Source organism: Hyphomicrobium sp. (genome assembly GCF_036262015.1).
GTDB lineage: Bacteria > Pseudomonadota > Alphaproteobacteria > Rhizobiales > Hyphomicrobiaceae > Hyphomicrobium_C.
In genome coordinates this window covers 55991-111763 of the sequence record NZ_DATAJR010000008.1, presented here as the reverse complement: position 1 = coordinate 111763, position 55773 = coordinate 55991, and the positions used below count along the sequence as shown (strand labels likewise).

Here is a 55773-nt window from a genome sequence, read left to right as displayed (position 1 = left end):
ACCTGGACCTCAGCGTCGAGGATCGAAACGTGCTCCTGATCGACGACGTGCTCGACTCGGGCAGGACGCTGGTTTTCGCAAAGGACCTGATCTCGGCCCGCGGCGCGAAAGAGATCCTCACCTGCGTGCTGATCGACAAGAAGGTGCCGCGCGCGGTCGACGTCCAGGCGGACTTCTGGGCCTTCGAAGGCAAGGACGAGTTCGTCGTCGGCTACGGCATGGACGTTGCCCATCGGTATCGTGAGCTGCCGTTCGTCGGCCGCATGGCTCGGGACTGACGCTCAGTTCGGAGTGGTGGACATGCGCTTGGGAGTCGGCATTGGAATAAAAGCGAGCTGGCACTCCGCCGGCTTGGTGTCTGGGGAGAACGGGGATGGCGCACATTCTTCTGGCCGACGACGACGAAGCGACGCGTGATCTCGTCAAACGCGCCCTTGAATCGGACGGACACAACGTGGACCTGACGCAAGACGGCAGCGAAGCTCTCGACGTTCTCACCTCGGCTGCGAAGAAATTCGATCTTTTGGTCTCCGATGTGCATATGCCGGGGATCGACGGCATTGACCTCGCCCGCCGCGCAATCAGCAGCGCACCGGACCTGAAACTTCTGCTCATGTCGGGGTTCGCCGAAGAACTCGAACGCGCGAAAGCTCTGAACTCGCCGAACCTCGGCATCATTCTCAAGCCGTTCACCCTCGAGCAGATCCGGGCGGCAGTCCGCACGCTGCTCGCATAAGCGTCTAACCTCGCCTCACAGCGCATTCTTGCGCTGCTGGATCATCATGTAGGTGTCGCTGGTGTGCTCCGAAAGCTGGAACCAAAGGTAGTCCTCGGCACGCACCGCGATCATGGCGTCGTAGGTTTTCTTGAACTGAGGATTCTTGGCGGAAAGCTCAGCGTAGGCGTCGTTCGACGCTTTGAAGCAGGCATCCAGCACCGGCTCCGAGAACGGCCTTAGGATTGCACCGGCTTTGACCAAGCGGCGTAGCGCTGCCGGATTTTGCATGTCGTACCGCGCCATCATGATGGTATTGGCCGTCTGCGCGGCGCTCCGGATCACAGCCTGATATGCTCTCGGCAGGCTGTTCCATTTCTCGAGATTGATGAAGAAATGGAGCATGGCCTGGCCTTCCCACCAGCCCGGATAGTAGTAGTTCCGAGCCACGCGATAGAAGCCGAGCTTCTCGTCGTCGTAGGGGCCAACCCACTCCGCCGCATCGATCGTGCCCTTCTCGAGCGCGGCATAAATATCGCCGCCCGCGATCTGCTGCGGCACCGCTCCGAGCCGCGACATGATCGCCCCGCCAAAACCACCGATGCGGATCTTGAGACCCTTCCAATCCTCCGGCGTATGAATCTCCTTGCGATACCAGCCGCCCATTTGCGAGCCGGTATTGCCACCCGGCAGGCCGTATATGTTGTAGCGCTGATAGAACTCGTTCATGAGGTCGATGCCGCCGCCCTCGTACATCCAGGCGTTCTGCATGCGGCAGTTGAGACCGAACGGCACGCATGTCGCCAGCGCGAACGTCGGATCCTTACCCCAGTAGTAGTACGAAGCCGTATGCGCGATTTCGACCGTGCCATCCGAGACGGCGTCCGCAGCCTGCAAGCCGCCCACGATCTCGCCGGCCGCGAAGACCTGGATCGAGAACTTGCCGTCGGTCATTTCGCTCACCGACCTGGCGAAGACGTCCGAGGCGCCGTGAATGGTGTCGAGCGATTTCGGAAAGCTCGAGGTCAACCGCCATGACAGCTTCGGCATGCTTTCGACCACTGCCGGGGCCGTCGGCTCGTCGCATGCGGCAACAGTCGCCGCCGCGCCTCCCACGCCTGCGACCGTCAGGAATTTGCGGCGATTGAGTTTCGTCATTGAGGTCCCCTGCCCGCTTCGGCGGGCGGACTATAGACGGGGTGCCCTTCCGATGTCAGCCGGATCGCGAAACCCAAAACGCGCGAGCCTGTTGCGCTCCCGGTACGGCCGAGTAGGGTCTGATCGGCGCCAGGTCGGCCGCCTAGTGTCCCGATTCCGAAGTTCGCCCGAATTTCGCGGCTAGGTACCAAGCGAACTTCGGAATCAAAGGGACACTAGAAAGTCCAGGATTTGCTAGTGTGATTCAGATCGAGAAATTCGTTCGGTCCCTCGCGGCCAGATATGGCGAATTTCTCGATCATCACACTAGCACGAGACCGCCAATGACGGACGAAATTGCGGGTGTGGTGCTGGCCGGCGGGCTGAGCCGGCGCATGGGAGGCAGAGACAAGGCGCTGCTCAATGTAGCAGGGCGACCCCTGATTCAGCGCGTCGCCGAAGGCTTGGGCCCACAGGTGGGCCCCCTAATCGTGAATGCCAACGGCGACCCTTCACGCTTTGCGTTCCTCGGGCATCCGGTGGTGCCGGACGAGACCGCCGATTTTCCCGGCCCCTTGGCGGGCGTTGTGGCCGCACTTCATTGGTTCGCGCGACACCAGCGCGGCACACGCGCGGTCGCCAGCGTATCGGCCGATGCCCCGTTCGTTCCTGCCGACCTCGTACGAAGGCTCGACGAAGCCCTCACCCGACATCCCGAGGCACGCGTGGCAGTCGCCCAATCGCAAGGCCGGCGCCATCACGTAATCGGACTCTGGCGCATCGAAGCCGCAGCCACCATCGAGAAGGCACTCGCGCGCGGCGAGCGCAAGGTCGAGACCATGGTCGACGCCTTGGGGGCCGTAGCCATTCCGTTTCCGGATCTCGACATCGGGGGACAAACGATCGATCCGTTTTTCAACGTCAACACTCCCGAGGATCTCGCCGTCGCGGAGAGGGCCCTCGCACAAAGCGCAGGCTCGACACCATGACCGAGCGGGCACCCTTCATCGTCGGCGTTGCAGGTTGGAAGAACTCCGGCAAGACCACGCTTGTCGAACGGCTCGTCAAAGCGCTCACAGCACGCGGCTTCTCCGTTTCCACCGTCAAACATAGCCACCATGATGTGACGTTCGAGAAGGGCGGCACCGACAGCGCGCGCCATCGCGATGCGGGTGCGCGAGAGGTAGCAGTCGTTTCGCCAAAACGCTGGGCGGTGCTCGGCGAGCGCCCCACCGGGATCGAACCGACGCTGCCGGAAGTGCTCGCCCGCCTAGGCCCGACAGACATCGTCATTGTTGAAGGCTACAAGCACGAACCGATCAAGAAGATCGAGGTTCGCAGAACCGACCAAGGTCCGGGTGCGCCGCTGGCAGGAAGCGATCCCGGCGTTTTTGCCATCGCATCCGATCACGAGATCCGCATCGCGCGTGTGCCGGTCTTCAATCTTGATGACGTCGAAGGCCTCGTCGGCATTCTGCTGACGGCCGGCGCACTTCCCGAGCGGATGGAGCAAGCATGAGAAAGATAAGCCGCGCTTGCCTGGCTCTCTTGCTCCTTTCTCTAATGGGCTCTCATGTCATGGTCGATGATCCCGTGATCGCGCCAGGTCGCGACCCTGGCGGGACACCTATCGCGGTTGTCTCCGACGGGTTTGACTACAAGAATACAGAGCTTGCCTTGATCCTAGCCCGCGATGGCGAAGGCGAAGCGATTGCTATGGACGCTGCATATGGGGATCAGCGCCCTTACCGTAGGGACGGAAAAGGGACAAAAAATGCGTTAGCTGCGGCCACGTCTGGCGGAGTTCGCATCGTGATGGTCGGCGTCGATTGGGGAGGGCCTTCCCCGTTGGGGAAAGCAAGCGCCTTCACACAACGTACACCGGCGCGGATCGCGTTGGTTCCACTTGATGGAACGCGCAAATATCTCGACATGCTAACGGCGATTGCAACGAATACAAAAGAACTTTTGTTTGTTGCATCCATCCCTGCGGCAACACCTGAAGAGAAGGCAAAAACGGACGGAGTTGCCACGCTAGTCCTGCTCGACTCCAAGGACGACGAACTCATCGCCGCCAAGGCAATCGCGCGCGCACTCGGATGCGGACAAGCTCCGTTGGCTGGATCGAATGGTGCCGAGCTGAAGACAGCGTTCCTAGCGCGTCTGCAGACACAGCCGCCCGCGGGTTGCGAACCAGAGAGCGCCCGCAAATCCAACTAGCACAAGCGCAGCCACTCCCCCGAAGCTCGCGTTCATCCGCGGCGCTTCGATTTCCAGCTGCTCGGCAGCGTCATCTGGAATGCGAACCAGCCGCGCCCGCTGCGGAACGGCCAGCGCAATCGATGTCCCCATCGGAGCAGTTTCGGACTTGCGCGCGGCGCCGCCATGCGGCCAACCAATCTGATGAAAGAATTGGAGCGTGGCCACGATTGCGGCCACGCTCCCCACCTTCCCCCAAAACTGCCGTTCCACGTCTCAGGCCTCCCGCGAGAGGCCTGTGTGCTTAACGGAAGAACACGAGCGTCTTCTCGACTGTCTGCCAAACACCCCAAGCAAGCGGCACGCCAACCAGCGTCCAGAACAAAACCGCCTTCGCGTCGAGGCCGCCCCTGCCGATTCCAAACGAGCCTGTGGTCTCCGTCACCGCCACCGATTTGAGCTTGGCCTGCTCGGCAGCAACTTCTTCCTCGCTCATGTGCCATTTCGGGTCGACCGGCCGTATCAACAGGTTCGCAATGAAACCGACGACCAGCAAACCGGCCAGGATGTAGAAAATCTGGCCGTAAAGCTTATCGGGTGCGATGCCTTCTGCGTACCGCGTATCGTGCAGATAGTTGACGATCACCGGTCCCACGATGCCGGCCGTTGACCAGGCTGTCAGCAGCCGTCCGTGAATGGCGCCAACGAACTGCGTGCCAAAGATGTCCGCAAGATAGGCGGGGACAGTGGAGAAGCCGCCGCCGTACATCGAAGCGATGACACAGAAGCACAGAACGAACAGCGACAAGAGCTTCCAATCTGCGGCCGACGCGGCCAACACATAGAGCGCGGCGCCGAGCGTGAAGAAGATGAAGTAGGTCGTCTTGCGTCCCAGGAAATCCGAGGAGGAGGCCCAAAAGATGCGGCCGAAAATATTGAACAGCGAGATAATCCCGACGAAGCCGGCACCGACAGCCGCGGCCGTTGCGGCCAGTGCGGCATCCTTCTTCATATCGAGATACCCGAGCCCCGCCTGCCCGACGAGGGCGCCTCCGAACGTCTCCTGCAGCATGGGCGAGGCAGCACCGATGATACCGATGCCAGCCGAGACATTGAGGCAGAGTGCGAGCCAGATCAGCCAGAACGCCGATGTCTTGTGTGCATTGTCGAGATGGACATGATTGCTCGTGATCATGGCCTTTCCGTTGACCGGCGCCGTCCACCCTTCAGGCTTCCAACCCACGGGAGGGATCCGATAGCGGAACGAGCCGATGGTCATGAACACGGCATAGATGGCCGCCATCGCGACGAACGTCTGCCAGACGCCGGGCTCGGTCGGGGTCTTGAAGACCTTGTCCATGAGCAGTGTTGCGAGCGGCGAACCGATCATCGCGCCACCGCCGAAGCCCATGATGGCCATGCCCGTCGCCATGCCGCGACGATCCGGAAACCATTTGATAAGCGTAGAGACAGGAGAGATGTAGCCGAGGCCGAGACCAATGCCGCCGATGACGCCGGAGCCGAGCCACATCAGCCATAACTGATGCGTGTAGACGCCGAAGGCCGCGATCAGGAGACCGCCGCACCAGCAGATCGTCGAAACGAGACCCGCTTTGCGCGGCCCAGCGCGCTCGAGCCAGCCGCCCCAGATCGCAGCGGAAACACCAAGAAGCACGAAGAAGAAGGTATACATCCAGCCGAGATCGAACTGGCTCCAGTTGCAGTCCGTGGCAAACAGCGCACGCGCCGTTCCGACCGCCTTCTCGCCGAACGTCACAGCACCGGCCGAGCACTCGGGAAGCGGTTTGCCATCGGCTCCAATGAGCGCCCCTTGCAGCGGCTTCCAGAACACCGAGAAGCCGTACGCCATGCCAATGCAGAGATGAATACAGAGCGCCGCCGGCGGCACCATCCATCGATTGAAACCCGGCTTGGCAACGATCGCCTCTCGGTCGAGCCAACCGGGCTGTGCCCCGATTGCAGCATTGCTGGTGGTCGCCATCTGCGTTCCCTTCCCCCCGAAGTCCTTGACTTCGCCCTTCTTTATTGAGCGTTTGCGCTAAGCAGTATCGCGCGCAAGCTTACGACACAAGTACGGATGGGCTTGATGTCGGCGCCAACCTCGCTACTTTACCATCTGAAGATCCGCGCATGACACAACGGTGACACGGCCTTCTCCATCGTCCGATGGCGGACCGCAGATCGCCGGAGCGGACGGCGATTTGGACGAGATATGACCCTCACGACACCGACAGGCTTTGGCGAAGTTCAATCGGCCCCCGCACCCAACCTCATCGACCCTTTCGGTCGGCATGTGAGCTATTTGCGCGTCTCGGTGACGGACCGCTGCGACTTCCGGTGCGTCTATTGCATGAGCGAACACATGTCCTTCTTGCCCAAGAAGGATTTGCTGACGCTGGAGGAGCTCGATCGCCTGTGCTCTGCTTTTGTTGCCAAGGGCGTCAGGAAATTGCGCATCACCGGCGGTGAACCGCTCGTGCGCAAAAACATCATCTCGCTCTTCAAATCGCTGTCGCGTCACCGCGAGTCCGGACGCCTCGACGAACTGACGTTAACCACCAACGGCAGCCAGCTCGAAAAGTATGCAATCGACCTCAAGGCGTCCGGGGTCGAGCGCATCAATGTGTCGATCGACACGCTGGATCCGCATAAGTTCAAAACCATCACCCGTTGGGGTGATCTCACAACGGTCTTGAAAGGCGTCGAAGCCGCGAAGCGCGCCGGCATCGGCATTAAGATCAATGCCGTCGCGCTCAAGGGCGTCAACGAGGACGAGATCGACGACCTCATCCGCTTTGCGCACGGTGAAGGGCATGACCTGACGCTGATCGAAACCATGCCGCTGGGCGACATCGAAGGCGACCGGACCGACCAATACCTGCCGCTCTCCATCGTCCGCGCGAGGCTTCTGGACCGCTGGACGCTTGAGGACATTCCGTTCCGCACCGGCGGCCCGGCGCGCTATGTTCGCATCAAGGAGACCGGCGGCCGCCTCGGCTTCATCACGCCGATGACACACAACTTCTGCGAGAGCTGCAACCGCGTGCGCGTCACCTGCACCGGCACACTCTATATGTGCCTCGGCCAGGAAGACGCCGCGGACCTGCGCGCGCCGCTTCGCGCCAGCCCCGAGAACGGATTGCTCTTCGAGGCCATCGATGCGGCCATCGCGCGCAAACCCAAAGGGCATGATTTCGTCATAGACCGGCGCCAGCAGAAGCCAGCCGTCGCGCGTCACATGAGCGTGACCGGAGGCTGACACAAGAGAGACGGCAACCGGGGGAGGGGGCATGTCGAGGGGTCTTCTGCGTCACGCCCGCCTGTCGCGTCGCCAGCTCATCACATTCGCACTCGCCTCCGCCGCCATCAACGGCATCATCACCGCCTCCGTCGGCGCCTGGCTGGCCCAGACCTATTCGGCATACCAGAGCCGCCGCCAAGCCATCGAGACCATCGCCAATCTCGTCTACGAACGCCGCACCCGCGCGGGCATGGTCGCATCTGCCATCCGCCGCAACGCCGACATCGAGGAGGTGCGCCACCGCAAGCAGACCTACGACGAAGCCTACGTCGACTGGAACAAGAACGTGATGCTGAACCTGTTCGCGATCCGCGAGGCGGCAGGCGATCTCAAGTTTTCGGCACTCGAGCCAATCTTCGAAGATCACCTCATCGCAGCGATGGCCGATGTCGACCGCTGCATAACGAAGGCCTACGACGCACGCATTGCCAATCAGGATGCCAAAGCCGTGCTTGAGACATGCCGCATGGCCGAGCTGCACCAGTACGTACTCGACTGCGGCGCAACCTTCACCAACGAGCTCTACAAGCTGACACGGCTGACGTTCATTCCATTCAGCGGCGAGTTCGCGGAAACGAAGGCACTGGCGGAAACCCGCATTCGCGACGCGTGCGTCAAAGGCACGGTCCCAACAGCCTCTCCGCCACAACCGACGCCCGCCGGGCCTCCGGTATCTTCAGCACCTGCTCCCGAAGCGCCCCAACCGACACCGGTAGCAGCACAGCCACCGGCCGTTCCTGTTACTGATGCACCCACCAAATGAGCGGCGGCACGGCGAGAAACAGCACGTAGAGCCCGTAGACGTCGAGCGCGTGGCGGATCGAGAGCATCACGCGCGCAGGTCGATCGGCCGCTGTTTCTTCGAGCTTCGCGAACAGAAAGTCGATGCGGTCATGGTTGACCGGGCAGGCGCGCAGCGCATCGTTGTAGCGGCGGCGGAACGCCTGCACCTCCTGCACATCCGTGGGTCGCGCAATCCGAAGCTCCTGAGCGAGTTCCGAAACAGCAAGCGCACAATTCTGCAGGTGGTGCGCCTTCATCTTGTAGTCGTTCATCGCCTCGAGCAGGCCGAGCATCAGAGTGAACACCGACGACACGAGCTGCACGAACGTCATGAGCCGGTTGGTCGCGTCATCGATCTGGCCCACGTAGACGGCCTGCCACACCGCGAGTCCCACGAAATAGAGCGCCACGATCGATTGCGTGAAGAGCGAGACGGCTTGCTTCGTCTCGAGCCGCGCAGCCGCGTTGAAGCGCGCCGCCTTGACGAGACGCATCGTTTGCACGAGCTGATCGGCCGCGCGCGCATCAGTCGGCACCACCGACAGGCGCGCGCGTTCAGCGCCTGGTGCATCGCGCTGCGGGTGCGCGATGGCCACGCCGCCACCGCGCTCGGACCGTGTCACGTCAAGGGCAGGGGTCATCGGCGCAGCATCCTGCGAAATTCACGAGAACGGACCGATTACCTGATTCGCCAAATACCCGCCGCGACCTGCGGGTTACGGTCATCGCAATACTGCGGAAGGCCGTGGGACTGGGCCTACTGGCGGGCCGTCTGCATGGTTTCCACGCCGGGTGGTGTGACGGCAAGGTAACGCCCGGCCACTCCAATGATTGAGCCGGCGACCACGAGCGCCATCGTCCATCCGAATGTGTTGAGCAGGAAGGCGTGGATACGTCCGCGCCGGGCTTCCCTTAACCAGGGCGGCGGCGAAACCACCCCTCGCGAGGACTGCTGCGGCACCGCTGTGATTTTCACCTGGTCCACAACATGAGCGACGCGTCGAGCGGCCAGTGGCGGGCGCACACTGTCCCGAAACGGCGGTGCCGTGACCGAGGCGCTGGTCGGCGGCACGCGTTCTATCGGTTCTCGCCGATCGGGGCCCTTTGCAGGAGGGTCTCCTAGACCGGCGTCAGAGAGCGCAGCCTTGAGCGAACGCTTCGCAATATGCGGATTTCCACGTCCGCTATCGCCGGAGCGCCAAGTCTTTTCCATCCAACCTTCTGTGACCGCCATGAGGGCCTCACACGCACACGTTCCGCCCGATGGCGATTATGCTAATAACCGAGGCATCGGGTCAATCTCGCTCCACAACCCGCGAGCGTGGCCAGGGTTTCGCTTTCACACTGTCACTTGGGGGAATTTTCGCATGCTTCCGTTAATGCTCGGCCTGCTGCTCTTCTTCGCTATCCACCTAGTTCCAACATCCCCCAGCCTGCGCCAGGGCTTGGCCGAACGCTTTGGCGAACCAGCTTACAAGATCGCATTTTCCGTCCTGTCGGTTGTCGCTTTAGCATTGATTGTGCTGGGCTATCACAAGCTTCAGGTGATGCCCGGCAAGAATCCGGTGCTGTGGGATCCGCCGTCGTGGACGCGCCACATCGCGTTTCTGCTGATGCTCCCGGCCATGATCCTGCTCGTCGCCGCGTGCATCCCGTCGCGCATTCGCACTGCAGCAAAGCATCCCATGCTTGCGGCCATCAAATTCTGGGCGCTGGCGCACCTTCTGGTGAACGGCGATCTCGGCTCGATCGTACTGTTCGGAAGTTTCCTCGCGTTCGCCGTCTACGACCGCATTTCCGTGAAACGCCGCCCCGCAGCCGGCCCGCCCGCGAGCCCGGCAGGCGCTCTCAACGACATCCTGGTCGTTGTCGGCGGCCTGGCGCTCTATGCTTTCATGATGTTCTGGGGCCATGGCGCGCTGATTGGCGTGCCCATCGTCAGCTTCGCTCCGTGACCGCGAAGCCCGAGCTCGGAAAGCTCATCGGCGCCGCAAGGCGCTCGGCCGGCGTGTGACCAAGAAGGCGACGCGCCTTTCCGTGACCTCAAACGATTAAGGCCCGCAGCGCGGGCCTTAATCGCCTCCGGGTTCGTACCGGCTAGCGGATCGGAACGATGAAGTCGGTATACTCGCCGGTCTCGTTGCCGATGCTGAGGTCTGAGATGACGACCGAGGAACCGGGCTTCATCACATCCGCGATCTGGTCCCGAACCTCTTGGGGAACGGTGATGCGATCGAGCGCGGCTTGCGGCGTTTGGACCGCTCTGGAAACTTGGACCACAGGCTCGCCCGATTTGGCTTTGCCGGACTTGTCCTTCTTTTTCGAACTGCGCGACGGATCGTAGGGAACGGAAGCGACGCTCCACCTCATCGCTGTCTTCTGCTCCGTGAACGCCAGCGCCGTGAAGACGTGCGTACCGACGGGCTCGTCGGGACGATCGAACGTCACGGCCACGTCGAGAATGTCGTCGTATCCCTGCCGGATGTAGAGCCGCTGCTTGGCGCGGCTGATGAACACCGAGACGGGAAGATTGCGTTTGGCTTCGAGCTTTTTGGCCGCCTGCTCCTTGGCGAGGGCCTGCGACAGCCGCGACTGGACTTCGGCCAGCGCTGTCATCGCCGCACGCCGCTTGTCCTCGGCTTCAAGAGCAACAGCTTCCACAGCCTGGACGGCGGTATGGGCCTGCTCCCAAGCAGCCCGCGTGGCTTCGATCTCCGAAGGAAGGCGCGCAACCTTGGCTTCGAGTGCCACGATCTTTGCGATCCGCTTGGACTCGTCCATGGGTTTCTTTGCGTCTTTCTTGCCCTTGCGCTTGCCCGTCGGCTCCGCGGGCGGCGACTTGAGATCGGCAAGCTCGTGCTCCGCCATGGAGAGCACCTGTTCGAGTTCTGCCAGATCCCCGGCAAGCCGTTCGTCGTCCGAACGCGCGCTCATGTAGGGCTCACGCGCAATCGCTGCAGCCTTCTGGGCCTGCGTGAGCAGGATCGATTTTTCGACCTTCTCGTAGCCGGCCGTGCGGATTTCCAGATTGAGCTTCTCCGCTTCAACACGCCGCCGCTCTCGATAGCTCAATTGAGGCGTAGCCAACGGCTGACCGACACTTTCCGCGGCAGCTACCGTCGTGAGGCCGAGAGCAGCCGATACGGCCGTGGAAGAGGAACCCGCCGTTCCCATCGAGGCGTCGGCGACTTGCGTCTCTTTCCCATCCACGCTGCCAGTGACGAGATCCGCCTCGGGCGGAAATGCCACGAACAGACGATCGTGTGCGATGGGAACCGGAACTACGGAATCGCGCGTGACGATGACGCGCGTGCCGTTCTTGGTCATTCCAAAGAGCTTCTTCGAGAAACCTTGCGGCAACCGAATGCAGCCGTGCGACGCCGGGTAGCCGGGAAGCACGCCGGCATGCAGAGCGATGCCCGACCACGTGATGCGCTGCATGTTCGGCATCGGCGCGCCGGAGTAGAGGTTCGAATGGTGCATCCGCCTCTTCTCGAGCACCGTGTAGACGCCTGCCGGAGTCGAATATCCGACCCGGCCCGACGAAATCGGCGACTCGGCGATCGGTCCGTTTGCATCGAATACGGTGAGCCGCTGCCGGTTGAGGGATACGCTGATGACCAGCGGACCGGACGACGCCCGTTCGGTGGTCTCGGCGGATTTAGATTTCTTGCCCTTCGCCGACGACCGGCCATCCTCGTCGTCCTGCGAAACGGCCGACGGAAGGCGTTTCACCTTTTTGACTTTCGGCGGGGGGCCGTCCCACGCGCCGAAGAAGCCCTGAGCCTCCGCGCGCGGAACTCCCGCGCCCCCGACGATCAGGGCCAGGGCCAGGAGACTGGTGAAACGGAGACCCGCTTGCGGGACAAATGAATGAAATGAGTTTTTTGAATATTGCGGCACGATACAACCATCCCTCGAGGTCGAATCAGCAAAAAGCCAGTTACGACAAGGATTAGCGACCTTCGCCTAACGTCTGGTTAGCAAGTCTCTAAGAGTATCAGACGAGTTTTATCCGCACCAAAAGAAAGACGCCGTTGGCAGACGATCCAACGCAAAGGTGTGGCTCAATCTCAACGGAGAATCCGTTGACGCTGGATCAATGCGCCCATGGCATCTCCGAGCTGCGAGGGGTAGGGTCATCGAATTGACTGCACTGGAGATGTCCCGAAGACCATGTCGCTCCACCCGCTCTCCCGCCGTCTGATGGCGCCCGACATCACCGCCATGAAACGGGTAAAGCCGATCGTTGCGCTAACATCGTATCATGCGCACACGGCCGCAATTGCTGACAAATATTGCGACTTCCTACTCGTAGGCGACAGCCTCGGCATGGTCATGCACGGCTTTGAAACGACCGTTCCGGTGACCCTCGACATGATGATTGTCCAGGGCCGCGCGGTCGTACGCGGCGCTAAGCGCGCATTGGTCGCCGTCGACATGCCGTTCGGCTCCTACGAAGAGAGCCCCTCGGTAGCATTCCGTAATGCCGCGCGCGTGATGAAGGAGACCGATTGCGGCGCCGTCAAGCTGGAGGGCGGGCGACGCATGGCGGAAACCACGCGCTATCTCGTGGACCGCGGCATTCCCGTGATGGGCCACATCGGGTTGACGCCGCAATCGATCAACGTCATCGGCGGTTTCAAGACACAGGGGCTGACACGCGATCAGTGGACCGCCATTGAGGAAGACGCGCGCGCGTTGGCCGACGCAGGGGCGTTCGCCATCGTTCTGGAAGCAATGGCCACGCCGCTGGCGGCGCGCATCACGGAACAGATCGCCGTTCCCACCATTGGCATTGGCGCGTCTTCCGTATGCGATGGCCAGATCCTCGTCATGGAGGATATGCTGGGCCTGTCGCCACGCGTACCCAAGTTCGTCAGGAAATTCGGCGCCGTGGCGACGGCCATCGAGGATGCCATCCGGGCTTACGCAGAGGATGTGAGCGAGCGGCGCTTTCCCGCTGCGGAACACACTTACGCGATGAAAGACGAGGCAGAAGAACGGCCTAGCCCCCCGCCCCAAGCCACGAAAAAGCCGAAAAAGCTGGGCACTTAGCCATATCCGTCGAGGAAGGTCGGGAGCCGCCCTCACAACATTTGCTCTCGTCGGGGCTAACGGGCTATCACACAGGCTCAAACAGCCGCCTGACCGTGCGTTTCGGCCGGGTAGAACGAACAAGAATTTGAGGCACGGTTTTATGGTCGACAAGAACGACGCGCTGTTCCGCGAGGTTGAAGAGGAGCTGCGCCGGGAGAAATTCCAGAAGCTCTGGGAACGCTACGGCACGTATTTCATCATCCTGGCCGTTGCCCTCATTGCGCTCGTTGCCGGCGCCAAGCTGTGGGAAAGCCAACGCATCGCCAATGCCAATGCCGCAGGCGCCGAATTCGAAGCGGCGACGGCCCTCATGAATTCCGGCAAGACGGAAGAGGCGGCCAAGGCGTTCCAGGCTCTCTCCGCGAGCGGTCCCAAGGGCTACGCCGCGCTGGCGAGCCTGTCCGAGGCTGGCGCCTATCTGAAAATGGACAAGGCCGCGGAAGCGCTCTCTGTTTTCGACAAGCTGGCCTCCGACAGCTCCACAGAGCCGATGCTCGCAAACTACGCTCGTTTACAAGGCGCCAGCCTCCGTTTGGGGGAAGCAGACTTTACCGAGATGCAGAATCGGCTCAAGCCATTGACGGGTGACGATAGCCCCTGGCGTTTCACCGCTCGCGAGCTGCTCGGCACCGCTGCGGTGAAAGCCGGCAAGCTTGACGAGGCGCGCACGACACTTGCTCCACTCCTCGCAGACCCGGGCCTCTCGCGGGGTGCGTCCGAGCGGATCAACCGGCTGATGGGCGAGATCGCCACCTCTGAGTTGTCTGGTACGCCGAGCTCCGTTTCGGGTCAGGTCTCTGCACCCGTAGGAGACGCAGAGAAACCCGCATCGGCTCCCTAACTAACGGCCGATTTCGGAGGCCCCATATGGCGCTCGATCGCGTTGGCAGGACCGCAGCCCTCGGTATGGTTGCGTTGTCGGCTGGCCTATTGCTGAGTGGCTGCTCCGATAGCCTGCCGAGCCTCCCGAAGGTGAGCGAACTCAATCCGTTCAAGGAGACGGTGCCGCCGCTTCCCGGCAAGCGCATTTCCGTGCTCCCGGCCCAAGAGAAAAGTATCGGGGAGCTTGCCGAGGCAAGCGGTCCCATCGTCGTGCCACCTCCGCGCCTCAACGACTCCTGGTCTCAGCCCGGCGGCGAACCCAACAACGCCCCCGGAAACCTCGCCCTGTCGGGCAGCAACATGACCCAGGCCTGGAGCGCCAGCGTAGGCCGTGGCACCAGCAAAGTCGGCCGCGTGTCGGCGAGCCCCATTGTCTATGACGGCCGCGTTTTCACCCTCGATTCCGAGGGCGCCGTCAGCGCGATCTCGATATCGGGCGGCTCGTCCCTCTGGCGCGCATCACTCGCGCCCACGACGGACAAGCAGGGCCCTGGCTTCGCGGCCATTACCGAGAACATCATGAACCTCACCGCCGAGGACGGCGGCGGCTACGGTGGCGGCATTGCCGCCGAAAACGGACGCATCTTTGCGGCCAGCGGGTTTGGTACGGTCATCGCGCTCGACCCCGCCAACGGCAACCGGATCTGGGAAAAATCGCTCGGCGTTCCCGTCCGCGCCGCGCCGACGGTCGTCAAGGAGCGCGTGTTCGTCCTCACGATTGAGGGCAAGCTCTATTGTCTCTCCGCCGTGGACGGCACTGAGCTCTGGGTTGTGCGTGGTCTTCCCCAAGCAGCCAGCCTCGGCCTCAACGCAAGTCCCGCCATTGATGGCGACGTTGTTGTGGTGCCGTACGCCTCGGGAGATCTTGTTGCACTCCGCTTGGCCGATGGAAGTGGCCTCTGGTCGGAAAGCCTCTCGCGCTCCCGCACCACCTCCCAGCTGGCCTCCATGAGCGACGCCGCGCGGCCCGCGGTCGACAATGGCACCGTATTCGCGATTGGCCATGGCGGCCGTATGGTCGCGACCGTCGCCACCACGGGCGAACGTCTTTGGTCGTTAAGCATCCCAGGCACGCAACCGCCCTGCGTTGCCGGCGAGAGCGTCTTCGTCGTCGACACGTCCGGCCAGCTGATGGCCCTCCATCGCCGGGACGGCAAGGTCCAGTGGACGACCAAGCTGCCGGGGTCCAACACCTGGACCGGCCCAGTGCTTGCGAACGGCATTCTGTGGCTCGCCTCGAAGGAAGGCCAGCTCGCCGGCGTGGAGGCCGCCACCGGCCGGGTCACGGGCCAGATGAGCATCGGCGATCCCGTGTACATCCCCCCGGTAGTCGCCCAGGGGAAAATGTTTGTCCTCACCGACACCGCCAAGCTGATTGCCCTCAACTGAGGAGCGGCGTTTACCTTTTCGGCGTAAGGCACAAGTAGTCCTGCGCCCTTCGGCCCTTTTGCTTTTGCCGCGTTTTCGGGCCATAAGCGGCCCCTGACACGAGCAAAGCAATGATCCCAAAAATCGCTATCGTCGGCCGACCCAATGTCGGCAAGTCGACCCTGTTCAACCGCCTGACCAGAACCCGCGACGCCCTCGTCTCGGACCTGCCCGGACTCACGCGCGACCGCAAGGAGGGCGAAGCCGAGCTGGGCGGGCACCCGATCAAGATTATCGATACGGCCGGTCTCGAGGTTGCCGCCAAGGGATCGATTGCCGATCGCATGCGCCAGCAGACGGAAGCCGCGATCGAGCTGGCCGATCTCGTACTCTTCGTCATCGACGCCAAGGCCGGTGTCACAGCAACCGACGAAACGTTTGCGCGCACCGTCCGCGCTTCGGGCCGCCCGGTCGTGCTCATCGCCAACAAGTGCGAAGGTCGTTCATCCGACGAAGGCTTCTACGAAGCCTTCAAGCTCGGCTTCGGTGAGCCGGTCGCCATTTCCGCCGAGCACGGCATGGGCCTCGGCGATCTCGAACGCGACGCGCTCGCGGCCCTCGGCATGAAACCGAAACAGCGGCCACGCAAGGGCGATGAAATCGCGGACGAAGAGGAACCGGAGGAACGCCACCGCCCGTTGCGCGTGGCCATCGTCGGCCGACCGAACGCCGGAAAGTCAACGCTCGTCAATGCCCTCCTTGGCGAGGACCGTATGATCACGGGGCCCGAGCCGGGCCTCACGCGCGATTCCGTTGCAAGCGACATCACCTGGAACGGGCAGCCGATCCGCCTGTTCGATACGGCCGGCCTGCGCAAGAAGGCCAAGGTCACGGAGCTGGCCGAGAAGCTGTCCACGAGCGACACCGTCCGCGCGATCCGCTTTGCCGAAGTCGTGGTCCTCCTCATCGATCCCGAACGCGGACTTGAGCACCAGGATCTCAGCATCGGCGAGCTCACGACCGAGGAAGGCCGCGCCATCGTCATCGCCATCAACAAGTGGGACCTGGTTGAGGACAAGCAGAAAGTCCTGAAGGACCTCTTTGCCAAAATCGAGATAGGGCTCGCTCAGGTGCCGGGCGTTGCCGTGGTTCCGATATCGGCCGCGAGTGAAAAAGGCCTCGACAAGCTGATGCGCGCGATTGTCAAAGCCGCGGAGACCTGGAACCGCCGCGTGCCCACGCCGCAGCTCAACCGCTGGCTTGAAGAAGCCCTCGCCCGTCACGCACCGCCCGCACCGTCCGGCCGTCGCCTCAAGATCCGCTACATGACGCAGCCGTCGACCCGCCCGCCAACCTTTGTGGCCTTCTGCTCGAGACCGGATGCGCTTCCCAAGACCTACCAGAAATACCTGCTCAACAGCCTTCGGCAGGCCTTCGACCTGCCCGGCGTTCCCATCCGCCTGAACCTTCGCGGCGGGAACAATCCGTTCGCACCCAAACGGCGCGGCTGATTGCATCCGGCGCACTACACAACGAATTCGGCTGGTGCCGTACTTATCGGCAGGCTAGCCTCCGCAAGGGATCATGCCTCCGTTAGACCGTCTGACAATGGCGAAGGAAATTTGCATGTCCGAGGTTCTCTGTACCAAGACTCTCAAGGTCCTCACGATCGCGGCAGTCGTGACGAGCATGCTGACTGTCGAAGCTGCAGCGTACAGCAAGAAAGTCGAGAATGCCTGCCGCGGCGACTACGACACCCACTGTCCGGGCTACAAGGTAGGATCCGCTGCGCTTCACAATTGCATCGAGCTGGCGGGTAAGCGCGGGAATCTCAGCAAAGGCTGCTTCGACGCGCTCGTCGATGCAGGCATGGTCCCGAGGAAATATTTGAAGAAAAAGTATCCGTGAATCGCAGCGGGCGGGAACATGGCAGCGAACCCGAAGATGCTGCCTAGCTCACCGCCCGCACGGGCGTCACCCTTGATGGCGCCGCACCGGACCCCGACAAATAGGGGAGCAAGTCCCCAACATCAAGACCCTCTCGACAACTTTCTCGAGCGAGACAACACGTGACCGGCGAGAACAAAGCAGAGGTGCTTTTTTATCACCTCGAGCGACAACCGCTCGAGCGCGTACTGCCGTCGCTTCTCGAGCGAACCCTCGAGCGCGGTTGGCGCGCAGTCGTTAAATCGGGAAGTGCGGAACGCCTTGAAGCGCTCGACCTCGCGCTATGGACGTACAACGACGCGAGTTTCCTCCCGCATGGGACCGCGCGCGACGGCGATCCCTCGCGCCAACCGATCTACCTGACCACGGGTGATGAAACGCCGAACGGCGCCGGGGTCCGCTTCCTCGTCGACGGCGCCGACATGACGACGTTCAACGGTTTCGTGCGTATCGTCTGCCTCTTCGACGGCAACGACCAGGACGCGAAAGACAAAGCGCGCAGCCAGTGGCAGTCCGCCAAAACCGCGGGCTGCGCGGTCACCTACTGGCGCCAATCCGAAAGTGGCCGCTGGGAGAAGCAGGGCTAACTTACCCCGTCAGCTTCTTGCTCTCCTTGACGAACGCCGCGCAAGATTCTGCGCACGCCTTGCACACGGCGTGATGCTCGGCATGTTTCCGGCACACTTTCTCGCACTCCGCACACACTTCGCCGCAGAGTTTTGCGAGATCCTTGAGGCGCGGCGCATCGAGGGACGCCAGCCGCACCACGGCCGTACACAGCGGCATCATGGCAAGCACGCTCTTGAGGCACTCGGCGAGCGACTTGTCACCCTTCTCCATGAGCCCGACGCAATGATGCACGCACGCCTCGCCCTTCGCGACGCAATCGAGCGCAGCTTCCGCCAACGCCTGATGCTGCGAAGCTTGCTGGCCATGCCCCTCGTGCGCCGAATGATCCATGTGCCCGGCGTGCGGATCGTCTTGCGCCCGCGCGCTCCGTGCCGATCCGATGAGCCCGGATCCGGCCAACACGGCGCTGCCCGCCGCAAGCAACGAGCGGCGAGACAGTGCGGCAGTCTCAAGGCTGTTCCGATCTGCGACGTGCATAGCTTCACCTCCGGTCTCAAAGATCCGCGAAGAGAATAAGTCGCTATGGCCGGAAGGTCATCCGGATTGATGCCCTCGGTCGTCGGCGTGACGGCCGGTCGACAGAAAACCCGTCAGATCCAGAGTCATGTGGTGGATGTGATCCGGCAGCTCGGCCCACGCCTTCATCTTTTCCTGGACCGGATGATCCACGTAGCTCGAATGCACGAGCACGGTCGTCATGCCGAGTTCGTGCGGTGCCGAAAGATTCATCGGCATGTCCTCGAACATCGCCGCCTCTTGGGCCTTGACGTCGTGGCGCTTGATCATGCGCTGAAACGCTTCCGCCTCGGGCTTCGGCACGAACTCGCACGCGGCGATATCGCAGATGTCCTCAAAGAGATCGAGCACGCCGAGCTTTTCCGCCACGCGCTCCGCGTGCCGGTGCGAGCCGTTGGTGAAGATCAAGCGCCGGCCCGGAAGCTTCGCGATCTCCGCGCGCAGCTCCGGCGCGTCTGGCACCACCGAGAGATCGATGTCGTGCACATAGGCGAGAAACTCGGCCGGATCGAGCTTGTGCACCGCCATGAGCCCGGCCAGCGTGGTTCCGAATTGCCGATAGTAGCTCTTTTGCAGATGCCGCGCGTGCACGTACGGAACGCCGAGATAATGGGCGATGAACTCACCCATCCGGTGATCGACCTGCGCGAAAAGATTGCACTCCGCCGGATAGAGCGTGTTGTCGAGATCGAAGATCCAGGCGTTCGTGCGCTCGAACCATCGGCGCTCGGCACCGGGGCGCGGCTTGAGAACGACGGGACGCTCGCGATGCTGCGAACCCGAGATCTTGCGCTCTGCGCTCATCAGCCCTTCTTCGCTTTCGGCTTGCGGCGTCCGACAAGCGTACCCGCGCCGTGATCGGTCAAAAGCTCGAGCAGTACGCTGTGCGGAACCTTGCCGTTGATGATGACGACGGCTTCGACGCCCGCTTCCACAACCTCGATGCAACCCTCGATCTTCGGGATCATGCCGCCCGTGATGGTGCCATTGCGGATCAGCTCTTGCGCCTCTTCGACGGCGAGTTCGGCGATCAGCTCACCATCTTTGCCAAGCACGCCTTCAACGTCCGTCAGCAACAAGAGGCGCTTGGCCTTGAGCCGCGCCGCAAGGGCTGATGCGAACGTATCGGCATTGATGTTCAACGTTTCGCCCTCGGGAGAGATCCCGATCGGCGCGATAACGGGAATGAGGTCCGACTTCGAGATGACATCCACGATGTGCGGATTGACCTGCAGCGGGTCGCCCACATAGCCGATGTCGACGTCCTTGATCTCGCTGCTCGTCGGATCGGCCATTTGGGTGATCTTGCGCGCGATCATGAGGTTGGCATCTTTGCCGCAGATGCCGACCGCCTTGCCGCCTTGCCGGTTGATGGCCGACACGATGTCCTTGTTGATGCGCCCGGCCAGCACCATCTCGACGACTTCGACCGTGGGCTTATCCGTCACGCGCAGGCCGTTCACGAACTCGGACTTGATCTCGAGCTTGTTCAGCATGGTCGCAATCTGCGGCCCGCCGCCGTGCACGACGATCGGGTTCACGCCAGAGAGCTTGAGGTAGACGATATCCTTGGCGAAGGCGTCCGACAGCGCCTGGTCCCCCATGGCGTGCCCGCCGAATTTGATGACGACCGTCTGCTCGTCGTAGCGCAGCATGTTGGGCAGCGCTTCCGCCAGGATCCGCGCCTGGACATGGGCCGAAATGCCCTGGATCGCCTCCGGAATGTCGGTCACCTTCGTCGTCATCTTGCCTTTTCGATCCCTGCTGCCCTTGCGCCGCCGTAGCCGGTCGCCCCCGCCCCTGTTTGGGGTAACTTGGCGCGCCGGATTGACCTTGAGATGACGGGATTTGAGAACCCTGCCTCCCGGCGAGCACATATAACCTGTGGAGGGCCAGCCTCAACGGAATTCCCACACAATCGCGCGCCAAGATTACGCGTTGAGTTATTGGGGATGGAGGTCCAACCTTGTTCGGGCCCTCATCATAACGTCATATCCCGCATGACAGATTCGATCCGTCGAGGGTTCCGGGCGGCAAAGTCCGAGACTGGGAGCCGCGACGTTTGATCGGCCGGGGACACGCCCCGAGAGGACGCCTGAATGACGACGATGATCGTCGACGAGCTTGGTAGGATACCCATGTCGCCGTACCTCACGGCGACGCTGACGCGTGCGGCCGATTATGCGACGGCGCAGTCGCACCGCGAAGTGACGCTCGAGCACCTTCTGCTGGCCCTCGCCGAAGATCCCGAAGCGACTGTGGTGCTCAAGGCCAGCAATATCGACCTTGCCCGCCTGACCGCCGAAGTCTCGGATTTCCTGGGCCGCTCGGATGACCGAATCGACCACGCCAGCAACCAGACGATTGCCATTTCCAACGACTTGCGGCGAATTCTCGAGGCTGCAGCCGTCGCGGCGCGCCAGGGCCGCCGCCGCGAGATCAACGGCGCAATCGTGCTTGCGGCCATCGTAGGAGACGGGAAAAGCACGGCTGCAAACCTGCTGCGGGTCCAGGGCCTGACCTTCGAGGAGGCGATTCGCGCGCTCCAGCGTGCGTCCGCTCCTCCCCCTTCTCCGGCCCCGATGCCGCCCGCGCCTCAACAGCATCAGCCTCCACATCAACCGCAGCCTCAGCCGCCTCGACCACAGTACGAGCCAATGGCTCCTCAGGCTCAGCAGCCGTTGCCGCAAAATCCGCCTGCGCCACACCCTGCGCCGCAGGCGCGCGAGCCCCAACCCGTAGATTTCTCCCGCCCGGCCACCACTGAGGAAATCCTGGCATCGGCACGGGAACGGCTGCAAACCCGCACAGAAAACACGGAAGTTGCCGCCCCGCCTCCTTCAGAAGGAGCCCCCACGCCACTTCCCCGTGCCAACTATCCCGATCTTGGCGGCCCTCCGTCACAACGGATGCCGGCTCCGGCGCCCGATCCTGCGCTTGGGCGCGAGAACCCCGTCGGCGGACGCATGACCCCACGCGCTCCCGAACCTTCCGACGGCTATGGATCGTACGGCAACGAGCGCCCAGACCCATCCGAAGAGCCGACGCGCTGGTCGCGGCCACCCCAGCCGATGCAGTCGCCGGAAGCGCCTGCTCAGCCGTCGCCGTACGCCGCACCGCCCCCATCTTCCCCGCCGCCCGGAACGCTGCGCCAAGACGCGCCGCCGCCCACCGCCGCTCGAGCAGCACCCCCACAAAACCCCGATCGTCGACGCGGCGCGACAGGCCCATTTGTCGGCTCCTGGCCCCTGATCGAGGCAGGACAGCTCGTCGAGAACATCCCTCGCAAAATGCGGATGGGCGTACCCGTCGTGGTCGAGGCGCGTATCGCACGCGCCGACGTCAAGGCACTTGCCGAGGGTCTGCAAGGCGGCGGCGCGGCGTTCCGCCATGAGGTCGTCGTGACGAAAGCCATGTCGGTCAGGTTACGTGCGCCGGACGGTGGATTTTCGATCGAGAACCGGTCTCCCGAGACGCAGTGGATCGAGAACGTCCTCGGTTTTGGCAACGACGATTTTGCGAGCTGGCGATGGACCGTGACGCCGCGCGGCCGGGGTCGCCGCCAGCTCCAGCTCATCGTCTCGGCTCGGACGGTGGGTGCCGACGGCGTAACGGCCGAAACGGCGCTTCCCGATCAAACGATCGACGTGAAAGTCGCGATCAACTATGCACGTACGTTTGCGCGTTGGGCAGGATGGATCGCAGCCGCTGTGATCGGCGGCCTGCTCGCCAAGTTCGGCGAGACCGGCTACGTAATCCTGCAGCTTTTGGCGGCAAAATACTTTGGCACCTGACGGCATCGCGCGCCGGCTGCGGTTGAGCCCCGCGGACAAGGCAGACAGCATCGTTTGCAGTTTCGCGCCGATAGCAACCTCCGACGCACGCCTTCTCATCCTGGGCAGCATGCCCGGCGCGGCCTCGCTTGCTGCCGGGCAGTACTATGCACACGCGCATAACGCGTTCTGGCGCATCATGGGCGAGCTCGTTGGTGCTGGGCCGGACAAGCCCTACGAGGAGCGAGAACGGATCCTGCGCGCACGCGGCATTGCGCTTTGGGATGTGCTGTCATCCTGCGTCCGTCCCGGCAGCCTCGACAGCGACATTCGCGCCGAAGTCCCGAACGATTTCGAAACCTTCTTCGCCGAGCACCGCCGCATCGCGCGCGTCGGTCTCAACGGCGGCAAAGCTGCAGCAACGTTCAAAAAGTACGCCGCCCGGCACTGCCCCGCACATGTCGAGGTCTGCGTCGTGCCCTCGACAAGCCCGGCCCACGCAGCGCGCAGCTTCGAACAGAAATGCGCGATCTGGCGCGCGGCACTTTTAGGTTAGGCGCGCAACAGCGCAGCGATCGTCGCGCGTAGATCTTCCATCCCCGATCCCTTCTCCGACGACGTCGTGAGAACGATCGGGAAGGCCGCCGGATGAGACGACAGTTCCGTTTCCGTCTTCGCCTTTACGGCTGCAAGTTCCGGCACCGTGATCTTATCGCCTTTCGTCAGAACGATCTGGTAGGGCACGGCCGTCGTGTCGAGCATCTTCATGATGTCCCGGTCCGGCGGCTTGATCCCATGGCGGCTGTCGACCAGCACGAAGACACGCCGCAACGTGGGGCGCCCGGCGAGGTAGGCGCGAATGAGCGCCGTCCAGGTCTCGACCTTGTCCTTTGGCGCCTTCGCGAAGCCGTAGCCGGGCATGTCCACGAGATAGAGCTTGTCTTCATATGGCTTGAAGAAGTTGAGCTCCTGTGTGCGCCCCGGCGTGTTCGAGGTGCGCGCAAGCCCGCCATGGCGCACCATGGCATTGATGAGGCTCGACTTGCCGACGTTGGAGCGGCCAGCGAACGCCACCTCCGTCCAGCCGTCGTCCGGCAGTCCGTCGAGAGCGACAACGCCCTTCACGAACTGCCAGGGCCGAAGAACCAGACGCTCACCCGCCTCAAGATCCTCGGGCGTGAAGAGCGCCGCGTCGGTCATCCCGCTATCCCTTGGACTCGGTTCGTCGCCCGAACAGTCGCCCGATGGACGCGAACGTGCGCTTGAGATTGGCGACGAGGTGAACATCCGCGCCCTGCTTGTGGGAAATGTACCACTGCTGCGCAATCGACAGGATGTTATTCCAGGCCCAGTAGATCACGAGGCCCGCCGGGAACGCTGCCAGAAGGAACGTGAACAGCAACGGCATGAACGAGAAGATCTGCTGCTGCACGGGATCCGGCTGCGGCGGATTGAGCTGCATCTGGAACCACATCGTGAGGCCCATGATGATCGGCCAGACGCCGATATGCAGGAACTCCGGAACAGCGAACGGCAGGAGGCCGAAGAGATTGAAGATCGACGTCGGATCAGCCGCTGAAAGATCGCGGATCCAGCCGAAGAACGGCGCGTGCCGCATGTCGATCGAGACGAACAGCACCTTGTAGAGCGCGAAGAAGACCGGGATCTGCACGAGGATCGGCAAGCAGCCGGCGAGCGGATTGATCTTCTCTTTCTGATAGAGGGCCATCAGCTCCTGCTGCTGCTTGGCCTTGTCGTCCTTGTAGCGTTCGCGGAGCTGCTCCATCTGCGGCTGCAGCTTCTTCATCTTCGCCATGCTCTCGTAGCTCTTATTGGCGAGCGGGAAGAACAGCCCCTTCACGATCACCGTCACAGCGAGGATCGCGAGGCCGAAGTTGCCAAGAATGCCGTAGAGCCAGTCGATGAGATAATAGAGCGGCTTCGTAATGAAATAGAACCAGCCCCAATCGACCAGCAGCTCGAACTTCATAATGCCGAGCGACGCCTCGTAGTCCTCGATGAGCCTGACCTGCTTGGCGCCAGCAAAGAGCCGGCCCTCGGTCATCTGCTTGCCGCCCGCAGGCACGACAACGCCGCCGATCTGGTAGTCGGTCCAAAAGATCTCGGGGGAGTTGGGACCCGGACGCTGGCCGCGGAAGCTACCGGCGTACGTTGCCTTCTGATCCGGAATGAGCGTGGCCGCCCAATACTTGTCCGTGATGCCGAGCCAGCCGCCGGTCTTGCCTTCGAACGTCTTCCCGCCACCGTCCTCGAGCACGGACTTGTAGGAAATCTCCTGCAGCCCTGCGTCGCCGGGAACACCGATCAGGCCTTCATGCAGAACGGCATACCCCGACGTGTGCGGGGTTCCGAAACGATAGAGACGGCCATAAGGCGTGAGCACAACGTCGCCCGACGTGGTGTTCTCCACCTCCTCGTTCACCGTGAGCATGTAGTTCTCGTCGACCGCGAGCGTGCGGCGGAACTTGAGGCCCTGTCCGTTGTCCCAGGTCAGGGTCACGGGCGTCGTCGGCGTAAGCTTGGCGCCGGCGTCAGCCGTCCAGATCGTCTCGCTATCGGGAACCACAGTCTGTCCCCGTGCCGCACCGTGCCAGCCAAACTCTGCGAAATAGGCGTTCGGCGCGCCGAGCGGCGAGAAGAGGACGACGTTCGGGCTCTTGGGATCGACAGTCTCGCGGTACCTCAACAGGACCAGGTCGTCGATGACACCGCCTTTGAGCGAGATTGAGCCCTGGAGCGACGCCGTCTCGATGGGAACGCGCTGAGACCGCGCAAGAACCTCCGACCGTGTACCCGATGGTGCGGCCGACAGCGTATCCTTCGGCTGAACATTGGGCAGCGTCGCGCCTGGCGTAGCTGGCGCCGCAGTCGTTCCCTCCTTGGCCTTTTCGGCCTCCTGCTGCGCAACGCGTTCGCGCTGCGCCTTTTCATGTTGAGCCTTCATCTGCGGCCCGGCGTAGAAGAACTGCCAACCCAGCATCACGGCCATCGAGAGGGCGACGGCGATGAGGAGGTTCTTTTGGTCGTTGGGGCGCTGGCTCATGAAATCCTCGGAGGATGCGGACCACCGTGTACGCCGACGGGCGGCCCGCAAAAATTCAGACTGGCTCTCTTACATCCCGGGTGGCGTGCAGGGATATGGGCGATTTGGGCGCGGCTCAGCGAAACGCATCAGCTACCCTGCCCTTTTCCGGCCGCCGCAGGGTGATGCACGCGTTGCAGAGCCCGTTCAAGGTCTTTCTTGACGTCCGGGAACGCCCTGTCGAACGCAGCCGGCCGGGCGACGAGCACATAGTCGTGTTCGGAGTGTGCGCGGCCAGGGGCCACGAGCGCGACCGCGGCCTTTAGCCGGCGGCGGATACGGTTGCGCACCACCGCTTTCCCGAGCTTCTTCGTTACGGTGAAACCGAAACGGGGACCCGCTGCCGGTGCCACGTCGCGGACATTCAAGCGCGGACGCGTTTCCAGAACGAAAGAGGGCGTCGCAAAACGCGCGCCCCCTCTAAGCCTCAGAAATTCAGCTCTTTTCTTGAGCGTCGCAACCGTCGGCACGACGAAGCCTCCCGCTGTGCGGGCAACCGCCGCGTCGCGCACCAAAAGTCGTGCTAGGCCGAAAGGCGCTTGCGGCCCTTCGAACGGCGGCGCGCGATGACCTTCACGCCACCGGCGGTCCGCATGCGAGCGCGGAACCCGTGGCGACGCTTGCGGACGAGCTTGCTCGGTTGATAGGTCCGTTTCACGGCAATAACTCCAGTCGAAATTCGTAACACGAACAAGCCCGGCCACGGCGAAACCCGCCATCCAGGGCTGATCTTGATGGGATGATGGGCTTATAGGTTGCACGGCACGCGAAGTCAATTGACATGCCACAACGAGGCCCGGAATGGCGAAAGCTCGCGCCTTCCTAACGCGTTGCGGCTGCAAGCACCAATACGAACTGTGATCCTTGCCTCTTGGCCGCCGCGAATGCCTTGCCAACGCGACGAATACCGAGGAATGCTCCTGGCCCAACATCGTTAACATGGCTGGTCCTGGAGCCTCCCGATGACCCAACCGAGACCCGCATCCGCGCCTGCCGAGAGTGCCGAACCGGGCAGCGGAGCAGCGAGCGGCACCGCTGTGCTCGCGGGCGAGCCGTTGAAAGCTGACATCTGCGTCATCGGCGCCGGCTCCGGCGGCCTGACGGTCGCAACTTTGGCCGCCACATTCGGGCGCAAGGTCGTGCTGGTCGAAAAGCACAAGATGGGCGGGGCCAGCCTCAACGTCGGATCCATTCCCTCGAAGGCATTGCTGGCGTCCGCGAAGCGCGCGCACGCGATGCGCACCGCATCCGAATTCGGCATCGCATCCGTTGAGCCGCAGATTGATCATCGCGCCGTGCAGGCCAACGTCAGAGGCGTGATTTCGGCTATCGCCCCGAACGACTCGGTCGAGCGCTTCACGGGGCTCGGCATTCGCGTGATCCTCGGCGCCGCCCGTTTCCTCGATAAACGCACGCTGCTCGCCGGCGACTACCGCATCACCGCACGCCGTTTCGTCATTGCGACGGGATCGTCGCCGGCCATCCCGGCAATTCCCGGCCTCGACACGTGCCCCTACTATACGAACGAAACTATTTTCGACGTCGACCGCAAGATCCCCCATCTCATTGTCGTCGGGGGCAGCCCCATCGGACTCGAACTCGCACAAGCCCACCTCCGGCTCGGCAGCCGCGTGACCGTTCTTGAAGCCGGACGCGCGCTCGGCAACGAGGACCCCGAAGGGGTGGCGCTCCTGATGACTATGTTGCGCAGTAGCGGAATAGATATTCGCGAAGGCGCACGCGTCGAACGTATCGAGAGCATGGCCGGTTTCGTACGGGTCCACATCTCGACCGAGCAAGGCACCGAGACGGTAGACGGCTCGCACCTCCTGTTCGCAACCGGCCGCAACCCCAACGTGTCGGATCTCAATCTCGCCGCCGCCGGCATCAAATTCGGGCGTGAAGGAATAGCCGTCAATCGCGGCCTCCGAACGTCCAACCGCCGCATCTACGCAATCGGCGATGTGATCGGAGGGCCCCAGTACAGCCACGCCTCGAGCTACCAAGCTGAGATTGTCCTGCGCCGGGCCCTGTTCTGGCTGCCGTCCAAGTTCGATCCTGCCCTCATCCCGCGCGTGACCTTCACCGATCCAGAGCTGGCTCATGTCGGCCTGACCGAAGACGAGGCCCGCGCCGCAAAGCACAAGGTCAACGTCCTGCGCTGGCCGTTCACAGAGAACGACCGCGCTCAAGCCGAGCACGAGACGCGCGGACACATCAAGGTCGTGACCAGCAAGAGCGGCCGCATCCTCGGCGCAACCATCATTGGCGCCGGAGCGAGCGAGCTGATCAACATCTGGTCGCTCGCCGTCTCCCAGCGCCTCCCGATCAAGGCCATGACCAGCTACATTGCGCCCTATCCCACGTTCGGAGAGGTTGGGAAGCGCGCGGCCATACGCCAATTCACGGCGCTGCCGTCAAAGCCGAAAATCCGTAAGCTCATCGATTTCCTTGCAAGGCTTGGTTAGCCCAGCTGATCGCCCCATATATCCGGGACATTCGCCCCTTGACTATGTCCGTTGATCGGACGGGGTTTGCCGCGTCCCATGGGTGACATGCGGGTCGCGAAGTGCCAGAATCAAAGCTAGGCCTTCTCCCGCGAAGGCGTTGAAGCAGGGCCGACGTGGGACAGGGGGCCGGCACTGTGTGAGCGGCATGCCCCTCGATATGAACGAGCGTGTGATCGAAACGACGGAGAAACATGCGTTGGCCGTCTGGCCGTGGCTGCGCGAACGTGCAGCCGCGCTGAAGAACGGCTGGCTACGCATCGGTTTGCCCGCGAAGCTGCTCGTGCTCACCGCCATCTTCGTGATGCTGGCGGAAATCCTCATCTTCCTGCCGTCGATCTCGAATTACCGCATCAGCTGGCTCAATGACCGGCTGACGGCCGCCAACGTGGCCGCGCTCGCGGCGGAAGCCGTGCCTGGCCGCAACGTCCCTCCCGCGCTCCGCAACGAGCTGACGCGGACCGCCCTTGTCCGCGCCATCGCCATTCGCCGCGGCGGCGCCCGCCGCCTCGTTCTGCCGCCCGTCACCGAAATCTCGATCGACGAGCATTTCGACCTGCGCCAGCCGCCGAACATGACCCTCGGAGAGGATCTCGCGCTCCGTATCTCGCAGATCCGAGACGCCATCTCTCTCTTCTTCGCACCCGACGATCGTGTGATCCGTATCGTCGGCTTCCTCGGCCCCCGCTACGACGACGTGATCGAGGTCGTGCTGCCGGAAGAACCGCTCAAGCGGGCCATGGTCAGCTACGGCATGAACATCGTCTATCTCTCGATCATGATCTCGCTGATCACGGCTGCGCTCGTCTATTTCGCCATCAGCGCGCTGCTTGTGCGCCCGATGATGCGCATTTCGCGCAACATGTTGCGTTTCGGCGAGAACCCCGAGGACGCGAGCCGTATCATCACGCCCTCCGGGCGCGCCGACGAAATCGGCACCGCCGAGCGCGAGCTCGCCCACATGCAGCGCCAGCTCACCCAGGCCCTCATCCAGAAGAACCGCCTGGCGCAGCTCGGCCTCGCCGTCAGCAAGATCAGCCACGACCTGCGCAACATGCTGGCCAACGCCCAGTTGATCTCGGATCGCCTGACCGCCATTCCAGATCCGACCGTGCAGCAGTTCGCACCCAAGCTCATCGCCTCGCTCGATCGCGCTATCAACTTCTGCAACTCGTCGCTGCGCTTCGGCCGTGCCGAGGAAGCAGAGCCCCGCCGCGAGCTGATGCGCCTGAAGCCGCTGCTCGAAGAAGTCGCTGAGGGCTTCGGCCTTCCGCGCGAGGGCCGCATCGCCTGGACGACCGACGTCGACGATCAGCTCCTCATTGACGTGGACCACGAGCATCTATTCCGTGTCCTGAGCAACCTCACGCGCAATGCGGTGCAGGCCATCGAGAGCCAGGGCGACCGCACTGACGGCGAGATCCGCGTCAAAGCTTGGCGGGACGGCCGCAAGGTGTTTATCGAGATGTCGGACAACGGCCCAGGCGTTCCGCCGCGTGTGCGCGAGAACCTCTTCCGCGCCTTCCAGGCGTCCACGCGCAAAGACGGGTCTGGGCTCGGCCTCGCCATTGCATCCGAGCTGGTGGGCGTCCACGGAGGCAAGCTTGAACTGCTCGACACGGGTGTCGGCGCCACCTTCCTGATCGAGCTACCCGACCGAGCCGTCCGCTAGCGCGCTGGCCCCTACTGCCTATTGCCCACTCCCGGCCCCCGCAGCTCCTTGCCTCACACCCTATGTCGCTGAAGCCCCTTGCACTTGCGCGGCTCTCATATTAGGAGTTGCCCCCTTGCCGGACTGAAGGCGGCCCCGCGTCGCCCGAAGGTTCCCGCCGATCCTTGATTCGGCACATAAAATCGGCAAAACGCGCCCGTAGCTCAGCTGGATAGAGCACCAGACTACGAATCTGGGGGTCAGAGGTTCGAATCCTTTCGGGCGCGCCAATCTACCTTCATCATAGATGAGCATAGATCCTCCCAACCCTTTTCGATCATTGAACAAATAGGTCGCTGCCACCACCATAGGCTCGCATGGCTCTGCACCCCTACGCGATGGGTTCGAGAGACTATGGAGAGACTAGCTATGCCTATCGTTCAACTGACCGACATCGTTGCGCGCACGGCCAAGGCTCATCCCGGAAAGCAGGTCACATATTGGGACCGCACACTGCCTGGTTTCGGGCTACGTGTCGGCGAGCAGATCAAAGCATGGACCGTGATGATCGGCGAAGAGCGGCGGCGTCTGACGATCGGGCGCTACCCCACGATGAACCTCCACGTCGCGCGCACCGAGGCGCGCCGGCTGATACTCGCGGCAACGGTCGCACGGCTAGACTCCGACGTAACGGTCGTCCCGTTTTCTAACGCCCTCGAGCAATTCATCGACGTCCATCTTTCCGAAAAGAAGAACTCGACGTCACGTGACTGGGAGCGTGTACTCCGGAAGCACTTTGCTCCGGCATGGAAGAACTTGCTGATGCACGAGATCACCCGAAGCCATGTGGCCGGGGTGATCGACGGGCTCGTGCGGACATCGGGAGAAGCCAACAACGCCTTTGCAGTCGTTCGCGTCTTCCTCCGCTGGTCGATACGACGTGGGTACCTTGCGAACAATCCCATGCAGTCCCTTGCGCTCCCATTCCGTCGCAAAGCTCGGGACCGCGTGCTGGCTCGCGATGAACTCCTCGCAATTCTGCACACCTTAGACCTCTCGAGCAGCTTCGGAATCATGGCACTGCTCCTGCTTCTGACCAGTCAGCGCCGTGGCGAAATCGCAGGCCTTCGGTCAGAGTGGATCGATCGCGACAAGAGACTGATGGTGCTGCCGAAGGAGATTACCAAGAACCGCCAGGAGCATGCCGTCCCACTGACACCGTATGTCATGTCGTTGTTGCCGGATCGCGAAGGTCTGTTGTTTCCCGCGCGTGGCAAGCCCGATCGCGTATTCAGCGGCTGGTCGAAGTGCATGGCGAGCTTACGTCGAGACTGCGGTGTTGATTTCCGCTTGCACGACCTGAGGCGAACGGGCGCCACCATGATGGCCGGTATGGGCACTGCGCCGTACGTGGTCGAGCGGTTGCTCAACCATATCACCGGCAGCACAGCTGAAAGTCTCACGCCGCTGGCGAGGATCTATAACCGACATCGGTATCTCGACGAGATGCGTTCTGCCCTCCTGCTTCTGGAGGGCGAGGTGTTACGCCTCTTGCGGGAGTGCGGTGCGCTTCCTGTCCTTGGCGCGGGCTTCGAGCCAGGCCTGGACCTCCGCTTCGACCCAGCCGACGCGGCACGGACCGAGCTGGACCCGTTTGGGGAAGAGGCCCTTCTTCTCCAGTCGGTCGATGTGTGCGGGAGAGTAGAGGACAAGGGCCCGTAGGTCCTTTTTCGAGATCATGCGCATGCATGTGACGGATACGGTCGCGTCTCGTATCCGTCAATCCGTATAAGGGTAGGATTCTGCGCTGAATCCTACGCTCGCTCGTCTGTGCTCCGCGCGTTTGCGCAGATCGCTGCACTTCGTAGCGTTCATCAGAATCTATCTTTCTACCCTATCCCGTATTCCGGATTTCTTGCCGGTGCAGTACAAGGATGCCGATGGCTAGTACGGTACACGTCGGCTTCTTCTCGAAAAACATGGTGGCAAAAACCGTGCGCTCTCGCGGACGCCGGATGTTCTCCATCCGGTGACGGGCAGGTGGATGATGCGTTGGCCTACCGCGGGCGGCGCGAGGAACAGGAGATCATGAGTCGTGATGACGTTGGAAAAGTCCTTGGTGCATGGGTTGGCAAGGGCAGCAATGTAAGTAATCCCCTTCAATCAGGGAATGCAACGCGGACTAGCAATGGGATCGACCCGATCCCGATGGCTGCGGCCGATGACATGGCCCAGCTGAACTTCAAAGTGCCGCGGAGCATGAAGCGCCGCATCAAGCAGCTCGCGGCGCGCGACAGCATCACCCTCCTAGCGATGCTCTATCACATGGTCGATCTCTATGAGCGCGAGCACGGCGGTCTGAACTCCCGATGATCGCCAGCGCAGGCACTCGGGCGGTGCGTTGGGCGGTCATCATCGTCTTGGGCGTTGCGACGGCCGGCATGATTGCCGTCTCGTTACGCGCGAACTTTCTGTTCGGGTATGGTTTCGGGCAAAGCCCTGAGAAGGCGCAGGTTTTCGGGTGGGCGAACGTCGCGGCCGATCTTTGGAAAGTATCCGGTCTCATCCTCATCAGCGGGCTGTGGCGCGCGCAACGCAGACGTCTGGCCGCGCTCCTGTTTCCCGCGTGGTCGCTGTGCTTTGCATGGGGGATGGTCGGCGCCATCGGCGTCTATGCCCAAGATCGCACTACCCTCATTGGCAATCGCGCGACGGACGCTGACGCGTACGCCGCTGCGGTTCGGGAAATTGCGGATATCGAGCTCAAACTCTCAGGCCTCTCATCGCGGACGGTCGCACAGGTCGACGCGTCGATCGCGGCAGTGCTGTCTCGTCCGGTATGGATTGGCGATCGCATCCGCGGCACGGTCGGCACGGTGTCGGTTAATTGCACGCGGCATGAACGAGCGACGGCGGACGCATGTCTCGACGTCGCACGCCTGAGGGAGGAGCGGGCTGACGCGCAAGAGGCTGGTCGTTTGCAATCTCGGGCGGCCGAGATTCGTGATGTCCTTGCTCCCTTGCGCCACCGCGGCGCTATCCTCCCGGCCGATCCAGCTGCCGAACTGCTCGCGTGGCTTTCCGGTAACCAGCTGAGTGTGCGCGACATCAGCTTCGGTTTCCCGCTCGCCTTCGCGCTGCTCATCGAGGTCATCTCCGCGATTGGCCCCGCGGCGATCGTCGCATTCGCGGACGGAACGCGCGACATAGGGAAGGGAAGCTATGCCGCGACAGAGCGTGCCCTTGCCAGCCGTGGCGCGCTGCGTCCGGCCACGGCGAGCTTCGGCGCGCCGGAGCACGTCGCGCGATGGATGGCGGAGCGGACCGAGCCGGCCGTGGGTGGTCCTGCGATCCAGCTCGCGCACCTACACACGGATTACGCGGCGTGGTGCACAAGCGTCGGCGGCGACGATCTCGGATTGAAAGCCTTCCAGCACGCATTCGACATGGTGCGCGATGCGCGGGAGATCCGCGGATCCATCCGCAAGTTCGGGAACCGCTACTACGGAATACGGCTGGTGGCCTCGGTGCGACTGCTGTCCGAGCACCGCGGTCTCGGACGGTAAATACCGCTTGTGCGCTAGAAGAGAAAAAGTCCAGCGGGGGACACCGGCCGGAAACACGAGGTGCTTGTTCGACACGACAGGGCCGGCTCGCGCAACAAAACCAACGCGCGGAGAAAAAACGGCTTGTGAAGAGAGTGAGTCAAATCGAATATCAGTGAACGTGCATTCACATTTGCACTACGTTGTGCAGGGAGTACCCGGATGGCGAGGAAGCCTGCAAAGAAAAGAAAGCCGCAAGTGGTGCGCAGGAGCGGCGACGATATCCGCCGGGAGATGCTTGCCACCCAGTGGGACGAGATCGAGAAGATGGCAATGGGCATGCAGAGCGGCATGCTCGAAGCGTTCGAGATATTTGGCACGACGTTGGAAGAGGTGGTAGGCAACCGCGGATATGCCGACATCCACTTAGCGGTCATCTTCGAGTTGCTGCCGCCAGTGGCCCAGCGCCGGATGCTCGATGATCCGCGGCTTCACGAGAGCGCAACTATCCTGCCGCTCGTGAAGGAGTTTCGAGACAAGACTAAACGGCCGAAGAAGGGGAAGAGCTGATGGCGGACGCATCGATGCTGCCTGAAGCATTACATGTGTACTTCGATGCGATGACGAGGGCACGCCCGTTCGATGATCTCGACTCGAGTCTGACCGAAGATTGCGTGGCGGAGATCGTAATGGGCACCTATGGCAAACGCCCGATCATCGGATCGTATAATTGCCGCAGGGAGGTCGTCGCTATGATCGCGTTGCGGCGCGACAGCTTCACAACCCTCAGAATCATTCCCAACGTCTACTGCAGCGAGCCCGAACTCATTGAGCTCTCTACAAGATGCGATGATTCAGCATCCCTCCTTGCTGGAGGTGAGTACCACAGCGACGTACGACGTCGCGGCTGGATATAAGCTACGTGATCGCATCTACAGCATCGAGGAGCGGTGGATGATGCGGAAGGAGACGCGGAAGCGGAAGAAGAAAGGGTAAAGCGATGAGCGAGACTGATTTGGGGCCGGAGGCTATCGCAGGATTCCTGCAGGGTGCCCTTAAGGAGTTCGGCTTCAAGGTTCCCCTCCGAGTGGCATTGGTAGCCAGCAACTACGCGGCCTTAGTCGGGAGGCACTGCATGTCCTTCTCAAGACGGGCCCGAAGATGCCCCAAGCTCTACGTCGTGCACCAGGAATGAGGTGGGCGGCACTGTTGTGGCCGAACGTGTGCGCCACATGGATACTCGTTACTTCGCGATGGAAAACGCGCGCTGCAAGGGCGACGAAACGGAACTAGACATTGCTCCTAATCCTTTTCCGCCCTGGTTGAGCAAAGCGCAGAGCACTACTCGGCTATCCGAGACGGGCCGCATTTACTCTTCCGCCGAGATGGGATTGGCGAGATAGCAAGCACAAGCGGAGCCCTCCGGAATGTTCGGAGGCCTTTGAGAGTGGAGGGCGGTCAGAGACAGACCGCCCGATGCCCCGCTGGCCGTGGCCTGCTGCATCTCGCACTGTTTGTCGCGCGCTCCTCGCTAATTATATGGAGCGCCCAGCTTGCGATCGGCTGGGGACAGCGACGCAAAATCCGCCACAGTCAGCGCATCACCTATTCTCCTCACTGACAGGAGAAACGAATGATCTCTCGTAGAACATTGTTCGGGCTTCTCGCAGGCGGCTCGTGCGCTGCAGTGACACCTCTGCAAGCGCAGCCAATGAACGTGGAATGGATTGAGCCCGATTGGGACGACAGCGCAAGGCCGGAAGGCGGAGGCGTCTGGCGTGTTAAGTGGTTCAATCGTAAACGCGGATTCGGATTCATCGCCAATGGCTCTGGCGAAGAAATGCGTGTCGATGCCGCAGTTATTCGCGCGAGCGATATCGACATATCGGAAATGCGTCCTGGCCGAATGTTTGTCGTTCGGTGGAGGCGTGATGAAAACGCTAAGATCCCGACGGCGCTAACTCGGCGCTGAGGTTTTCGAATGCGAATACACCATTGCGCGGCGCTCGTACGTTACTCATTTGAATGGTGCCGCAATCGCGAGCGATACTCCTTGGTTTGCAGCAAGGGAGGACGGAAATTATCTCACGACGTTCATTCTTCGCTCTATGCGCCAGGGACCGAAGCCCAAAAGGGCGGAGACGCCGCGAGCGCAGCGAGGCGGGGCGGTGGCTCCGCTCGCAAGGGCCCGTCGACGCGTCAGCGGCGAGGCGCCGCTGTGATCCAATAGTCTGACCAGTTGTGGCGATGACCTGTGCACATGAGGTTCTACCAATCGCCGCACCGGTCGAGCGCTTCGGCTAAAGTTGCCCTGTCGTCATAATCTCTTTTTGAACCGAGGTGTCAGTGACTACCGGCGTCGCTCCAACCCAGGTTCGATCATGCCCTTAAAGAAATCTGCGAGCTCGATAAAGGTGGCGGTTCGCGACGCCGATTTACGCCAAGCCATGCCAAGAGTTCTGAACAAACTGCGGTCTCTAACTTCTAAGAGTCGAACATCTTTATCTTGAGCAAGCTCGCTTCGGGCATATAAACCCGGCATGAACGTTATCCCTAGGCCCATCACGACCATCTCACGCAACATATCCAGACTCGTGCCTTCGAAATCGTACCGCAAACGAGCGCCGCTCGCCTTGCAAAGCTCAATCGCCGCATCATGAAGTTGATGACCTGGTCCGAGGGTCAGGACGTCCTGTCCTTCAATGTCTGCGAGTGCGACCGACTTTTTGCCGGCTAGAGGGTGGTCAGAACCAACCGTGAGCAACAAGGGCTCCCGAAACAAGACAACCGACTCTATCTCCGCGCCCTTGATCGGCATCGGGCAAATGATGACGTCGTGGAAGCCTTCCTCTAACAAACGGGGTAGAACCTGCGGAAGATCTTCGCGCACGTACAAACGCAAGGCGGGATAGGCGCGATGCAATTTGGGTGCAGCTCGCTGAAGTAGATAGGGCCCGATTGTCGGCGGCAATCCCAGACGGAGAAGCCCTCTCAAGCCTTTCGCGTCACTTGCCGCTAAATTGCGTATCTCTCGGGCGTCTTTCAACATCCTTCTGGCGATCTCGACGACCTCATTGCCGATAGGAGTGAGGAGCACCCGAGCTGTCGATCGTTCGACGAGCTGGACGCACAACCGCTCCTCGAGAGATTTAATTTGCTCGCTTAAGGTTGGCTGCGTGGTGTTGACTCGTTCGGCAGCTCTGCGGAAGTGCTTCGTTTCAGCAAGCGCGACAAGGTATTCAAGCTGGCGGAGGGTCGGCATAGGCGGTCCCAAATACTAATCGGAAACTCCTATCGCATGGTGGCACGCTTTCAATTGGACGCCAATCAGTTTGAAGCTTAATTGGGTGTCTATGGGTCCGAGGCGACAGGAAAAAGCGGTGCGGACGATAGCCAAGGCGTCCTCCCGAAATCCACCGACGCCATACCAGGGACGCTACGAGGTCACGAACCGAGTGGCTCGGCTGGTACCGACTAAGCGAGCACCTTGCTTAGTCGGCCCCATTGGGACAGGAGAACTGCCATGGCCGAGCTCGCCAGACTATTTGAAAAAAATCGCGCCTGGGCATCCGCTCAGGTCGCTGCTGATCCGCTCTATTTCTCCCGCTTGGCGCAAGGGCAAGCGCCCAAATATCTTTGGATCGGATGCTCTGACAGCCGTGTGCCTGCAAACCAGATCCTTGATCTCGCCCCCGGCGATGTCTTCGTACATCGCAATGTGGCGAACCTGGTCGTGCACACCGACATGAGCTGCTTGTCCGTGATCCAGTTCGCAGTCGAAGTTTTGAAGATTGAGCACATTATCGTGTGCGGACATTATAGTTGCGGCGGTGTGCACGCGGCGTGTGGATCTAAACAGTACGGCCTGATTGATAACTGGCTGCGAAATATCAAAGACATATATCGGATGTATAAAGCGGAACTTGACTCCATCGAGGACCAGCATGGGCGGGCAGATCGGCTGTGCGAACTTAACGTGATCGAGCAGGTCAAGAACGTCTGCCACACCACCATCGTGCAGAATGCCTGGGCCTCAGGGCGTCCTCTGTCCGTGCATGGAGTTGTCTACTCGCTGGAGGATGGCCTCCTTCGCGATCTCGCGGTGCGCGTTAACACACCCGGCGCGCTGGAGGATATTTATCGAACCGATTCATATCGAAGCACGCATATTCCCAGCACCGCTCTAGCGAACGGGTCATCTCATGCAGGCTAATCCCACCTTAATGATTGCCAACATGCCCAACGTGTCGCGTTTGGTGCAACGTCTGCAGGCCATCAGTCGGATTATAGACCGTGAAGGCAAGAATCCGCGCGCTTCAGCGAGCCGGATCCATAAACTTCACCGCGTTGCCACCGCGGTGCGACAGCGGTTAGCGGCTTCGATAGCGCTCACGGTTCAACGCCGAAGAAAAAGACTGCACGACCAGCGATACAAGCAACACTGACCGTTCGTTCGAAAAAGGCAAACAGGCGTGCATTTTCTCTTCGAAACCTTGCTGGACACACCGGTCTGGATGTGGCTGGTCTTCTTTACGCTGGTCCTTTCATTGCTTTTGCTTGACCTTGGGATATTCCATCGCAAGGCTAAAGCGATAGGCGTCAACGAAAGTCTGATAACGAGCGCCTTTTATATTGCCATGGGCCTCGCGTTCGGCTGCTGGGTTTGGTATCAGCTCGGATCGCAGGCAGGTTCTGAATACTTCACCGGCTTTTTGGTCGAAAAGACGCTGGCGCTGGACAACATCTTTGTTATCTCCCTGATTTTTACCTATTTCGCCATTCCTGCTCAGCATCAGCATCGCGTACTTTTTTGGGGCATCCTTGGCGTTATCGTCCTGCGCGCTATCATGATCGGCGTGGGTGCCGCGCTCGTTGCGGAGTTTGCGTGGGTCCTCTACATCTTCGCGGCATTTTTAATAGCCACCGGTATCAAGATGCTGCTCGTGGAAGAGCAGTCGCCAGACATCGGTGCGAACCGCTTCTTACGCTTCATTCAGAACCGCTTTCGCGTAACGCCTCACCTGCATGAGGAGCGCTTCTTGGTGCGATTGCCCAATCCGCAAACCGGCCGTGCGGAACTCTGGGCAACACCACTCTTGCTTGCACTTGTCTTTATCGAGGTTGTCGACTTGATCTTTGCCGTCGATAGCGTGCCGGCGATCTTCGCGATTACGACCGATCCTTTCATCGTGTACACCTCGAACATCTTTGCCATCCTCGGACTTCGCGCGCTTTACTTCGCGTTGGCCGCTGTGATTGACAGATTCCGGTATCTGAAGCACGCCCTCGCGCTCGTGCTAGTTTTCATCGGGTCTAAAATTTTTATCGCCGACTTGATGGGCTGGGAAAAATTTCCTGCAAGTATCTCGCTCGGCGTCACGCTGGCGTTGATAACAAGCGGCGTTGTTTATTCGATTATAAGGGTGCGCCAACAGCGCTTCAGCCACAGTAAACAGAGTTCGACTAACGGTCCGAAAGAGGCAGGCTGCTAACATGCTCACGTCGGTTTCATATGCCCTCGTTGCTGTGCACGCGACGTACGTAATCCGGTCAGTCTGGATCGCGCGTAAAGAGCTGAGAGATTGCGCCTGGGACACCAAGGTTTTGTACCTCATCGTCGCGCCGGTACTGACGCTCGCCGTAGATCTCCTCGAGGCGACTGATCGACTGTTTTGGGCACCGGCACAGCGCCCGGCCACCGGTTCTGTAAGCAAGCGCAGCCACCGCGGGCGGACCGGTTCTCCCCAGCTCAAGCCCACCTAGATGCATCCTGCGCATTGCGATAAGCAGGCCGAACAGCCCGGCTCTAAAGCGAGTCTGCGGACCTTGTGGGACGACGTCTTCCGCCGGCTTCCCACGCACCGTGACACCACGCTGGGCGAGCTTCATCAGATGCTTGGCGATCGGGGCGCGGCACTTACCATAGCCGTGATTTCTGTGCCGGCGATGATACCCAGCCCGGGCTTGCCGGTCGGCACCGTTTTCGGATTAGTGCTGCTGGTGCTTGCCTACGAACTACAGCGTGGCAGGCGGCTTGGACGTCTGCCTCAGCGGGTCGCGAACATTCGGCTGCCGACCGCCACCATGCTCAAAATATCTGATTGGTTTTCGCCGTGGTGTGGGGTAGCGGACCGGTATTTGAAGTATCGATTGCCGTTTCTATCGACCACCGGCTCCTCAAAAGCGTTAAGTGTCGTCATCATGCTGATGGCACTTATGCTCGCGCTTCCCATTCCGTTCGGAAATTTCGTTCCGGCAGTGGCAGTCTTTTTAATTGCGATTGGATTGGCCTGCCGCGACGGCGCGGTCATTCTTGCGGGTATCGCTCTCAGCTGCGCCGCGGCTTTCGCGCTGGGAGGCATGATCTTTTGGGCCTCTCGCGCGCTCGCCGGCTAGCCGCACCTACTGCCGAGATGATGTGACTTACGCCAATTTGGCCGGGCGGCAATCCAGTATTTGCTCGAGCGGCCCGGGCCGGCCGAGAAGGTACCCTTGTAGCTCTTCGCAGCCCGCCAACGTGACCAAATCCTTCTGCGGTCCATTTTCAACACCTTCCGCGGTAGTGCGAATACCAAGCGCTCTGGCCATCGATGTAATGGCTACCAGGATGGCCCGGGAGCGGTCATCGTTTTCCAAATCCTGGATAAAGGCACGGTCAATCTTCAAGCGATCGACGGGAAGTTCCTTGAGACAGCTGAGCGAGGAGGTACCCACACCGAAGTCATCTATAGCGACGTTCACGCCCAATTGGCGGATTGCACGCAGGGTAGAGAGCGCGAGGGTGCTGTTTTCAAATACGGCCGATTCCGTGACTTCCAGCTCCAACCGAGCTGCCGATAAACCCGTCCGGTCCAGGATAGCGATAAGCCGCTCGACAAATGTTTCGTCGGAAAGCTGCATCTTAGAGAGGTTGACGGCCACCTTCAGCCGGTCCGAGAGAGCCGCGACTTCTGAGCACGCTGTTTCCAGGACCCAATCGCCAATGGAATCGATAAGCTTTGTGCGCTCAGCAAGCGGAATGAAAACCGCCGGTGGGATGTCGCCGAGAACTGGATGACGCCAACGCGCCAGCGCTTCGACGCCGACGAGACTCCCGTCACGTGAGAAGAATGGCTGGTACACGACAGACAGTTCGTTGTTGCTCAATGCATTTTTTAGATCGCGCCTAGCAATCCGATGCGAAGACGCCTCTGCATCCTGCGAGGCTTCGTACAGTGCAAATCGATTTCGACCTCCGCGCTTGGCGACATACAGTGCTGCGTCGGCCGATTTCAGGATCGAATCGATGTTGGTTCCATCTGCAGGTAAGACAGATATGCCAATGCTAAGACCGATAGAGATTACTTTTCCCTCGAGCTCGATAGGCTTCCGAACCTCGTCAAGCAGGCGCTGTGCGAGCGCAGCCCCTTCAGCCCGATCCGCATTAGCTGCCAAGATGGCAAACTCGTCGCCCCCGAGGCGAGCTACCAGGTCTCCATCTCGAAGATTGTTCTGCAATCGGCTCGCCACTTCCACCAATAGCAGGTCACCGGCTGCGTGACCCAGCGTGTCGTTGACTTGTTTGAAGTGATCTACGTCCACCAGCATGACCGTGCACACCGGCCCTTCCGGGGCAGAAAGGGCAGCCTGTAGCTGCCCAACGAGGTTCCGCCGATTAGGCAAGCCCGTCAAACTATCGTGGAGGGTGCGGTGGCGCAGCGTATCTTCTGCGTCCCGCTGAGTGGTTACGTCGGTATACGTGCAGATCATACCGCCATCGGGCATCGGCCTTTGTGAGACATGCACACACCGACCATTAGTCAGGCGCTGGTCAAAATCTGTGCACACAAGCGGCGCATCCAAAGTGTTCGCGCTCTCAGGTGCAATACCGGCTAAGTTGCACGCGGAGACTAAGCTCTCCAGCGATTGCCCGACGACGACCTGCTCCGCAGACAGGTCATAAATCTGCAGGAAGCTGTCGCTTCGCATCACAATCCGCTGCGCGTCATCGAACAGGCAGACGCCGTGCGACATCGAATTGAGCGCAGCAAAAAATTTTTCTTTCTCGCGCCGGGAGGCTTCCGACGCAGCTTTCCAGTGCCGTCGGTATTCATCCCGCTCAGAAACCGCAGCCGCGATCGTAACGGACATGAAGAGATTGACGAGACAGAACAACTGCACGACCGAGATCTTCATCGACGCGTCGGCGCCAACCGTCAGGGACGCCGGACCCAAGCCAGCGTAGGTGAAAGCAACCGCCAGCGCCGTCACGATGAAAGCAGCAAACGCAGTATGGCGGACACCAAGCTGGAAGGCGATGAGTGCGGTGAAGGGCGTGATCAGGAACAGCAACGGAGCGCGCGATTGACAGAAAACGATCACCGTCGCGGTCAGGAGTAGACCATAGTGGGTGAGAAGCTGCGAAGGTCTGATCCTCCTGCGCTCCGCAGTCCGATCGGAGACGAGCATAAAAACTGGTGTCACGATCAGAAGGCCGAGGCTATCCGCGGGGAACCACGTACTCCAGGCTGACCAAAAGGGGACAGAGTAGGTTTGCCAAATAACGAGAGAACCCCATGCTGACGGCAGCAAGGGAGCAAGGATGCCGCTCACTGCGCAAAATTTCAGGAACGACGCAACCTCGGTAAAATTCTTGAACGCGAAAACCCGCAGCAACCAAAATGCAAGTAAGCACTCTGAGCTATTTGCAATGCTGTAGCCGACCGCGGGAAGGAGGAGTTCCCCGTGCAGGAGGCTTGCAACGGTATTTGCGGCGAAGCTGAGTGCCGCAACCCGAAGGCGCGTGGCTCGGTCCTTAGACAGCAAGAGACCAGCAAGGAGAATACCGTTGGCTGGCCAAATGGCGGATACGAAATTCTCAGTACGAGTGAGCGACATCGCCGCAAATACTGCGGTACCAAAGGCAGCTGCGACTTCGAGCGGCAGGCCCAAAAAAGGCCGGAGATGGCCGTTTATTTTCCTTAGTGAGTTAGTAAACATAATTGTTGCCCGCCGTTAAGATTTAACGCAGGCTAGATTGAAAAAGTTAAAATGCTGCTTTCATACTTAAGTAGAAAGTAATAGCACCAAGTGAAGCGTTTTCTTTCTGATAAGGTCGGGAGAGGAAAATCAGATTCGAGGAAGCTCCTATGACCAACGGCGACCGTTCGGCGGCACGTCGAGCGACCAATAAGGCAGGTTTGATCGTGGCCGAGGGGAAAGAATTGCCCTGTTTGTTTCGGGACGTGTCGGCCACCGGCGCTCGGGTGCGTGTCTTGAATTCAAACGCACCCGAGCGATTCCGTCTCATTTCGTCAATGGAGAAACTCGACCGACTTTGCACGGTGGTCTGGCGGCGCGGAGCGGATGCTGGCGTGCGGTTCGAGTGACACACAACACAAATGTTGTTCGGAAGATAGATCCACTAAGCGATGAGCATGTTGGCAACTCGTTGTGTGAGCCGGGTCGTTGCGATTCGAACAAGTGACAACCGCACCGCGTCTGGTTGAATGCGCAATCTGCTCACTAATTGCCCGCGCTTGCACGCATCGTCGCGGTGACTTTCACCGACCGGGTCCACGCGCACGCAGAAATTTGAAACTATTGAAGCGGCCTCAGCGATAAACGAGCCACGTTCCCGATCATAAAGCACAATGATCTGGGTGATCGCCTCTCCAGCGAAACCTCCTTCGCTACCGATGCCGAGCCTCCGTCCGCTGCGCGCACAGGCAAGTTTCGCTTTAGCAAGCGCCAGCTCAAACATCGAGCTACACCGGGTGAACGCCTGAGGACTTTCACTGTCATCATAGTCGTAAATGACGATGGGAAGCCCAAGATGCCTTCTAAACGGCGGCGCTATCGCCCGCTCATTGCCATTGGCGGATGCAATTGCAGGAATGCAAGAGACGTAGGGGTGACGTTCGAAGTTATTCCAGCCACGAGGGGCCATGTGGTGCGCTATCGGAGCGTACATTGAGATCCATCCATTCCAGTCGGTCCCTACAAGATGGCTGCGTCCGAACTGGATCGGAAATTGATAGTGCTCATCTGAACCATTGTGATGACAAATGATCAGCCGAGACAGCGAACAATGTGGTCCCTCAGTTTTGTCGCGGGCGCCGATAGCTTTCGCGCGCACAGCATGGCGATCTCGGTATCTTTCAAATCTGGTAGCGGAGCGCCATCAATTACATGCAGACCGCTCGGCACCATGTCCTTCGGAAGCACCCCAACGCCTAGGCCTGCCCGAATGGCAGCGATGGACCCGGCCAAAGACCCACAGGTATAGGCGATGCGCCACGTTCTTCGAGCTCGGTTGAGGGCCTCAGTCGCGCGCTTCCGGTACACGCACGGCTCAGGAGATACGACCAAGGGAAGGGGCGTATTTGATCCAACATAGTCATGGAGGCCGGTCACCCAAACGAGCGGTTCCCGCCAGACGCGGATGCCCTCGCAACCGCTCGCGCGCTCACGCTTAATCAGGATGATCTCGAAGTTTTTGTGTCGGAAGTCACGCAGCAAGTTGAGCGTTAGGTCGCACGTGACCTCAAGCTCGACACTGGGATACGCTTGGACGAAGCGAGCTAATATATCCGGCAGCCTGTGCGTGGCAAAGTGCTCGGGCGTGCCCAGGCGAACCAAACCCTGCATCTGCGGCTCATGAGTCATTGCCACAACCTCGTCATTGAGGTCGAGAATACGTTGTGCATGAGGGAGCACCGCTTCTCCCTCGGCCGTCAATTCCACCGAGCGCGGTGTACGGTCAATCAACCGGTGGCCAAGTGCATATTCTAAACGCTTCAGCTGCAAGGATACCGTCGACTGTTGCCTCATCAGTCGCTCGGCTGCGCGCGTAAAATTTCCTTCGGTAGCGATGACGACGAAGGTCCTCAACAGATCGATATCTAGATTAATAATCTGTTTTGGCATGCCATTGAAATAATTGATGAGAGCATTGTGTATTATCAATTTCAGTAAATCGTCACAAGCGCTACCAAGGAGATGTATGGATCCAACGTAGGAGGCGCATGCAAGCCTGGGAATACATGCAGTTAGACCTCAACGATTTACCGGCCGGTGGAAGCGAAATTCAATTGCTGAACCGCGTTGGAGCTCAAGGCTGGGAGTTGGTCACCATCACCCGACACCGACTTGCGGTTCTTAAGAAGGCCATCGAACCCACCAAACAAAAATGAATCGGCCGGTTTCGATGTATCGACGGGGAACGAGGCGGGCGCGCTGGTGACAGCGCGCCCGTTACTGCTACTCAACTGTGATTTTGTTGATATACGGTAGGCCGGCGGGCCAGTGCGAAATATCGCCCTTCGCATCAAATCCGGGCTTACCGTCCTTGTCAGCATACAGCGACACCCATAGCTTCGAGCCTGTTGGAGGCGTCGACTTCAGGGCAACTTTCACGCCCCGATGATCACCCGCGGAAAGTTCGACAGAACCCAGCGCCTCTTTCTGCTGTCCACTTTTGTCTACCGCGTAGACCACCGCATAGCCCTTCTGCGGCAAATAGACATAATCGAGCGTCACCGCGCCATCGCGAATCTTCTGGCTCATAGCGATGACGGACGGATCGCTAATGGGCAGCGCTGCGCCGGCGATGGTGGCCGCGCTCGCAATAAATAGCGCGCTCAGCGCGGTGCCGGTGACAGCGGTTTTAATCTCGTTCGACATGGTCAAACTCCAGCTTACAGCGAGCGTCATTGCTCACTTGCCCTATAGCTGGCGCGTCGCCGTAGAAATTCCCAATCGGATGATGGCCTGCGCCTGATCGGATACATCGATGATCCGCTCCCGTGCGCCACGTTCAGCTCTCATAGGAGTCGTCGATGGGCGACGGATGCTGTTCCGATTGGACGGACGCCAAGCACAGCCTTACGTCTCTGCCAACACGTCAAAGAAGGAGATAACGATGTTTGACTTTGCAAAACTCACGGACTTCGTGACTGGCATGGCTCACTCGGTGCTCACCGAAGGAGCTCCAGGCGCTGCTCAGCAACAGTTAATCGATGTGTTGGAATCAAGTGGCCTGGACCCGAATGCCCTGACGGGCCTCAACCCGGAAGAAATCGCGACGCTGCTCTCTGAGCACGGTCTGGACCCGTCCCAGTTTCTCCCCGCTGAGCTTCAGGAGATGGCCTCCGGGCTAAGCCAGTTTGACTTATCGGCGCTGAGCGAAGTGGGTCGATAACGTCGGCTTAATTGCTGGCCGCAAGGATGAAAGGTAAAGGAAATGCCCATCAAAGCGAAGCGGAGAGGCCGCCTCGTCGCGCTGCTCGAGAGTTTGCAGAGAGTGCGCTCCGAAATGCAGGCAGAACGGCGCAGGGTCGACGGTTCCCCGATTAGGCTGTTGCGCCTCAATCGTGTGGCGCAGGCAATTCAGCGTCGCCTCGCCCAAATCATTCGGGACTCGGCTATTCCAAGTCCGCACGTTTCGGCCCGGCTTTGCCCGATTGCAGTGTTGAGTTCGAAAAAGGGCCATTGAGGAAGCTACCCGCAACAGCGCTGCTTAATCATGCCGTTCTCACGGCGGTTGATACGCTCACAGCAGAGGCCAACGCATAGCGGAGGACGGAGTGTCGAAAACCGATCAAGGCATGGTTGGTTTCCGATTGGAAAATGAAGATCCACTTTCTTATTTTTGATTCATCGATCGCAACTCAAGCGATCTCAACAGGAGAGAAAAATGCACCGGATAATCATTATCGCGTCCGCCCTGGCGCTCAGCGTCGGCGTATCGCACGCTCAGCAAAAAACGCTTGGGGATGAAGGCAAGTTGCCGGCGACCGAGTCCATGAGCGACAAGTTGCCTAAAATGGAGAGCCCATCAACGACCGGCCCGGATACGAGAACGCCGCCTACACGAGCGATGGACGAGGCCACCCCTCCGATGGAACATGGAGCGCGAGCTGACAAGCAGCCGGCAACAGAAACCATTGGCGATGCCTTGCCGACAATGGAAAGTCCATCGACGTCAGGCCACGTCGAGCGCACTCCGGCCACCAAGGCGATGGACGAGGCCGTACCGACCATGGAGAAAAGCACCGAGCGCGTGAAGTAGTAACGGAACGGCGCCTCCCCGCATCCGCGGGGAGGCATACGACCATTTTCTTAAGCGAGTGGTAATCTACATGAACCAGATTCCCCATCGGTCAATTCTTCTCGAAAGAGAGAAGGAAGACACAGCATTTTTAATTGCACAATCAGAGCACAGTTCGCAAAGCCGCCCGCACATTGAGCGCTTCCGCAACGGGTTCATCGTGGCCTGGATGGAGGAAGGCGTCCCCAGATGCGAAATAGGGTGCGCTGAAATTCGCGCCAAGCTATTTAGCTGGACTGGGGAGCCGATCGGGCCCGATTTTTATATAAATTCGGAAACGATTTTTGATCAGCGAGATCCCAAAGTTGCCGCGTTGCCGGATGGAGGCTTCGTTGCAGTGTGGGAAGACTTTAGCGGCCGCGGCGACGATTCATGCAACAGCTGCGTCAGAGCCCGAGTTTTCAGCTCTTCCGGGTCGCCGCTGCACTACGAAATCGCTGCGAATGCCGATACGAATGGGCGGCAATTCAACCCCGTGGTTTCGCCGTGTGGAAAGGGAGGATTTGTTATCGCCTGGATGTGCGGTGAAGAAGGAAATAAAAGTCGGAACGTGAAGGCGCGCCTGTTTACCTCGGCAGGTATGCCACTTGGATCTGACATAACCGTTGGAACGCCGCCAATTAGCGTGCAGAGTGGCATTAGCATCGCTGGAGTCCCGACAGGTGAATTTTTTGTTGTCTGGCAGGAGCGCGTCTCGAGTGGGGGCAGGGTCAAGGGCACTATCGTGCAACCCGATGGCACACGAATACTGATCGAAATTGCGCAACGAGCAGCGAATGATCAATCGCGGCCTGCTGCCTGTGCGTTGGATAATGGAATGTTTGTAGCTGCATGGTGTGATGGCAGACACGACGCCATCGTGGCGCGGTCATTTAATACGCGGGGGCAGCCGAGCAGCGACTTTCGGATTTCCACGGAACTGGGAAAAGTATGCAGCAGCCCTGCCATAGCTCCAGTGCGCAGCGACGCCTTCCTTGTTACCTGGGCGGAGCGCGACGCGGGGAGCGACAGCTCTGAATTTTCGCGGATCAAGGCGCGCGCCTATGGCATTGGCATGCCGGATGAGCTGTTAGTGAGTGTTGCGAAAAGCGATACGCTGAGCAGCCCCGTCATCGCCGCCTTGACGGATGACCGCTTTATCGTGGTTTGGGAAGATGGCGGCGCTCTGCCGGGCGCGGCACTCAAAGGCAGGATGTTCTCAACCAACGAGCGCTGAGTGTAGGTCCAGCTACTCCGTCATTCTGACCCACGTCCCATACCGTTCTCGAACTGGACCACGAGGGATGCACAGCGCGATAAGCGCCACGCCGAGCGCTGCGCTGAGCGCCGTCGGGACCACACCATCGGGATACCATAGAGGTGCGCCAATCAATAACACGCCCAAGACACCGACCAGATACCGCATCTTGCGAGCGACTTCGGCTGCGGCAATTGAAACGACCGCCAGCACGAGCGAGCCAATGACGTGATGAGCATTCGCAAGCTCAACATTGCCAACAATAAATGTTCGAGAGAACATGAGCACGACGCCGATGCCCGCGGCCGCAGCGAGAGTCCACGGGAGATTTACGCCGCCACCAAATGCAGCCCTGATTACTTTGGGAGCTGATTGGTCGAACTCGTCCGACCGGGGTTGCCCCTTAGAAAGTTCGTTTTGATCGTCGGTGTCACCATACAAGAGTACGCGGAGCCAATTCTGACCTGCCAGTACCCGGCGGCGCAGAAACTGAGCGGTCGCGATGAGTTCGTCGAGCGAATAAGGGATCTGGATAAGGATCAACGCTGCGCCGAACAAGGCGATTGTGCTCCATGTTCCTATGACGACCGGCTGAATGATGATGAAAAAAATAGACACTATGCCGAGCGGAGCAATCATCAAGCCGAACAATATTACGAGCCAGGGCATGGTTCGCCAGCGCACGCTGGATCCCACCAAGCCGGTCAAAATCTCCATAAGGTACGTGAAAGCACCCACGGCTGCGTCAGAGACCGGCCACGCCTTTGCGACGGCGGACGTAATGATTTCCTCGGTGCCGTTTTTAGGATCTGCGGATGAACCCTGAAAGAACGGCTCCCACACCGTGGGAACATGGCCGAGTTGGTAGGCCGCGAGGTAGCGCGAGACGTACACGCCTGAGAGCGCCATGAGAATAATGGGGAGACGCTGAACCCAGGCAGACGGGTTATAGGTCCAGCCCGGCGGCACTGCTGGGCCGCTCAAGGCTGCAGCCGCCGACGTGCCCGGCTCAGGCTTAAGACAGACGGCGAATCCGACAATCAACGCGCCAACCAGCGTATCCGAGATGTAGGCAGCTGCGTTGACCGTCCAGAACAAAAAAGGCGCGGCCATGACCAGAGTACCGATGCCGGCGCACACCCAGCGAGCCCATGGATTGCACACAGAAATTGCCAAGCTCGCAAACACAATCAGGCCTGCCCCGAGGCCCATCTCAGCCATGCGAAGAAGGGGTTCCGTGACATTGATGAGTGGGGGCTGAACGAGCAACCAGGTACCCAACCCAATGTTTACGAAATGCGCCCAGCGATTTGCGCCGTGTTCAGCTTTGACCTGCGCATTATGGCGCGCACGCAGACTCTCTGCATTCTCACTGATGTTATGTGCGTCCTTGACCCACGCCGGCGCGATGAGATCGTTCGCGGCGTACCAACCTGCCGGATCTCTCTTGAGCGCGGCGACGATCGACGGCAGCTCGTCTTTTAGGCAATGACGCGGTTCCCATCCGATCAACTTGCGAGCACGCTCTGTATCAAGCGCATAATGATCATCAGCCAGAGCGACCATGAACGGCTTGATGAAAGGAGTTCGTCCGCCATCGACGATATCGGGTATCGCGGGCTCAAGCCGGTCCTGCGCCCAGACACCTGCAGCGGCCAACGGTTTCGGCAGCCGCATGGTAGGCCAGTCGTCGACACCGTGTATCAGATAGCCGAGTTCGTCTTGAAGTGCGTCATAGCCAACTGCATCGGCCTCGCCAATAAGGAGCTCTGTTGCAGCAGGGAGGTTACGGCGTCTTTCGACCGTCCGCCGAAACGCATCAAGCATGTCAGCGCGGTGCACCATGGCTTGTCCCACAAGCGTACTTCCCGCGTAAAAGTAGCTTGCGAAGTCGCGCTCATAGATGCGCGCTATCTGATGCGCCAAGGTAGGGACCATCGATCCGGTGTCATAGACGCCGGCGAGCCGCATTATCACAGAAGGTATGTGACCGTGTTCCGCTCTCACAACTGCTTCAGCTTCCGCCTTAGATGCCGGATATGCCCACCGCGGACCGATTGGCTGACTTTCGTCGATGCGCTCGCCCGGGCGGCATGGTGCATGCACGAGGACAGTGCTGGCGTAGATAAACTGCTCCACTTCAAAACTTTGGAGTCCCTTGAGTAATCGCCTCGTCCCGTCGACATTTACCAGTGTATAAAGAGGATTAGCCTCCCCACTGAAATCGAAGTACGCAACGAGATGGATAACGCTTGCTAGGTGTGCTCCATAAGCTGCCCGCAATTTGTAGAGTGCCAGCTCAACTGAAGGATCGGATGCCACATCGACATCGAATATCTCGAAAGGGGATTGGGAGCTGCTGCGGTCGAACCCTACGATTTGATAATCATCCGCCAAAGACTCGGCAATCGACCGGCCCAAATTCCCGGCAGCGCCGACAATCAGAACTACCGGTTTTGCACTCTTATTCTTCATTTCGGCGCCGCCTCTCATTCGTTGGGGACTTTACCATCCTGTGAAGGACGGCATCGCTGATCAACGAGCGCCAGTAGCGCCCAGGCAATGACGAACAGAGTGAATGCAGCCGCCGCCCAAGCCGCATCAGGATGATCGACACGCTCGATGGCGATCACCTTTTCAATGAAATAGATGCCGCTGATTGCAACGAGGGAGCCCAACAACTTCAGCTTCACCCCTTCAAAGCCGACCTGGCTCATCCAGCCCAATCGGACACCTTGGCTGCCAACATCCAAACGGGAGACAAAGCCTTCGTAACTCGCTACGACTACGATGAAAAGGAGCTGGGCGATAAGAGTGAAATCGATAAGGGACAAGATCGCTAAGATTACCTCCTTCCCGCTCAAGGTGAAAACCTGAACCAGCGTCTCCCACGCCTGCTGGGCAAACTTTATGATCAGGATGGTGAGAGAAACTATCAGACCAAGGTGAAATACAATCAGTAACCAGCGACTGCCTAGGATGGCAGTCTCAATCAGTCGCTCTAAACTGACAGCTATTGCGGAAGGAGGAGACGTAACTCGGCCTGCGCCGACGTGATGCTCGTCCACCTGTGCCTCCGTGCGAAGTTTTTCGTCTGGTAACATGCCGGACGGAGCAACGATAGAGAGAAGAATTTCGCCGGTGCTACGACTAGGCGGACCAGTTGAGGGCTAGGCGTGGAGCGCATGCGTATCGGTTACCACTGCTTCGACGAGCGGCAACGGTATCACGAGGGTATATCGCAGACCTGTCTCCTCGTATTGAGCGGTCGCCTGCTCAGCCCAATGAGATGCCATGTCAAAAAGGATGACGCTCCCGAATCCCTTGCGGGTGGTGGCCGGCGCGGCAGGACCGCCCAGCTCTCTCCACACAAAGCGGACCCGGGCAGTAGCCCCGCGCTCAACGGTTCCTTCAAGTACCACGCGTCCATCAGGCGTACCGAGCGAGCCGTACTTTACCGCGTTGGTGGCGAGTTCATGCGCGATCAGGGCAAAGTGCTGCGCGGCCCACGGGCTAATCAGTACATCACAGCCATGGATCGTTATTCGGTCCGAAAATCCTGAGAATTGTTTCTGCATGATTTCGCGCAGAGATGCGCTCGATTGCGAATTGGACACAGCTGCATAGGCGTTTGCCAGAGCGTTCAAGCGCCCGTTGAAAATTTGTTTCGCCTCGGCAGGCGCGCGATCCTGGTCAAAGCTCTGATTGGCGACAGCTTGAACAACAGAAAAAAGATTCTTCGTGCGGTGGCTCAGTTCGCGAATGACAAGCTGCTGCATCTGACTTGCCTGCTTGCGCTCCGTGATATCGATGAGCGTTGCCAAGACACCGGAGACGCCGCTGCGCTGAATCGGATTCAAACCGATCTCGACCGGAAACTCGCTGCCGTCTTTACGACGGCCAAACAGATCCTGACCTTCGCCCATTGGCCGCGGCTGCGCACCCCTCATGTAGTTCTCGCGGAATTTTTCATGTCGCAGTTCCGCCGCTCTACCGACCAGCATTTCTACCTTGTGGCCGAGCACCTCGTCTCGTTGGTAGCCAAACAATCGCTCCATAGATGCGTTGACCAACGTAATATGCCCTTTGTCGTCGACTACTAAGATTCCCGTCGGGGCCGACTCTATCAAAAGTCGCACATTTTCCTCTTGCGCAAGTGCGTGGTTTACCGCGTGGTCAAGCAAAAAAATAATCCCAACGTTGATACACGACATAGCTACAAAGAAAAAAAGCGTGAACGCCGCATGTTGGTCGATTTGCCAGCTTCCGAAAGGGGGCAAAAACCAATACCAGGCCCCAAGGGCAGATAGAACAATGGCAAGAATTCCGGGCCAAAGACCACCGATGAGCGCCGCGATAATGATTGCCGGGTAAAAGGTAATGAAAGGGAGGCCGGCCGTCAGGTGCGGCCCGGCTTGGTCCCTCAGCACCGCCGCGGTGCCAACTGCGGCGACCGCAATCCCGTAAGATGCTAGGGGGTTTGTACGTGACCGCCGTACAGCTTCGACGAGGGGATGCTTTTTATAAGAGGCCGCGAGTGGCACGGGCGTCTCCCGAGCTAATCCATTGTACTGTGCCACCGCCCGCCACTCAGAACGAAGCGCGCAGACCAGCACAACGTGAGCAAGGTAGCTGGTCCGACAACCGCTGACTATGCCGTTCGTCCAGCTCGCCCGATCTGGTGAAATATTGGTTGAATTCGCCTCGCCCCTGGAGGCCAGCTGATTACTAAAGCTTGCGCCGCCCCCGGTGCCGGAAGGGACCACCCAGGGCAACAGGCTTCGCGTCCTCGCGCGCCAGGAGTGCAAGGCGCTATTGGCCTCCCCGATTCTGTCCCTTAACAGTCATTCTGAGTGAGACGAGACTTGACTGCTCAGCGGGCGAACAAACAATATTCGAACGAGGCCGAACGGGGGTAAGCCCCATTTTTTCCCACTGAGGAAGCATGATGTTTCGGACGCGCATCAAGAGTTCACTATTCATCGACTTTGAAAATGTTGGCCACCACTGTTCACCAGATCGCTTCAGTAATTGGCTCCAATGGATCGAAGACGGTGAGTTCGATGATGATGGGCGCAAGCGGCACTTGGTGGAAAAGCGCGTCTACTGGAACCCGTCTCATCAGCGGTACAAAGACGCTTTTGAGCGGAACGGATTCGAAGTCGTGCTGTGCGAAAAACTCGCCAACCTAAAAAATGGAGCTGACATTCGTATCGCGCTCGACGTGATGGAGAGGCTGGTCGAGCGCTGGCCGGCTACAGAATACATCCTGTTCGCGCAAGACACCGACTATGTGCCCGTCCTCCAGCGCCTCCGACTTAAGGCAAAACAATCTGCTATCCTCGTGGATGAGAAGCAGGAGCGCGTGTTCTCGACGTATGATCTCCAGGCGGACATCTGCATACCTTTGCGAGTCTTCCGGGAGGAGGCGGTGACGTATGTGCGTCCTCGCCCAATTAGGGAGGCGTTCCACGCTCTGAAAAAACGGCTTGCTTCGACATTCCTGGGGACCAACTCCAATTCGCGTGATGGTGCTCGAGCAGCGTCGGCATTGGGTCACGAGGCCAATACGGAGGCAACCAGTGCTCCGTCTCAAGCCGTCATGCCCGCCCTCATCCAGGGACGGCGGACGACACGGGAGCGGCGCGGAGCTTGGACCAGTCGGCTTGGCCTCTCGCGCTGTCATCCGCGCTACGAGCCAGAAACCGAACAAATATACTAAGCGAGCTGATATTGAACTTGAACTCTCGAACCCGGCTTCACGAAGAGCGGAAAGAATAGATACTGCCACCTCGGTAGCTATAACCTGCTCATGAAAGAAGTGGCGCGGCAGAATGAGAATATCGAGGTTACGGACGGCCCCGGCAATACCACACACGTCAGGTATCTTCCACGCGAGGACGACTAGCGGCGTTACGGCGGCATAAAAGAGACCCGGCTGCCATGAGGGCAGCCGGGTGGTATGCATCTGAAGCTTCCGATGAATTGCGTGCTTCTTCCAGTGTGTCCAGGACCAAAAAGGAAGGGTTTTTCGCGAGCACATCAATACAAGTGCGGAACACTCAGACGAGCGACAGAACTTGGACGTTACCTGGCTCATCCGCTGTAACCACTTCCCGAAAAAATGGGTAAGCGGTATTCAGATGACGAGCCAGCATCCTGCCCGAATACTGCAGTAGACTGACTATCTTGTCAAGCTCGAGAGGCCCGGGGTAAGAGGCGCTCGATGCTCATTGAAAGGAGAGGTTCGGCCTGTTCGCCTAACCAGGTTGGACATCCCGAGTGAGGGTGACTACCGATCACGCGTTGGAAAAACAGGGATAGAGACCGGAAGGAAGCTCGCTCGCCTCGGTTCAGTCCGCATTCAGATCCTGAACAACAACACTGACCGCTCGCTCGAGCCCGTTGCGGCTCACCGTCAGCTCGACACGTTCGCCCACGCCAATTTCGTGCAGCCGTTGCGAAAGGTCACTGACGGAAGCCACCTTCTTTCCATTCACAGCAGTAATGACATCGCCGAGAACCCCTCGCTCGATATCCGCGCCTGTGATACCGGCCGCCTCGGCTGCGCCACCCCGCGCCACATCAATGACAACGACTCCCTCCTGCCCGAGCTGGGACGCAATTTCCTGCGAAGCGGCAGAGATGCCTATACCCGGCCGCGCCACTGTACCGCGGGACAAAAGTTGCGGCACGACTCGATTGACCGTGTCGATCGGCACTGCCAGACCAATGCCGCTGTATGATCCGGTGGTGGATGCGATAGCAGTGTTGACGCCGATGACACGGCCGGCCGAATCCAAGAGAGGACCGCCGGAATTGCCGGGATTGATCGCAGCGTCCGTTTGGATGACACCCGAAATCTCGTGGCCGGTAGCGCTCGGCAGTGTCCGATCAAGCGCACTGATTACGCCCGTGGTCAGGGTCCTGTCTAAACCGAACGGGCTGCCGATCGCATATACCTGCTGGCCAACCACGAGCTCTGAGGATGCGCCGATCGGCAGGGGAGTGAGTCCCGTCAGCGGCACATCGATGCGTAACACGGCCAAGTCAAATTCCGGGGCAACGCCGACCACGCGCGCCGTAACGGGGCGGGCCGTGCCAAAGCGCACGAAGACTTGATCGGCTCCGCTCACAACATGGGCATTGGTGAGGAGATGACCGGCGCGGTCCCACACGAATCCCGAACCGGCACCTGAACTTACAGTGCCGCCTCCAAAAATATCCCGGTGTTGACGGATCGTGCTGATGTAAGCAACCGACGGCGCACTGCTGCGAAACACAGCAATCGACGTCTTTTCAAACTCGGCAAGATCGCCCCGAGGCGCAACTGGCCGCGCGTCGTCAGCTGTAAATATCCATCGGTGAAGTTCGACCCCGGCAACATACACGACCACTGCGATAGCAGCGGCGGCGATGGAAAGAAGGATTCGTTGCGGCATCTAGCTCTGAGTTTGCTGAGTTGCTCGACGCATTACGCATTTTTTATATTAGCACAGGGGACGGATCGCCAAACGGCCTTTAAAAAGGCACCGCTGCAGACAGGCGCGATCACAAAAACAGCCAATGCATCGAGGATCTCACATGAACACTCTGACGTGCAAAATTGCACTCGCATCTCTGGCTCTCGCATGGAGTATCACCTCGCTCAAAGCGCAGGAACAAAATCCAGTACCAGACCTGGCCTTTGAGCGGCAGTATCAAGAGGGGAAGAAGTTCGAAGACGGCAAATGGGTGCTCCCTGATGGAACTCCCACGTACAATATCCAGCGAGATCCTGCCAATACCGATCGGGTCATCAAGGTGGATTGGAACACGTACTCAGGCTGGCGTCGGTATCACGCCGAATGCCATGTCTGCCATGGTCCAAATGCCGAGGGCTCGTCGTTTGCGCCGGCACTCAAAGACTCGCTGAAAACGATGACATATGAAAAGTTCTTACAGGTTGTCTCAAGCGGCCAAACGAGAGACGTGGCCGGCACTAAGTATGTGATGCCGGCATTCGGGGACAATAAAAATGTCATGTGCTATATCGACGACTTGTACGTGTATCTCCGCGCTCGCTCGACCGATGCGTTGCCCGGGGGGCGCCTCAGCGCTGATCAGCGCGCGGAAAAACCGAAAGAAGCAGTTGAAGCTGAGAAGGCCTGTACGGCGAACTAGGATCACTCACCGGATGCTGCATCGGCGGCGCGCTGCCATGAGACCTGCGTTCCGAGTCGGCTTTTCCCACTATCTCGATTAGGTCCCCGACCTCTGGCGACTGAG

At 60.2% G+C, this 55773-nt stretch carries 55 protein-coding genes, 1 tRNA gene and 1 pseudogene (1 of these 57 running past the window's edge); 35 read left to right on the top strand and 22 right to left on the bottom strand.

Annotation, left to right across the window (positions count from 1 at the left end; translation table 11 throughout):
- Both hpt and VHO05_RS09240 read left to right on the top strand, forming a co-directional pair.
- Positions 1–278: the 3' portion of a hypoxanthine phosphoribosyltransferase gene (gene hpt, locus VHO05_RS09245; RefSeq protein ID WP_329646298.1), read on the top strand. It extends 271 nt beyond the left edge of the window; the window shows 278 of its 549 coding nt (coding positions 272–549); the start codon falls outside the window, past its left edge; the stop codon is at positions 276–278.
- Positions 279–373: 95 nt separating this feature from the next.
- The gene (locus VHO05_RS09240; protein WP_329646297.1) at positions 374–736 is read left to right on the top strand and encodes a response regulator; all 363 of its coding nucleotides are present in this window, start codon (positions 374–376) and stop codon (positions 734–736) included.
- Positions 737–751: 15 nt separating this feature from the next.
- Here VHO05_RS09240 and VHO05_RS09235 read toward each other — a convergent pair whose 3' ends face one another.
- Entirely contained in the window at positions 752–1873 is a 1122-nt protein-coding gene (locus VHO05_RS09235; protein WP_329646296.1) for a TRAP transporter substrate-binding protein, read from the bottom strand.
- 323 nt (positions 1874–2196) lie between these two features.
- Between VHO05_RS09235 and mobA the strand changes: the two genes are divergently transcribed.
- The 3 genes from mobA to VHO05_RS09220 are packed head-to-tail and all read left to right on the top strand — an operon-like array spanning position 2197 to position 4072.
- Positions 2197–2841: a molybdenum cofactor guanylyltransferase MobA gene (mobA, locus tag VHO05_RS09230; RefSeq protein WP_329646295.1), complete on the top strand. Its 645-nt coding sequence runs from the start codon at positions 2197–2199 to the stop codon at positions 2839–2841.
- The gene (gene mobB / locus VHO05_RS09225) at positions 2838–3371 is read left to right on the top strand and encodes a molybdopterin-guanine dinucleotide biosynthesis protein B (protein ID WP_329646294.1); all 534 of its coding nucleotides are present in this window, start codon (positions 2838–2840) and stop codon (positions 3369–3371) included. Before mobA ends, mobB begins: the two co-directional genes overlap by 4 nt.
- The gene (locus tag VHO05_RS09220) at positions 3368–4072 is read left to right on the top strand and encodes a hypothetical protein (protein WP_329646293.1); all 705 of its coding nucleotides are present in this window, start codon (positions 3368–3370) and stop codon (positions 4070–4072) included. Before mobB ends, VHO05_RS09220 begins: the two co-directional genes overlap by 4 nt.
- Before the next feature lie 283 nt (positions 4073–4355).
- On the opposite strand, the gene VHO05_RS09215 is transcribed toward VHO05_RS09220, so the two are convergent.
- Positions 4356–6053 carry an OFA family MFS transporter gene (locus tag VHO05_RS09215; protein WP_329646292.1) on the bottom strand — a complete coding sequence of 566 codons (1698 nt, stop codon included), beginning with the start codon at positions 6051–6053 and terminating at the stop codon, positions 4356–4358.
- Between the two features lie 231 nt (positions 6054–6284).
- Between VHO05_RS09215 and moaA the strand changes: the two genes are divergently transcribed.
- The gene (gene moaA, locus VHO05_RS09210; RefSeq protein ID WP_329646291.1) at positions 6285–7331 is read left to right on the top strand and encodes a GTP 3',8-cyclase MoaA; all 1047 of its coding nucleotides are present in this window, start codon (positions 6285–6287) and stop codon (positions 7329–7331) included.
- A gap of 31 nt (positions 7332–7362) precedes the next feature.
- The gene (locus VHO05_RS09205; RefSeq protein WP_329646290.1) at positions 7363–8136 is read left to right on the top strand and encodes a hypothetical protein; all 774 of its coding nucleotides are present in this window, start codon (positions 7363–7365) and stop codon (positions 8134–8136) included.
- On the opposite strand, the gene VHO05_RS09200 is transcribed toward VHO05_RS09205, so the two are convergent.
- Together VHO05_RS09200 and VHO05_RS09195 are read right to left on the bottom strand one after the other, a co-directional pair.
- On the bottom strand, positions 8114–8797 hold the full coding sequence (locus tag VHO05_RS09200; RefSeq protein ID WP_329646289.1) for an SLATT domain-containing protein: 684 nt from the start codon (positions 8795–8797) through the stop codon (positions 8114–8116). The two genes, VHO05_RS09205 and VHO05_RS09200, sit on opposite strands and share 23 nt — an antisense overlap.
- A gap of 116 nt (positions 8798–8913) precedes the next feature.
- Positions 8914–9390, bottom strand: a complete 477-nt coding sequence (locus VHO05_RS09195) for a hypothetical protein (RefSeq protein ID WP_329646288.1) — start codon at positions 9388–9390, stop codon at positions 8914–8916.
- Between the two features lie 133 nt (positions 9391–9523).
- Between VHO05_RS09195 and VHO05_RS09190 the strand changes: the two genes are divergently transcribed.
- Complete coding sequence (locus VHO05_RS09190) at positions 9524–10111, top strand: NnrU family protein (RefSeq protein WP_329646287.1); 588 nt, start codon at positions 9524–9526, stop codon at positions 10109–10111.
- Positions 10112–10253: 142 nt separating this feature from the next.
- On the opposite strand, the gene VHO05_RS09185 is transcribed toward VHO05_RS09190, so the two are convergent.
- Positions 10254–12059: a L,D-transpeptidase family protein gene (locus tag VHO05_RS09185; protein WP_329646286.1), complete on the bottom strand. Its 1806-nt coding sequence runs from the start codon at positions 12057–12059 to the stop codon at positions 10254–10256.
- Positions 12060–12332: 273 nt separating this feature from the next.
- On the opposite strand from VHO05_RS09185, the gene panB reads away from it, so the two are divergent.
- The 6 genes from panB to VHO05_RS09155 all read left to right on the top strand — a co-directional run bounded on the left by panB (position 12333) and on the right by VHO05_RS09155 (position 18040).
- Positions 12333–13214 (top strand): 3-methyl-2-oxobutanoate hydroxymethyltransferase, encoded by an 882-nt coding sequence (gene panB, locus VHO05_RS09180; RefSeq protein ID WP_329646285.1) that lies wholly within the window; start codon positions 12333–12335, stop codon positions 13212–13214.
- A 142-nt stretch (positions 13215–13356) separates the two neighbouring features.
- Positions 13357–14097 carry a tetratricopeptide repeat protein gene (locus VHO05_RS09175; RefSeq protein ID WP_329646284.1) on the top strand — a complete coding sequence of 247 codons (741 nt, stop codon included), beginning with the start codon at positions 13357–13359 and terminating at the stop codon, positions 14095–14097.
- Positions 14098–14123: 26 nt separating this feature from the next.
- A complete protein-coding gene (locus VHO05_RS09170; RefSeq protein ID WP_329646283.1) occupies positions 14124–15527 on the top strand; it encodes a PQQ-binding-like beta-propeller repeat protein in 1404 nt (467 codons plus the stop codon).
- A 110-nt stretch (positions 15528–15637) separates the two neighbouring features.
- Positions 15638–17017, top strand: a complete 1380-nt coding sequence (der, locus tag VHO05_RS09165) for a ribosome biogenesis GTPase Der (RefSeq protein WP_329646282.1) — start codon at positions 15638–15640, stop codon at positions 17015–17017.
- 115 nt (positions 17018–17132) lie between these two features.
- Positions 17133–17414 (top strand): hypothetical protein, encoded by a 282-nt coding sequence (locus VHO05_RS09160; RefSeq protein ID WP_329646281.1) that lies wholly within the window; start codon positions 17133–17135, stop codon positions 17412–17414.
- A 161-nt stretch (positions 17415–17575) separates the two neighbouring features.
- Positions 17576–18040 (top strand): DNA polymerase III subunit chi, encoded by a 465-nt coding sequence (locus VHO05_RS09155; protein ID WP_329646280.1) that lies wholly within the window; start codon positions 17576–17578, stop codon positions 18038–18040.
- A gap of 1 nt (position 18041) precedes the next feature.
- Here VHO05_RS09155 and VHO05_RS09150 read toward each other — a convergent pair whose 3' ends face one another.
- From VHO05_RS09150 to argB, 3 genes are read right to left on the bottom strand one after another with little or no spacing between them, the layout of a single operon-like run.
- Positions 18042–18560, bottom strand: coding sequence for a four-helix bundle copper-binding protein (locus tag VHO05_RS09150; RefSeq protein ID WP_329646279.1), 519 nt, complete (start codon positions 18558–18560; stop codon positions 18042–18044).
- A gap of 57 nt (positions 18561–18617) precedes the next feature.
- Positions 18618–19403 (bottom strand): pyrimidine 5'-nucleotidase, encoded by a 786-nt coding sequence (locus tag VHO05_RS09145; RefSeq protein ID WP_329646278.1) that lies wholly within the window; start codon positions 19401–19403, stop codon positions 18618–18620.
- A complete protein-coding gene (argB, locus tag VHO05_RS09140) occupies positions 19403–20344 on the bottom strand; it encodes an acetylglutamate kinase (protein ID WP_329646277.1) in 942 nt (313 codons plus the stop codon). Before argB ends, VHO05_RS09145 begins: the two co-directional genes overlap by 1 nt.
- Positions 20345–20698: 354 nt before the next feature.
- On the opposite strand from argB, the gene VHO05_RS09135 reads away from it, so the two are divergent.
- Positions 20699–22393: a Clp protease N-terminal domain-containing protein gene (locus VHO05_RS09135; RefSeq protein ID WP_329646276.1), complete on the top strand. Its 1695-nt coding sequence runs from the start codon at positions 20699–20701 to the stop codon at positions 22391–22393.
- Positions 22383–22928 (top strand): DNA-deoxyinosine glycosylase, encoded by a 546-nt coding sequence (locus VHO05_RS09130; RefSeq protein ID WP_329646275.1) that lies wholly within the window; start codon positions 22383–22385, stop codon positions 22926–22928. Before VHO05_RS09135 ends, VHO05_RS09130 begins: the two co-directional genes overlap by 11 nt.
- On the opposite strand, the gene yihA is transcribed toward VHO05_RS09130, so the two are convergent.
- From yihA to rpmH, 4 genes are all read right to left on the bottom strand, one after another.
- Positions 22925–23572: a ribosome biogenesis GTP-binding protein YihA/YsxC gene (gene yihA / locus VHO05_RS09125; protein ID WP_329646274.1), complete on the bottom strand. Its 648-nt coding sequence runs from the start codon at positions 23570–23572 to the stop codon at positions 22925–22927. The genes VHO05_RS09130 and yihA overlap by 4 nt on opposite strands.
- 4 nt (positions 23573–23576) lie before the next feature.
- On the bottom strand, positions 23577–25436 hold the full coding sequence (gene yidC / locus VHO05_RS09120) for a membrane protein insertase YidC (protein ID WP_329646273.1): 1860 nt from the start codon (positions 25434–25436) through the stop codon (positions 23577–23579).
- A gap of 128 nt (positions 25437–25564) precedes the next feature.
- Positions 25565–25945: a ribonuclease P protein component gene (gene rnpA, locus VHO05_RS09115; RefSeq protein WP_329646272.1), complete on the bottom strand. Its 381-nt coding sequence runs from the start codon at positions 25943–25945 to the stop codon at positions 25565–25567.
- 53 nt (positions 25946–25998) lie between these two features.
- Positions 25999–26133, bottom strand: coding sequence for a 50S ribosomal protein L34 (rpmH, locus tag VHO05_RS09110; protein WP_329646271.1), 135 nt, complete (start codon positions 26131–26133; stop codon positions 25999–26001).
- Positions 26134–26437: 304 nt separating this feature from the next.
- On the opposite strand from rpmH, the gene VHO05_RS09105 reads away from it, so the two are divergent.
- From VHO05_RS09105 to VHO05_RS09090, 4 genes and pseudogenes are all read left to right on the top strand, one after another.
- Positions 26438–27943 (top strand): dihydrolipoyl dehydrogenase family protein, encoded by a 1506-nt coding sequence (locus tag VHO05_RS09105; protein WP_329646270.1) that lies wholly within the window; start codon positions 26438–26440, stop codon positions 27941–27943.
- Between the two features lie 187 nt (positions 27944–28130).
- The gene (locus VHO05_RS09100) at positions 28131–29654 is read left to right on the top strand and encodes a HAMP domain-containing sensor histidine kinase (protein WP_329647499.1); all 1524 of its coding nucleotides are present in this window, start codon (positions 28131–28133) and stop codon (positions 29652–29654) included.
- A 192-nt stretch (positions 29655–29846) separates the two neighbouring features.
- A tRNA-Arg gene (locus VHO05_RS09095) sits at positions 29847–29923 on the top strand.
- Between the two features lie 124 nt (positions 29924–30047).
- Positions 30048–31073: pseudogene (locus VHO05_RS09090) on the top strand (tyrosine-type recombinase/integrase); the annotation flags it as partial.
- A 102-nt stretch (positions 31074–31175) separates the two neighbouring features.
- On the opposite strand, the gene VHO05_RS09085 reads toward VHO05_RS09090, so the two are convergent.
- On the bottom strand, positions 31176–31373 hold the full coding sequence (locus VHO05_RS09085) for a helix-turn-helix transcriptional regulator (protein WP_329646269.1): 198 nt from the start codon (positions 31371–31373) through the stop codon (positions 31176–31178).
- Positions 31374–31673: 300 nt separating this feature from the next.
- Between VHO05_RS09085 and VHO05_RS09080 the strand changes: the two genes are divergently transcribed.
- The 4 genes from VHO05_RS09080 (at position 31674) to VHO05_RS09065 (ending at position 34095) form a co-directional block, all read left to right on the top strand.
- The gene (locus tag VHO05_RS09080) at positions 31674–32006 is read left to right on the top strand and encodes a hypothetical protein (protein ID WP_329646268.1); all 333 of its coding nucleotides are present in this window, start codon (positions 31674–31676) and stop codon (positions 32004–32006) included.
- A complete protein-coding gene (locus tag VHO05_RS09075; RefSeq protein WP_329646267.1) occupies positions 32003–33199 on the top strand; it encodes a hypothetical protein in 1197 nt (398 codons plus the stop codon). Before VHO05_RS09080 ends, VHO05_RS09075 begins: the two co-directional genes overlap by 4 nt.
- Before the next feature lie 201 nt (positions 33200–33400).
- A complete protein-coding gene (locus VHO05_RS09070; RefSeq protein WP_329646266.1) occupies positions 33401–33748 on the top strand; it encodes a hypothetical protein in 348 nt (115 codons plus the stop codon).
- Positions 33748–34095 carry a hypothetical protein gene (locus tag VHO05_RS09065; RefSeq protein WP_329646265.1) on the top strand — a complete coding sequence of 116 codons (348 nt, stop codon included), beginning with the start codon at positions 33748–33750 and terminating at the stop codon, positions 34093–34095. Before VHO05_RS09070 ends, VHO05_RS09065 begins: the two co-directional genes overlap by 1 nt.
- Before the next feature lie 1433 nt (positions 34096–35528).
- Here the strand turns inward: VHO05_RS09065 and VHO05_RS09060 are convergent.
- Positions 35529–36440: a hydrogen peroxide-inducible genes activator gene (locus tag VHO05_RS09060; protein WP_329646264.1), complete on the bottom strand. Its 912-nt coding sequence runs from the start codon at positions 36438–36440 to the stop codon at positions 35529–35531.
- A 261-nt stretch (positions 36441–36701) separates the two neighbouring features.
- Here VHO05_RS09060 and can point away from each other — a divergent pair, with 261 nt between their 5' ends.
- The 4 genes from can to VHO05_RS09040 all read left to right on the top strand — a co-directional run bounded on the left by can (position 36702) and on the right by VHO05_RS09040 (position 39574).
- Positions 36702–37391 carry a carbonate dehydratase gene (can, locus tag VHO05_RS09055; RefSeq protein ID WP_329646263.1) on the top strand — a complete coding sequence of 230 codons (690 nt, stop codon included), beginning with the start codon at positions 36702–36704 and terminating at the stop codon, positions 37389–37391.
- 301 nt (positions 37392–37692) lie between these two features.
- A complete protein-coding gene (locus VHO05_RS09050) occupies positions 37693–38670 on the top strand; it encodes a TerC family protein (protein ID WP_329647498.1) in 978 nt (325 codons plus the stop codon).
- 1 nt (position 38671) lies between these two features.
- Positions 38672–38941, top strand: coding sequence for a hypothetical protein (locus tag VHO05_RS09045; protein WP_329646262.1), 270 nt, complete (start codon positions 38672–38674; stop codon positions 38939–38941).
- The gene (locus VHO05_RS09040) at positions 38942–39574 is read left to right on the top strand and encodes an exopolysaccharide biosynthesis protein (RefSeq protein ID WP_329646261.1); all 633 of its coding nucleotides are present in this window, start codon (positions 38942–38944) and stop codon (positions 39572–39574) included.
- 27 nt (positions 39575–39601) lie between these two features.
- Here the strand turns inward: VHO05_RS09040 and VHO05_RS09035 are convergent, their stop codons facing one another.
- On the bottom strand, positions 39602–42157 hold the full coding sequence (locus tag VHO05_RS09035) for a bifunctional diguanylate cyclase/phosphodiesterase (RefSeq protein WP_329646260.1): 2556 nt from the start codon (positions 42155–42157) through the stop codon (positions 39602–39604).
- A 149-nt stretch (positions 42158–42306) separates the two neighbouring features.
- On the opposite strand from VHO05_RS09035, the gene VHO05_RS09030 reads away from it, so the two are divergent.
- The gene (locus VHO05_RS09030) at positions 42307–42546 is read left to right on the top strand and encodes a PilZ domain-containing protein (RefSeq protein ID WP_329646259.1); all 240 of its coding nucleotides are present in this window, start codon (positions 42307–42309) and stop codon (positions 42544–42546) included.
- A 35-nt stretch (positions 42547–42581) separates the two neighbouring features.
- On the opposite strand, the gene VHO05_RS09025 is transcribed toward VHO05_RS09030, so the two are convergent.
- Positions 42582–43106 carry a hypothetical protein gene (locus VHO05_RS09025; RefSeq protein WP_329646258.1) on the bottom strand — a complete coding sequence of 175 codons (525 nt, stop codon included), beginning with the start codon at positions 43104–43106 and terminating at the stop codon, positions 42582–42584.
- A gap of 122 nt (positions 43107–43228) precedes the next feature.
- Entirely contained in the window at positions 43229–44125 is an 897-nt protein-coding gene (locus VHO05_RS09020; RefSeq protein WP_329646257.1) for a LysR family transcriptional regulator, read from the bottom strand.
- Between the two features lie 59 nt (positions 44126–44184).
- Here VHO05_RS09020 and VHO05_RS09015 point away from each other — a divergent pair, with 59 nt between their 5' ends.
- Complete coding sequence (locus VHO05_RS09015) at positions 44185–44352, top strand: hypothetical protein (protein ID WP_329646256.1); 168 nt, start codon at positions 44185–44187, stop codon at positions 44350–44352.
- Between the two features lie 67 nt (positions 44353–44419).
- Here VHO05_RS09015 and VHO05_RS09010 read toward each other — a convergent pair whose 3' ends face one another.
- The gene (locus VHO05_RS09010; RefSeq protein ID WP_329646255.1) at positions 44420–44842 is read right to left on the bottom strand and encodes a DUF7282 domain-containing protein; all 423 of its coding nucleotides are present in this window, start codon (positions 44840–44842) and stop codon (positions 44420–44422) included.
- Positions 44843–45080: 238 nt separating this feature from the next.
- Here VHO05_RS09010 and VHO05_RS09005 point away from each other — a divergent pair, with 238 nt between their 5' ends.
- The 3 genes from VHO05_RS09005 (at position 45081) to VHO05_RS08995 (ending at position 47484) form a co-directional block, all read left to right on the top strand.
- A complete protein-coding gene (locus VHO05_RS09005) occupies positions 45081–45359 on the top strand; it encodes a hypothetical protein (RefSeq protein WP_329646254.1) in 279 nt (92 codons plus the stop codon).
- Positions 45360–45854: 495 nt separating this feature from the next.
- Positions 45855–46229: a hypothetical protein gene (locus VHO05_RS09000; protein WP_329646253.1), complete on the top strand. Its 375-nt coding sequence runs from the start codon at positions 45855–45857 to the stop codon at positions 46227–46229.
- A 70-nt stretch (positions 46230–46299) separates the two neighbouring features.
- Positions 46300–47484 (top strand): hypothetical protein, encoded by a 1185-nt coding sequence (locus VHO05_RS08995; RefSeq protein WP_329646252.1) that lies wholly within the window; start codon positions 46300–46302, stop codon positions 47482–47484.
- Positions 47485–47496: 12 nt separating this feature from the next.
- On the opposite strand, the gene VHO05_RS08990 is transcribed toward VHO05_RS08995, so the two are convergent.
- From VHO05_RS08990 to VHO05_RS08980, 3 genes are all read right to left on the bottom strand, one after another.
- Positions 47497–49980: an NAD-dependent epimerase/dehydratase family protein gene (locus VHO05_RS08990; protein WP_329646251.1), complete on the bottom strand. Its 2484-nt coding sequence runs from the start codon at positions 49978–49980 to the stop codon at positions 47497–47499.
- Between the two features lie 14 nt (positions 49981–49994).
- Complete coding sequence (locus VHO05_RS08985; protein WP_329646250.1) at positions 49995–50573, bottom strand: YqhA family protein; 579 nt, start codon at positions 50571–50573, stop codon at positions 49995–49997.
- A gap of 102 nt (positions 50574–50675) precedes the next feature.
- Positions 50676–52049: a PAS domain S-box protein gene (locus VHO05_RS08980; protein WP_329646249.1), complete on the bottom strand. Its 1374-nt coding sequence runs from the start codon at positions 52047–52049 to the stop codon at positions 50676–50678.
- 401 nt (positions 52050–52450) lie between these two features.
- Here VHO05_RS08980 and VHO05_RS08975 point away from each other — a divergent pair, with 401 nt between their 5' ends.
- On the top strand, positions 52451–53227 hold the full coding sequence (locus tag VHO05_RS08975) for an NYN domain-containing protein (protein WP_329646248.1): 777 nt from the start codon (positions 52451–52453) through the stop codon (positions 53225–53227).
- 631 nt (positions 53228–53858) lie between these two features.
- Here VHO05_RS08975 and VHO05_RS08970 read toward each other — a convergent pair.
- On the bottom strand, positions 53859–54947 hold the full coding sequence (locus VHO05_RS08970; RefSeq protein WP_329646247.1) for a S1C family serine protease: 1089 nt from the start codon (positions 54945–54947) through the stop codon (positions 53859–53861).
- 142 nt (positions 54948–55089) lie between these two features.
- Here VHO05_RS08970 and VHO05_RS08965 point away from each other — a divergent pair, with 142 nt between their 5' ends.
- Positions 55090–55668 (top strand): c-type cytochrome, methanol metabolism-related, encoded by a 579-nt coding sequence (locus tag VHO05_RS08965; protein WP_329646246.1) that lies wholly within the window; start codon positions 55090–55092, stop codon positions 55666–55668.
- Positions 55669–55773 lie beyond the last annotated feature (105 nt).

Bases quoted from the DNA above. Each gene is read 5' to 3' on its own strand.
- VHO05_RS09240 (WP_329646297.1), top strand. From the start codon at position 374: ATGGCGCACATTCTTCTGGCCGACGACGACGAAGCGACGCGTGATCTC.
- VHO05_RS09235 (WP_329646296.1), bottom strand. From the start codon at position 1,873: ATGACGAAACTCAATCGCCGCAAATTCCTGACGGTCGCAGGCGTGGGA.
- mobA (WP_329646295.1), top strand. From the start codon at position 2,197: ATGACGGACGAAATTGCGGGTGTGGTGCTGGCCGGCGGGCTGAGCCGG.
- mobB (WP_329646294.1), top strand. From the start codon at position 2,838: ATGACCGAGCGGGCACCCTTCATCGTCGGCGTTGCAGGTTGGAAGAAC.
- VHO05_RS09220 (WP_329646293.1), top strand. From the start codon at position 3,368: ATGAGAAAGATAAGCCGCGCTTGCCTGGCTCTCTTGCTCCTTTCTCTA.
- VHO05_RS09215 (WP_329646292.1), bottom strand. From the start codon at position 6,053: ATGGCGACCACCAGCAATGCTGCAATCGGGGCACAGCCCGGTTGGCTC.
- moaA (WP_329646291.1), top strand. From the start codon at position 6,285: ATGACCCTCACGACACCGACAGGCTTTGGCGAAGTTCAATCGGCCCCC.
- VHO05_RS09205 (WP_329646290.1), top strand. From the start codon at position 7,363: ATGTCGAGGGGTCTTCTGCGTCACGCCCGCCTGTCGCGTCGCCAGCTC.
- VHO05_RS09200 (WP_329646289.1), bottom strand. From the start codon at position 8,797: ATGACCCCTGCCCTTGACGTGACACGGTCCGAGCGCGGTGGCGGCGTG.
- VHO05_RS09195 (WP_329646288.1), bottom strand. From the start codon at position 9,390: ATGGCGGTCACAGAAGGTTGGATGGAAAAGACTTGGCGCTCCGGCGAT.
- VHO05_RS09190 (WP_329646287.1), top strand. From the start codon at position 9,524: ATGCTTCCGTTAATGCTCGGCCTGCTGCTCTTCTTCGCTATCCACCTA.
- panB (WP_329646285.1), top strand. From the start codon at position 12,333: ATGTCGCTCCACCCGCTCTCCCGCCGTCTGATGGCGCCCGACATCACC.
- VHO05_RS09175 (WP_329646284.1), top strand. From the start codon at position 13,357: ATGGTCGACAAGAACGACGCGCTGTTCCGCGAGGTTGAAGAGGAGCTG.
- VHO05_RS09170 (WP_329646283.1), top strand. From the start codon at position 14,124: ATGGCGCTCGATCGCGTTGGCAGGACCGCAGCCCTCGGTATGGTTGCG.
- der (WP_329646282.1), top strand. From the start codon at position 15,638: ATGATCCCAAAAATCGCTATCGTCGGCCGACCCAATGTCGGCAAGTCG.
- VHO05_RS09160 (WP_329646281.1), top strand. From the start codon at position 17,133: ATGTCCGAGGTTCTCTGTACCAAGACTCTCAAGGTCCTCACGATCGCG.
- VHO05_RS09150 (WP_329646279.1), bottom strand. From the start codon at position 18,560: ATGCACGTCGCAGATCGGAACAGCCTTGAGACTGCCGCACTGTCTCGC.
- VHO05_RS09145 (WP_329646278.1), bottom strand. From the start codon at position 19,403: ATGAGCGCAGAGCGCAAGATCTCGGGTTCGCAGCATCGCGAGCGTCCC.
- argB (WP_329646277.1), bottom strand. From the start codon at position 20,344: ATGACGACGAAGGTGACCGACATTCCGGAGGCGATCCAGGGCATTTCG.
- VHO05_RS09135 (WP_329646276.1), top strand. From the start codon at position 20,699: ATGACGACGATGATCGTCGACGAGCTTGGTAGGATACCCATGTCGCCG.
- yihA (WP_329646274.1), bottom strand. From the start codon at position 23,572: ATGACCGACGCGGCGCTCTTCACGCCCGAGGATCTTGAGGCGGGTGAG.
- yidC (WP_329646273.1), bottom strand. From the start codon at position 25,436: ATGAGCCAGCGCCCCAACGACCAAAAGAACCTCCTCATCGCCGTCGCC.
- VHO05_RS09105 (WP_329646270.1), top strand. From the start codon at position 26,438: ATGACCCAACCGAGACCCGCATCCGCGCCTGCCGAGAGTGCCGAACCG.
- VHO05_RS09100 (WP_329647499.1), top strand. From the start codon at position 28,131: ATGCCCCTCGATATGAACGAGCGTGTGATCGAAACGACGGAGAAACAT.
- VHO05_RS09085 (WP_329646269.1), bottom strand. From the start codon at position 31,373: ATGATCTCGAAAAAGGACCTACGGGCCCTTGTCCTCTACTCTCCCGCA.
- VHO05_RS09075 (WP_329646267.1), top strand. From the start codon at position 32,003: ATGATCGCCAGCGCAGGCACTCGGGCGGTGCGTTGGGCGGTCATCATC.
- VHO05_RS09070 (WP_329646266.1), top strand. From the start codon at position 33,401: ATGGCGAGGAAGCCTGCAAAGAAAAGAAAGCCGCAAGTGGTGCGCAGG.
- VHO05_RS09065 (WP_329646265.1), top strand. From the start codon at position 33,748: ATGGCGGACGCATCGATGCTGCCTGAAGCATTACATGTGTACTTCGAT.
- VHO05_RS09060 (WP_329646264.1), bottom strand. From the start codon at position 36,440: ATGCCGACCCTCCGCCAGCTTGAATACCTTGTCGCGCTTGCTGAAACG.
- can (WP_329646263.1), top strand. From the start codon at position 36,702: ATGGCCGAGCTCGCCAGACTATTTGAAAAAAATCGCGCCTGGGCATCC.
- VHO05_RS09050 (WP_329647498.1), top strand. From the start codon at position 37,693: ATGTGGCTGGTCTTCTTTACGCTGGTCCTTTCATTGCTTTTGCTTGAC.
- VHO05_RS09045 (WP_329646262.1), top strand. From the start codon at position 38,672: ATGCTCACGTCGGTTTCATATGCCCTCGTTGCTGTGCACGCGACGTAC.
- VHO05_RS09040 (WP_329646261.1), top strand. From the start codon at position 38,942: ATGCATCCTGCGCATTGCGATAAGCAGGCCGAACAGCCCGGCTCTAAA.
- VHO05_RS09035 (WP_329646260.1), bottom strand. From the start codon at position 42,157: ATGTTTACTAACTCACTAAGGAAAATAAACGGCCATCTCCGGCCTTTT.
- VHO05_RS09030 (WP_329646259.1), top strand. From the start codon at position 42,307: ATGACCAACGGCGACCGTTCGGCGGCACGTCGAGCGACCAATAAGGCA.
- VHO05_RS09025 (WP_329646258.1), bottom strand. From the start codon at position 43,106: ATGGCCCCTCGTGGCTGGAATAACTTCGAACGTCACCCCTACGTCTCT.
- VHO05_RS09015 (WP_329646256.1), top strand. From the start codon at position 44,185: ATGCAAGCCTGGGAATACATGCAGTTAGACCTCAACGATTTACCGGCC.
- VHO05_RS09010 (WP_329646255.1), bottom strand. From the start codon at position 44,842: ATGTCGAACGAGATTAAAACCGCTGTCACCGGCACCGCGCTGAGCGCG.
- VHO05_RS09005 (WP_329646254.1), top strand. From the start codon at position 45,081: ATGTTTGACTTTGCAAAACTCACGGACTTCGTGACTGGCATGGCTCAC.
- VHO05_RS09000 (WP_329646253.1), top strand. From the start codon at position 45,855: ATGCACCGGATAATCATTATCGCGTCCGCCCTGGCGCTCAGCGTCGGC.
- VHO05_RS08995 (WP_329646252.1), top strand. From the start codon at position 46,300: ATGAACCAGATTCCCCATCGGTCAATTCTTCTCGAAAGAGAGAAGGAA.
- VHO05_RS08990 (WP_329646251.1), bottom strand. From the start codon at position 49,980: ATGAAGAATAAGAGTGCAAAACCGGTAGTTCTGATTGTCGGCGCTGCC.
- VHO05_RS08975 (WP_329646248.1), top strand. From the start codon at position 52,451: ATGATGTTTCGGACGCGCATCAAGAGTTCACTATTCATCGACTTTGAA.
- VHO05_RS08970 (WP_329646247.1), bottom strand. From the start codon at position 54,947: ATGCCGCAACGAATCCTTCTTTCCATCGCCGCCGCTGCTATCGCAGTG.
- VHO05_RS08965 (WP_329646246.1), top strand. From the start codon at position 55,090: ATGAACACTCTGACGTGCAAAATTGCACTCGCATCTCTGGCTCTCGCA.